56 protein-coding genes (1 of these 56 cut by a window edge) are annotated in these 56,716 nt (G+C 69.8%); 43 read left to right on the top strand and 13 right to left on the bottom strand.

The window, feature by feature from the left end; genetic code table 11:
• The 6 genes from E1181_RS00280 to E1181_RS00255 all read left to right on the top strand — a co-directional run.
• Positions 1-246 carry the final stretch of a histidine phosphatase family protein gene (locus E1181_RS00280; protein ID WP_132671814.1) on the top strand. 399 nt of this gene lie to the left of the window's left edge, so the window shows 246 of its 645 coding nt (coding positions 400-645); its start codon lies beyond the left edge, outside the window; its stop codon occupies positions 244-246.
• Positions 243-833 carry a TlpA family protein disulfide reductase gene (locus E1181_RS00275; protein ID WP_207921943.1) on the top strand — a complete coding sequence of 197 codons (591 nt, stop codon included), beginning with the start codon at positions 243-245 and terminating at the stop codon, positions 831-833. Before E1181_RS00280 ends, E1181_RS00275 begins: the two co-directional genes overlap by 4 nt.
• 494 nt (positions 834-1,327) lie before the next feature.
• The gene (locus E1181_RS00270; protein ID WP_132671813.1) at positions 1,328-2,110 is read left to right on the top strand and encodes a cytochrome c biogenesis CcdA family protein; all 783 of its coding nucleotides are present in this window, start codon (positions 1,328-1,330) and stop codon (positions 2,108-2,110) included.
• Complete coding sequence (resB, locus tag E1181_RS00265; RefSeq protein WP_132671812.1) at positions 2,110-3,735, top strand: cytochrome c biogenesis protein ResB; 1,626 nt, start codon at positions 2,110-2,112, stop codon at positions 3,733-3,735. The genes E1181_RS00270 and resB overlap by 1 nt, the downstream gene beginning before the upstream one ends.
• Positions 3,735-4,733: a c-type cytochrome biogenesis protein CcsB gene (ccsB, locus tag E1181_RS00260; RefSeq protein ID WP_132671811.1), complete on the top strand. Its 999-nt coding sequence runs from the start codon at positions 3,735-3,737 to the stop codon at positions 4,731-4,733. Before resB ends, ccsB begins: the two co-directional genes overlap by 1 nt.
• A 190-nt stretch (positions 4,734-4,923) precedes the next feature.
• Complete coding sequence (locus tag E1181_RS00255; protein WP_207921942.1) at positions 4,924-6,375, top strand: MinD/ParA family ATP-binding protein; 1,452 nt, start codon at positions 4,924-4,926, stop codon at positions 6,373-6,375.
• A gap of 220 nt (positions 6,376-6,595) precedes the next feature.
• Here E1181_RS00255 and E1181_RS00250 read toward each other — a convergent pair whose 3' ends face one another.
• A complete protein-coding gene (locus E1181_RS00250; protein WP_132671810.1) occupies positions 6,596-6,793 on the bottom strand; it encodes a hypothetical protein in 198 nt (65 codons plus the stop codon).
• A gap of 323 nt (positions 6,794-7,116) precedes the next feature.
• Positions 7,117-7,341, bottom strand: a complete 225-nt coding sequence (locus tag E1181_RS00245) for a BldC family transcriptional regulator (RefSeq protein ID WP_093414319.1) — start codon at positions 7,339-7,341, stop codon at positions 7,117-7,119.
• Positions 7,342-7,536: 195 nt separating this feature from the next.
• Between E1181_RS00245 and E1181_RS00240 the strand changes: the two genes are divergently transcribed.
• From E1181_RS00240 to E1181_RS00210, 7 genes are all read left to right on the top strand, one after another.
• Positions 7,537-7,911 carry a DUF4229 domain-containing protein gene (locus E1181_RS00240; protein WP_328590813.1) on the top strand — a complete coding sequence of 125 codons (375 nt, stop codon included), beginning with the start codon at positions 7,537-7,539 and terminating at the stop codon, positions 7,909-7,911.
• The gene (cds1, locus tag E1181_RS00235; protein ID WP_132671809.1) at positions 7,908-9,005 is read left to right on the top strand and encodes an L-cysteine desulfhydrase Cds1; all 1,098 of its coding nucleotides are present in this window, start codon (positions 7,908-7,910) and stop codon (positions 9,003-9,005) included. Before E1181_RS00240 ends, cds1 begins: the two co-directional genes overlap by 4 nt.
• Before the next feature lie 37 nt (positions 9,006-9,042).
• A complete protein-coding gene (locus tag E1181_RS00230) occupies positions 9,043-9,609 on the top strand; it encodes a DUF3558 family protein (protein ID WP_132671808.1) in 567 nt (188 codons plus the stop codon).
• Positions 9,610-9,833: 224 nt separating this feature from the next.
• Positions 9,834-10,163 (top strand): hypothetical protein, encoded by a 330-nt coding sequence (locus E1181_RS00225; protein WP_132671807.1) that lies wholly within the window; start codon positions 9,834-9,836, stop codon positions 10,161-10,163.
• A 14-nt stretch (positions 10,164-10,177) separates the two neighbouring features.
• Entirely contained in the window at positions 10,178-10,993 is an 816-nt protein-coding gene (locus tag E1181_RS00220) for a WXG100 family type VII secretion target (protein ID WP_235875549.1), read from the top strand.
• A gap of 13 nt (positions 10,994-11,006) precedes the next feature.
• A complete protein-coding gene (locus tag E1181_RS00215) occupies positions 11,007-11,435 on the top strand; it encodes a hypothetical protein (RefSeq protein ID WP_132671806.1) in 429 nt (142 codons plus the stop codon).
• 16 nt (positions 11,436-11,451) lie between these two features.
• Positions 11,452-11,928, top strand: a complete 477-nt coding sequence (locus E1181_RS00210) for a hypothetical protein (RefSeq protein WP_132671805.1) — start codon at positions 11,452-11,454, stop codon at positions 11,926-11,928.
• Positions 11,929-11,973: 45 nt separating this feature from the next.
• Here E1181_RS00210 and E1181_RS00205 read toward each other — a convergent pair whose 3' ends face one another.
• The 3 genes from E1181_RS00205 to E1181_RS00195 form a co-directional block, all read right to left on the bottom strand.
• Positions 11,974-12,846 (bottom strand): 1,4-dihydroxy-2-naphthoate polyprenyltransferase, encoded by an 873-nt coding sequence (locus tag E1181_RS00205; RefSeq protein WP_132671804.1) that lies wholly within the window; start codon positions 12,844-12,846, stop codon positions 11,974-11,976.
• A 35-nt stretch (positions 12,847-12,881) separates the two neighbouring features.
• Positions 12,882-14,051 (bottom strand): o-succinylbenzoate--CoA ligase, encoded by a 1,170-nt coding sequence (menE, locus tag E1181_RS00200; RefSeq protein ID WP_132671803.1) that lies wholly within the window; start codon positions 14,049-14,051, stop codon positions 12,882-12,884.
• A gap of 338 nt (positions 14,052-14,389) precedes the next feature.
• On the bottom strand, positions 14,390-15,313 hold the full coding sequence (locus E1181_RS00195) for a 1,4-dihydroxy-2-naphthoyl-CoA synthase (RefSeq protein ID WP_132671802.1): 924 nt from the start codon (positions 15,311-15,313) through the stop codon (positions 14,390-14,392).
• A 133-nt stretch (positions 15,314-15,446) separates the two neighbouring features.
• Between E1181_RS00195 and menD the strand changes: the two genes are divergently transcribed.
• Both menD and E1181_RS00185 read left to right on the top strand, forming a co-directional pair.
• Positions 15,447-17,126: a 2-succinyl-5-enolpyruvyl-6-hydroxy-3-cyclohexene-1-carboxylic-acid synthase gene (gene menD, locus E1181_RS00190; RefSeq protein WP_132671801.1), complete on the top strand. Its 1,680-nt coding sequence runs from the start codon at positions 15,447-15,449 to the stop codon at positions 17,124-17,126.
• Between the two features lie 248 nt (positions 17,127-17,374).
• A complete protein-coding gene (locus tag E1181_RS00185; RefSeq protein ID WP_132671800.1) occupies positions 17,375-18,874 on the top strand; it encodes a M1 family metallopeptidase in 1,500 nt (499 codons plus the stop codon).
• A 224-nt stretch (positions 18,875-19,098) separates the two neighbouring features.
• On the opposite strand, the gene E1181_RS00180 is transcribed toward E1181_RS00185, so the two are convergent.
• A complete protein-coding gene (locus E1181_RS00180) occupies positions 19,099-20,388 on the bottom strand; it encodes an isochorismate synthase (RefSeq protein ID WP_235875547.1) in 1,290 nt (429 codons plus the stop codon).
• 88 nt (positions 20,389-20,476) lie between these two features.
• Between E1181_RS00180 and E1181_RS00175 the strand changes: the two genes are divergently transcribed.
• The 3 genes from E1181_RS00175 (at position 20,477) to E1181_RS00165 (ending at position 22,655) form a co-directional block, all read left to right on the top strand.
• The gene (locus tag E1181_RS00175) at positions 20,477-20,974 is read left to right on the top strand and encodes a DUF3592 domain-containing protein (RefSeq protein ID WP_235875538.1); all 498 of its coding nucleotides are present in this window, start codon (positions 20,477-20,479) and stop codon (positions 20,972-20,974) included.
• A gap of 106 nt (positions 20,975-21,080) precedes the next feature.
• Complete coding sequence (gene paaC, locus E1181_RS00170; protein WP_132671799.1) at positions 21,081-22,013, top strand: 1,2-phenylacetyl-CoA epoxidase subunit PaaC; 933 nt, start codon at positions 21,081-21,083, stop codon at positions 22,011-22,013.
• 126 nt (positions 22,014-22,139) lie between these two features.
• Complete coding sequence (locus E1181_RS00165; protein WP_132671798.1) at positions 22,140-22,655, top strand: hypothetical protein; 516 nt, start codon at positions 22,140-22,142, stop codon at positions 22,653-22,655.
• On the opposite strand, the gene E1181_RS00160 is transcribed toward E1181_RS00165, so the two are convergent.
• Positions 22,648-23,499: an inositol monophosphatase family protein gene (locus tag E1181_RS00160; protein WP_132671797.1), complete on the bottom strand. Its 852-nt coding sequence runs from the start codon at positions 23,497-23,499 to the stop codon at positions 22,648-22,650. The two genes, E1181_RS00165 and E1181_RS00160, sit on opposite strands and share 8 nt — an antisense overlap.
• Before the next feature lie 177 nt (positions 23,500-23,676).
• Here E1181_RS00160 and E1181_RS00155 point away from each other — a divergent pair, with 177 nt between their 5' ends.
• Complete coding sequence (locus E1181_RS00155; protein WP_207921941.1) at positions 23,677-24,801, top strand: glycosyltransferase family 4 protein; 1,125 nt, start codon at positions 23,677-23,679, stop codon at positions 24,799-24,801.
• A 34-nt stretch (positions 24,802-24,835) separates the two neighbouring features.
• On the top strand, positions 24,836-25,525 hold the full coding sequence (locus tag E1181_RS00150) for a demethylmenaquinone methyltransferase (protein WP_132671796.1): 690 nt from the start codon (positions 24,836-24,838) through the stop codon (positions 25,523-25,525).
• A gap of 168 nt (positions 25,526-25,693) precedes the next feature.
• Here E1181_RS00150 and E1181_RS00145 read toward each other — a convergent pair whose 3' ends face one another.
• Positions 25,694-26,611 (bottom strand): LysR family transcriptional regulator, encoded by a 918-nt coding sequence (locus E1181_RS00145; protein ID WP_132671795.1) that lies wholly within the window; start codon positions 26,609-26,611, stop codon positions 25,694-25,696.
• A gap of 37 nt (positions 26,612-26,648) precedes the next feature.
• On the opposite strand from E1181_RS00145, the gene E1181_RS00140 reads away from it, so the two are divergent.
• The 20 genes from E1181_RS00140 to E1181_RS00045 all read left to right on the top strand — a co-directional run bounded on the left by E1181_RS00140 (position 26,649) and on the right by E1181_RS00045 (position 49,729).
• Positions 26,649-27,980 (top strand): CitMHS family transporter, encoded by a 1,332-nt coding sequence (locus tag E1181_RS00140; RefSeq protein ID WP_328590812.1) that lies wholly within the window; start codon positions 26,649-26,651, stop codon positions 27,978-27,980.
• Positions 27,981-29,270: an acyclic terpene utilization AtuA family protein gene (locus E1181_RS00135; RefSeq protein ID WP_132671794.1), complete on the top strand. Its 1,290-nt coding sequence runs from the start codon at positions 27,981-27,983 to the stop codon at positions 29,268-29,270.
• Positions 29,257-29,556 (top strand): AtuA-related protein, encoded by a 300-nt coding sequence (locus tag E1181_RS00130; RefSeq protein ID WP_132671793.1) that lies wholly within the window; start codon positions 29,257-29,259, stop codon positions 29,554-29,556. The genes E1181_RS00135 and E1181_RS00130 overlap by 14 nt, the downstream gene beginning before the upstream one ends.
• Positions 29,557-29,727: 171 nt before the next feature.
• Positions 29,728-31,026, top strand: coding sequence for a geranylgeranyl reductase family protein (locus E1181_RS00125; RefSeq protein WP_132671792.1), 1,299 nt, complete (start codon positions 29,728-29,730; stop codon positions 31,024-31,026).
• 144 nt (positions 31,027-31,170) lie between these two features.
• Entirely contained in the window at positions 31,171-31,584 is a 414-nt protein-coding gene (locus E1181_RS00120) for an NADH-quinone oxidoreductase subunit A (RefSeq protein ID WP_132671791.1), read from the top strand.
• A 98-nt stretch (positions 31,585-31,682) separates the two neighbouring features.
• Complete coding sequence (locus E1181_RS00115; protein ID WP_132671790.1) at positions 31,683-32,354, top strand: NuoB/complex I 20 kDa subunit family protein; 672 nt, start codon at positions 31,683-31,685, stop codon at positions 32,352-32,354.
• A gap of 5 nt (positions 32,355-32,359) precedes the next feature.
• Positions 32,360-33,121: an NADH-quinone oxidoreductase subunit C gene (locus E1181_RS00110; RefSeq protein WP_132671789.1), complete on the top strand. Its 762-nt coding sequence runs from the start codon at positions 32,360-32,362 to the stop codon at positions 33,119-33,121.
• Positions 33,122-33,140: 19 nt separating this feature from the next.
• Entirely contained in the window at positions 33,141-34,469 is a 1,329-nt protein-coding gene (locus tag E1181_RS00105; RefSeq protein ID WP_132671788.1) for an NADH-quinone oxidoreductase subunit D, read from the top strand.
• Positions 34,466-35,221, top strand: coding sequence for an NADH-quinone oxidoreductase subunit NuoE (nuoE, locus tag E1181_RS00100; RefSeq protein ID WP_132671787.1), 756 nt, complete (start codon positions 34,466-34,468; stop codon positions 35,219-35,221). Before E1181_RS00105 ends, nuoE begins: the two co-directional genes overlap by 4 nt.
• A gap of 8 nt (positions 35,222-35,229) precedes the next feature.
• Positions 35,230-36,543: an NADH-quinone oxidoreductase subunit NuoF gene (gene nuoF / locus E1181_RS00095; protein WP_132671786.1), complete on the top strand. Its 1,314-nt coding sequence runs from the start codon at positions 35,230-35,232 to the stop codon at positions 36,541-36,543.
• Positions 36,540-39,068 carry an NADH-quinone oxidoreductase subunit G gene (locus E1181_RS00090; RefSeq protein ID WP_132671785.1) on the top strand — a complete coding sequence of 843 codons (2,529 nt, stop codon included), beginning with the start codon at positions 36,540-36,542 and terminating at the stop codon, positions 39,066-39,068. The genes nuoF and E1181_RS00090 overlap by 4 nt, the downstream gene beginning before the upstream one ends.
• A complete protein-coding gene (gene nuoH / locus E1181_RS00085; RefSeq protein WP_132671784.1) occupies positions 39,065-40,372 on the top strand; it encodes an NADH-quinone oxidoreductase subunit NuoH in 1,308 nt (435 codons plus the stop codon). The genes E1181_RS00090 and nuoH overlap by 4 nt, the downstream gene beginning before the upstream one ends.
• Positions 40,359-40,925 (top strand): NADH-quinone oxidoreductase subunit NuoI, encoded by a 567-nt coding sequence (gene nuoI / locus E1181_RS00080; protein WP_132621523.1) that lies wholly within the window; start codon positions 40,359-40,361, stop codon positions 40,923-40,925. The genes nuoH and nuoI overlap by 14 nt, the downstream gene beginning before the upstream one ends.
• Entirely contained in the window at positions 40,922-41,875 is a 954-nt protein-coding gene (locus E1181_RS00075; RefSeq protein WP_132671783.1) for an NADH-quinone oxidoreductase subunit J, read from the top strand. Before nuoI ends, E1181_RS00075 begins: the two co-directional genes overlap by 4 nt.
• Positions 41,872-42,171 (top strand): NADH-quinone oxidoreductase subunit NuoK, encoded by a 300-nt coding sequence (nuoK, locus tag E1181_RS00070; RefSeq protein WP_093414272.1) that lies wholly within the window; start codon positions 41,872-41,874, stop codon positions 42,169-42,171. Before E1181_RS00075 ends, nuoK begins: the two co-directional genes overlap by 4 nt.
• 23 nt (positions 42,172-42,194) lie before the next feature.
• A complete protein-coding gene (nuoL, locus tag E1181_RS00065) occupies positions 42,195-44,177 on the top strand; it encodes an NADH-quinone oxidoreductase subunit L (RefSeq protein ID WP_132671782.1) in 1,983 nt (660 codons plus the stop codon).
• Positions 44,178-44,241: 64 nt separating this feature from the next.
• Complete coding sequence (locus E1181_RS00060) at positions 44,242-45,819, top strand: NADH-quinone oxidoreductase subunit M (protein WP_132671781.1); 1,578 nt, start codon at positions 44,242-44,244, stop codon at positions 45,817-45,819.
• A 26-nt stretch (positions 45,820-45,845) separates the two neighbouring features.
• Positions 45,846-47,387, top strand: a complete 1,542-nt coding sequence (nuoN, locus tag E1181_RS00055) for an NADH-quinone oxidoreductase subunit NuoN (protein WP_132672073.1) — start codon at positions 45,846-45,848, stop codon at positions 47,385-47,387.
• Between the two features lie 47 nt (positions 47,388-47,434).
• Positions 47,435-48,463 (top strand): polyprenyl synthetase family protein, encoded by a 1,029-nt coding sequence (locus E1181_RS00050; RefSeq protein WP_132671780.1) that lies wholly within the window; start codon positions 47,435-47,437, stop codon positions 48,461-48,463.
• A gap of 135 nt (positions 48,464-48,598) precedes the next feature.
• Complete coding sequence (locus E1181_RS00045; protein ID WP_132671779.1) at positions 48,599-49,729, top strand: sunset domain-containing protein; 1,131 nt, start codon at positions 48,599-48,601, stop codon at positions 49,727-49,729.
• Between the two features lie 221 nt (positions 49,730-49,950).
• On the opposite strand, the gene E1181_RS00040 is transcribed toward E1181_RS00045, so the two are convergent.
• Entirely contained in the window at positions 49,951-50,394 is a 444-nt protein-coding gene (locus E1181_RS00040; RefSeq protein WP_132671778.1) for an Lrp/AsnC family transcriptional regulator, read from the bottom strand.
• A gap of 74 nt (positions 50,395-50,468) precedes the next feature.
• On the opposite strand from E1181_RS00040, the gene ddaH reads away from it, so the two are divergent.
• On the top strand, positions 50,469-51,323 hold the full coding sequence (gene ddaH, locus E1181_RS00035; protein ID WP_132671777.1) for a dimethylargininase: 855 nt from the start codon (positions 50,469-50,471) through the stop codon (positions 51,321-51,323).
• 49 nt (positions 51,324-51,372) lie between these two features.
• On the opposite strand, the gene E1181_RS00030 is transcribed toward ddaH, so the two are convergent.
• Complete coding sequence (locus tag E1181_RS00030; RefSeq protein ID WP_132671776.1) at positions 51,373-52,281, bottom strand: YceI family protein; 909 nt, start codon at positions 52,279-52,281, stop codon at positions 51,373-51,375.
• Positions 52,282-52,476: 195 nt separating this feature from the next.
• On the opposite strand from E1181_RS00030, the gene htpX reads away from it, so the two are divergent.
• Positions 52,477-53,352 carry a zinc metalloprotease HtpX gene (htpX, locus tag E1181_RS00025; RefSeq protein ID WP_132671775.1) on the top strand — a complete coding sequence of 292 codons (876 nt, stop codon included), beginning with the start codon at positions 52,477-52,479 and terminating at the stop codon, positions 53,350-53,352.
• Positions 53,353-53,434: 82 nt separating this feature from the next.
• On the opposite strand, the gene rfbA is transcribed toward htpX, so the two are convergent.
• Positions 53,435-54,310: a glucose-1-phosphate thymidylyltransferase RfbA gene (rfbA, locus tag E1181_RS00020; RefSeq protein ID WP_132671774.1), complete on the bottom strand. Its 876-nt coding sequence runs from the start codon at positions 54,308-54,310 to the stop codon at positions 53,435-53,437.
• A gap of 254 nt (positions 54,311-54,564) precedes the next feature.
• Positions 54,565-55,056, bottom strand: a complete 492-nt coding sequence (locus E1181_RS00015) for a YajQ family cyclic di-GMP-binding protein (RefSeq protein WP_132671773.1) — start codon at positions 55,054-55,056, stop codon at positions 54,565-54,567.
• A 217-nt stretch (positions 55,057-55,273) separates the two neighbouring features.
• On the opposite strand from E1181_RS00015, the gene E1181_RS00010 reads away from it, so the two are divergent.
• A complete protein-coding gene (locus E1181_RS00010) occupies positions 55,274-56,527 on the top strand; it encodes an RNA-guided endonuclease InsQ/TnpB family protein (protein WP_132671772.1) in 1,254 nt (417 codons plus the stop codon).
• Positions 56,528-56,532: 5 nt separating this feature from the next.
• Here E1181_RS00010 and E1181_RS00005 read toward each other — a convergent pair.
• Positions 56,533-56,716 (bottom strand): VOC family protein (locus tag E1181_RS00005; RefSeq protein WP_207921940.1); only part of this gene is annotated, 184 nt, incomplete at its 5' end.

The following is a 56,716-nucleotide window of genomic DNA, read 5'->3' as shown; positions in this document are numbered from 1 at the left end:
ATGCTCGGCGCCGCGCACCGCGCGCGTGCCGCGGCGGCCGGGCGGGAAGCGGTGTGCGTCTCGCACCAGCTGCCGATCTGGACGTTGCGCCGCTACGTCGAGGGCAAGCCGATGTGGCACGACCCCCGCCGCAGGCAGTGCTCGCTGGCGTCGGTGACGACGCTGGTGTTCCGCGGCGAACAGCTGGTGCGGGTGGCCTACGTCGAGCCCGCAGGTGGCACCGATCCGAGAGTGACGGGCGCATGAGGAAGCTTCTGGTGCGGCTCGGCCTGATCACGGCCGTGCTGGCGATGGTCGGTGGCTGCGCCACCGAGGGCGACGACTCCAACAAGGCGGGCGGCGAGTTCACCTTCGTCTCGCCCGGCGGGCAGACGCGCATCTTCTACCCGGCCGGCGAGCGGGGCCGGATCAGCCACCTCTCCGGCGACGACCTGCTCAACCCCGGGAAGCAGCTGGGAATCCAGGACTTCCAGGGCAGGGTCGTGGTGCTCAACATCTGGGGCTCCTGGTGCGGCCCGTGCCGCTCCGAAGCCGACGACCTGCAGGCCGTGCAGGACAAGCTCGGTCCGCAGGGCGTGCAGGTGCTGGGCATCGACGTGCGGGACAACCAGAGCGCGGCAGCGGACTTCCACCGCGACCGCGGCCTGAGCTACCCGTCGATCTTCGACCCGGCAGGTCGCACGCTGCTCTCGCTGCGCCAGTTCCCGCGCAGCACCGTGCCGGCCACCATCGTCCTGGACCGGCAGCACCGGGTCGCGGCGATCTTCCTGACCGAGATGCTGGAGAGCGAACTGCTCCCCGAGGTGCAGAAGATCGCTTCCGAGCCCGCGTAGGTTTTCGCTGCTTCTCCGTGGTCTCGTTGCTTTGCGGTGCGGGTAGCGGAACCTGGGCGGCTTTTTGGCTCCGGAACCCTGAACTGCTCGGCCGGTTTTACTGCCACTACTCAGTGGTCTTGTTGCGTGGCGGTGCGGGTAGCGGAACCTGACACGCCTTCTGGCTCCGGGATCCGAGACTTGTGTATGTCCACTACACGGCGCTACGGCTGTCCTCCCCAGAAGACGTGTCAGAACCCGCGGCGGTGCCGGTTGCTCAGGTGGGGTAGTGAGAAACCGGCTTCGCCGGTTGCCTGACGGTGGTTGGGGCTGCTGGCTCGGCCGGTGGGTGTGACTCCTGTCTCCCGCTTGCGGTCGTTGGTCCTGGAATGGGCGGGACCAACGTCCTGCTGGTGCGGGGTTCGTGCCTGGGCATCGCGTTTACCTGGGGGTTCGTGGGCTGGTTCACCGAGCCCGGTGCGTGAGGGCGACGTCGGCTTTCCTACCCTCGAAGCGTGAACCCCACCGAGCTCGCCGCGTCCGGACCGCTGCTGTTCGCGGCGGCGATCGCGGCGCTCGCCGGGGCGATCAGCTTCGCCTCGCCCTGCGTGGTCCCGCTGGTGCCCGGTTACCTGGCGTACCTCGCCGGTGTCGTGGGCGCCGACTCGCCGCCGGTCGACGAAGCCGAAGCCGAGGAGAACCGGCGCGGCCGCTGGCGGGTCGCCGGAGCCGCGCTGCTGTTCGTGGCCGGTTTCAGCGTCGTGTTCGCGGCCGGAGCGCTGCTGCTGCTCGGGGTGTCCGACGCGCTGCTGACCAACGAGCTGCTGCTGCAGCGCATCGGCGGCGTCGTCACGGTCGCGATGGGCCTGGTGTTCCTCGGCCTGATCCCCGCCCTGCAGCGCGACGTGCGGGTGCACCGCGTGCCGCGCGCCGGGGTGTGGGGCGCGCCGCTGCTCGGCGCGGTGTTCGGCCTCGGCTGGACCCCGTGCCTGGGACCGACCCTGGTGGGCGTCATCTCGGTCGCCGCCGGCACCGATGTGGACACCGGCACCGCGCTGCGCGGAATCCTGCTGGTGCTCGCCTACTGCGTCGGCCTCGGCGTCCCGTTCGTGCTGCTGGCCCTGGGCGCCCGCTGGGCGGTGCGCAGCGCGGGCTGGCTGCGGCGGCGCGGCCGCGCGATCCAGATCGCGGGTGGAGTGCTGCTGGTGGTGGTGGGCCTGCTGCTCGTCACCGGTCTGTGGGGAGAGCTGATCTCGATGCTTCGTGGCCCGATCGCCGGATTCGAGACGCCGATCTGATGCGCGACCACCTCACGACCGCCCTCGCTTTCCTGCGCAACACCTGGCGCGGGCTGACATCCATGCGCACCGCGCTGGTGCTGCTGTTCCTGCTGGCCATGGCGGCCCTGCCGGGTGCGCTGATCCCGCAGCGCTCGCTGAACCGGTCCGAAGTGGACAAGTACTTCCAGCAGCACCCGGACATCGCTCCGCTGCTGGACAAGATCGGCATGTTCGAGGTCTTCAGCTCGGTCTGGTTCGCCTCGATCTACGTGCTGCTGTTCATCTCGCTGATCGGCTGCCTGCTGCCGCGCTGCTGGGAGTACTACAAGCAGTGGCGCAGCAAGCCGGTCCGCACCCCGCGCAACCTCGGCCGGCTGCCGCACCACGCGGAGAAGACGCTCGACGACACCTCGGTCGACGAGGCCATCGCCGCGGCCAAGACCCGGCTGCGCGGCTGGCGGATGGTCGAGCACACCGAGGACGACGGAGCCCGGTCGATCAGCGCCGAGCGCGGATTCCTCCGCGAGGTCGGCAACCTCGTGTTCCACTTCGCGCTGGTCGGGCTGCTGATCGGCCTCGCGGGCGGCAAGCTCTACGGCTACGAGGGCCAGGTCATCGTGGTGGCCGACGGCTCCGAGTTCTGCAACTCCGGCACCTACAACTACGACTCGTTCCGCGCGGGTCTGTCCGTCGACGGCACCCAGCTGTCCCCGTTCTGCGTCAAGGTCGACGACTTCGACGTCGACTACCAGCCCAACGGTCAGGTGGCCAACTACCGCGTGGGCATGCAGTACCAGTCCGGCGAAGGCCTGGAGACGAACACCTGGCAGCCCTACACGCTGCAGGTCAACCACCCGCTGCGCACCGCCGGAGACCGGATCTACCTGACCGGCAACGGCTACGCGCCCCGGTTCACCGTGACCTGGCCGGACGGCCAGCAGCGCACCGGACTCGTGCAGTGGCAGCCGATGTCGCCGCAGACGATGCTGTCGCAGGGCGCCACCAAGTTCGACCAGCCCGGCGTCACCGACGAGGTGCAGCGCAGGCAGAGCCAGCTGGCCATCACCGGCCTGTTCGCGCCGACCGCGGCGTTCGACGGCAAGATCCTCAGCTCCGGGTTCCCCGACCTGCTGGACCCGACCGCGGCCATCGACGTGATGCGCGGCGACCTGGGCCTGGACTCCGGACGCGGTCAGTCGATCTTCGGCGTCGACCAGTCGATGGTCGAGCAGGGCAGGCTCAACCGGGTCGCCCGCGAGAACGTCCGCGTCGGTGAGGAGATCCGCCTCGACGACGGCACCACGGTCCGCTTCGACGGTGTCGAGCGCTGGGCGAACCTGCAGGTCTCGCACGACCCGTTCCAGACATCGGTGCTGGCCTTCGCGGTGCTCATCATCTTCGGACTCGGCACCTCGCTGATCGTCAAGCGCCGCCGCATCTGGGTGCGGGCTGCTCCGCACCCGGAAACCGGCGAAAGCCCCGCCGCGCGTACCGTTGTCGAGGTCGGCGGGCTCGCCCGCACCGACCAGGCCGGGTACGGCGAGGAGTTCGCCCGGATCGCCGATGACCTGCTCGGTGCGGATGTCGACCACTCGCCCCAGCCCCGCGCGGACGCTGGGACCGCGCGCGAAAGGAAGAGCTGATGCCGGTCAACGAGACGCTGTCGAACTACAGCGACATGGCCTACGCCACCTCGGTGGTCATCTACATCGCGGCGATGCTGCTGTACTTCGGCGAGTTCGCCTACGGCAGGGTCGCCACCGCGGCCCGCACCCGCGAAGCCGCCCTGGTGGGCGCGGAGAAGTCGTCCGAGGCCAAGGACGTCGTCGGCCACGTCCCGGCGCAGCCCAAGCGGCCGCTGGCCGAGCGGCTCGGCGGCATGGCCGTGTCGATGACCGTGCTCGGCGCGCTGGTGCACTTCGGTTCCCTGCTGACCCGCGGCCTGGCCACGGGTCGCGTGCCGTGGGGCAACATGTACGAGTTCGGCTCGGCGATCTGCCTGGCGGCCGTCGTCGCCTGGCTGATCGTGCTGTTCCGGCAGCTGCGCAACGCCCGCCGGGAAGCCACCCCGGCTCAGCTGCGCGGCCTCGGCGGCTTCCTGATGCTGCCGGTGACGCTGCTGCTGTTCCTGTCCGGCACCGTGCTCTACGCCGAAGCCGCGCCGCTGCAGCCGGCGCTGCAGTCGTACTGGATCGTCATCCACGTCGCCGCCGCGATCGTCTCCAGCGGCGCGCTGCTGTTCGCCGGTGTCGCCAGCGTCCTCTACCTGCTGCGCTGCCGGTACGAGAACAACCCGCTGAAGATGGCCAAGTTCGGTTCGCGGCTGCCCACCAGCCAGGCGCTGGACCGGATGGCCTACCGCGCCACCGTGATCATCTTCCCGGTGTGGACCTTCGCGATCGTCGCCGGCGCCATCTGGGCGGAGGCCGCGTGGGGCCGCTTCTGGGGCTGGGACCCCAAGGAGACCTGCGCGTTCATCGCCTGGATCGTCTACGCCGCCTACCTGCACGCGCGCGCGACCGCGGGCTGGCGCGGGGTGCGTTCGGCGTGGATCAACGTCCTCGGCCTGGCCGTGATGATCTTCAACCTGTTCTTCGTCAACCTCGTCGTCACGGGTCTGCACTCCTACGCCGGGCTGTGAGCAGCACTCGATCCGGCGTTCGCAGGAGTGCGACGGCGCGTTCGGCTCGCAGCCGTGGCGTGAATCGCGTTTGGTGACCTGAGAAACCCGCGGCGCCTACCTGCCACCTATGGTGACGAGGGGGTACGTGTGGGTTTAGGTTGCTGTGCGCAAGCGCTGCATCGGCTCGAACGTTGGAGGGACGGCGACGGTGACGGGACAGTACGAAGAGCCCGAGACGAGGCGGGACGTCGGTGCCGTCTCCCCGCAGGCCGACGGCCCGGTCGGCACCGAGGCCGGGAGCAAGAGCGGCAACGGCTCCTACACCGATCCGGAGACGCGGCCGCACCAGCCCAAACCGGTTCCCGAACACCCCGAACCGTCGTACGTGGACCCGTCGCAGCCCGACGTGTCCGGCCCCTACCCGGTCGCGGACACCCCGCAGCCGTACTACCCGAGCGGAGCGCCGGTGTACCCCGACCCGTCCCAGTCAGGTCCGCACCCGCAGCAGCAGCCGTGGCCCGGCTACCCGGGGGCCCAGTCCGGGCCCCACCAGGTCTCGGGTCCCCACCAGGTCACCGAGGGCGGCTCCGGGCCGGTGCCGGTGAGCCCGTACGCGCCCGTCTCGGGTGGTCCGTCCGGACCGTTCCCGACCGGCCAGCCGTACCCGCAGCAGCCTCCCCAGCAGCCCGGCCCGCAGCAGCCCGGTCACCAGCAGCCGCAGCCGAACGCCGACCTCTCGTCCGCGCAGCTGCTGCGGCAGACCAAGCGGCCGCCGCAGTCCGGCTGGCGCAAGGCCGTCTACATGGCCAGCGGCAAGACGGTCAACCTCGGCGAAGGACCCACCGACCGGCGACGCCGCGAGCTCATCACGCGGATCAACCAGCCGCTGCAGGGCTGCTACAAGATCGCGATGCTCAGCCTCAAGGGCGGCGTCGGCAAGACCACCGCGACCGCCACGCTCGGCGCGACCTTCGCCTCGCTGCGCGGCGACCGCGTCATCGCCGTCGACGCCAACCCGGACCGCGGCACGCTGAGCCAGAAGATCCCGCTGGAGACCACCGCGACCGTCCGGCACCTGCTGCGCGACGCGCACCGGATCCGCCGCTACAGCGACGTCCGCTCCTACACCTCGCAAGGCCCGAGCAGGCTGGAAATCCTCGCCAGCGAGCAGGATCCGGCCGTCTCCGAGGCGTTCAGCGAGGACGACTACCGGCGCACCGTGACGCTGCTGGAGCACTTCTACAACGTGGTGCTCACCGACTGCGGCACCGGCCTCATGCACTCGGCCATGAAGGGCGTGCTGGACGTCGCCGACTCGCTGGTGATCGTCTCCTCCAGCTCGATCGACGGCGCCCGCAGCGCATCGGCCACTTTGGACTGGCTCGACGCCCACGGCTACGGCGACCTGGTCTCCCGCTCCGTCGCCGTCATCAACTCCGTGCGCCCCGCATCCGGCAAGGTCGACGTGGACAAGCTCGGCGCCCACTTCGCGTCCCGCTGCCGCGCCGTCTCCCGCATCCCGTTCGACCCGCACCTCGAAGAAGGCGCGGAAGTCGAGCTCGACCAGCTGGCGGCTCCGACGCGGATGGCGTTGCTGGAGCTGGCAGCAATGGTCGCCGACGACTTCCCCCACGCCCCTGGTCGTCAGGCTCAAGGCTGAGCTGGTTCCAAACTCATTCTGCTGGGCGGTGCGGGTGGGGGAACCTCAGACGCTCTCTGGCTCCGGGATCCGCGACTTGAGTATGTCGAATACGCGGCGCTGCGGCTGTCCTCCCCAGAGAACGTCTGAGAACCCCCGGCGGTGCGAGTTGCTTTGGTGGGGTACCGAGAAAGCGGCTTCGCCGCTTGCCTGACGTACCTGCCTGACGGGGTTGGGCGGGTTACTTGAGGCCGCCGTCTTCGTCCGTCGGGCGCTTGTTCTTGCGTTGTTCTTCGGCGATCTTGCGGAGGAATTCCGGGTCGTCGTCGGGGGCGACCGGGGCTCTGCGGGCGCGCGGCTTGGCGACCTGCGGGCCGAACGCCTTCCACATCAGCACAGCGATGGTGAGCGCGCCAATGGCGGCGAGGGCATAGATCATCGTGGCCACCTCCAACCGTTCCGCTTACGACACTAGCCAATCAGAGACGGTGGTGTCTTTGTCCGGAGGTGTCCGGTTCGAGCGGGGTCCCTGGTGACGCCTCGCGGACTTGCGAGGTGTCACCAGGGACGGCGGTCGTCATCGGCCGGCCGCCCAGCGATCTTCGACTTGGTGCAGTGATTCTCGGCTGTTGCGACTGCTTCCTTCGGCGCCTGCCGCGGTGCCCGGGGCACTCACCACGAGGGGTTTGGCGAGTGGGCCTGCGCACCGCCGCGTTGACTTCCGCGCCGCTTCGAGATGTTCGCCGCTGCCGGACCGGTCGGTCAGGCGGTGCGGTTCACATCGTTGGTCAGCTCGGCCAGCAGGGTGCGGACCTCAGACTCGCGGAAGCGACGGTGGCCACCGGGGGTGCGGATCGAACCGATCCGGCCGGCGGTCGCCCATCGGGTCACGGTCTTGGGGTCGACCCGGAAGAGCGCCGCGACCTCACCTGGGGTGAGGAGCTGCTCCTGACCGTTCTGGCGAGGCTGCTGAGTCGACGCGGTCACGTGTGACCTCCACTTTTGCGGTAACTGACATTCGGGCATTCCGGTCGCAATCGTGGCACCTGAGGGGTCAGGTACTCGAACGTTTGGGTTTAGGTAAAGGGAAGGTAAGGGACGAAAACGGCGCTTCGGGCGCTCCGACCTGCGGTCCCCGGACGCCGGGCCGGTCGTTCCCGAGGGTGCTCTACCCTGGATGACGTGCGGGAACAGCAGGAGACGAGAACCGACGAGCCCGAAGCCGCGGTCGCCGCGACCCCCGGAGCGGGCCCTGAGCAGCCGACCGGCGAGACGTCCGAGGTCAAGCCCAACCTGGCCCGCGACATCGCGCTCTACACCGCGGCCCGGTTCGGCCTGGTCGCGGTCGTGGCGGTGCTGCTGATGCTGGCCCAGGTGCCGGTCCTGGTCGCCATCGCCGTGTCCGTCGTCGTGGTCATGCCGCTGTCGCTGCTGGTCTTCGGCAAGCTCCGGCGCCGCGTCGCGGTCGGCATGGCCGAGCGCACCAGGGGTCGCCGCGAACGCCGCGAGCAGCTGCGCGCCCAACTGCGCGGCGACGCCCCGGCGGATGCCGAATGACCAGCGACATCGACCGCTCCTGCGAGCGCACGCGGGCCTGGACCAGCGAGGCCGTCCGGATCATCGAGGCCGACGCGAACCGCAGCGCCGACACCCACCTGCTGCGGTACCCGCTGCCCGCCGAGTGGAGGATCGACCTCTACCTCAAGGACGAGTCAACACATCCGACCGGTTCGCTCAAGCACCGGCTGGCCCGTTCGCTGTTCCTCTACGCCATCTGCAACGGCTGGGTGACCGAAAACACACCCGTGATCGAGGCTTCGTCCGGATCGACGGCGGTCTCGGAGGCCTACTTCGCCCGACTGCTCGGACTGCCGTTCATCGCGGTGATGCCCCGGTCCACCAGCGGCGAGAAGGTCGCGCTCATCGAGTGGCAGGGCGGCCGCTGCCACTTCGTCGACGAGCCCGGCGCGATCTACTCCGAGTCCCGGCGGCTGGCCTCCGAGCTCGGCGGCCACTTCATGGACCAGTTCACCAACGCCGAACGCGCCACCGACTGGCGGGGCAACAACAACATCGCCGAGTCGATCTTCGAGCAGCTCGCGCTCGAACCGCACCCCGAACCCGCCTGGATCGTCGTCGGCGCGGGCACCGGCGGCACCAGCGCCACCATCGGCCGCTACCTGCGCTACCGCAGGCTCGGGACCCGGTTGGCCGTCGTCGACCCGCAGCGCTCGGTGTTCTTCGAAGCCTGGCGCGACAGCGATCCCTCGCTCACCAGCGATTCCGGCTCGCTCATCGAGGGCATCGGCAGGCCCAGGGTGGAACCGTCGTTCATCGGGCAGGCCATCGACCGGATGATCAAGGTCCCGGACGCCGCCTCCATCGCGACCATCCGCTGCACCGAGCAGGTCCTCGGACGCCGCGTCGGCGGCTCCACCGGGACCAACCTGTGGGGCGTGTTCGCGCTGATCTCCCAGATGCTCGCCGAGGGGCGCGAGGGCAGCATCGTCACGCTGCTCTGCGATGGCGGCGAGCGCTACACCAACACCTACTTCGACGACCGCTGGGTCGCCGAGCAGGGCATGGACCTCGAGGCGCCGCGCAAGATCCTGGACCACTTCCACAGCACCGGCGAGTTCCAGGCAGACTAGGGCCGCACGTCGACGATCTTGCGCGGGAGGAGGTCCGGTGGTCGCCAAGCGCCTGCTGATCGGCGCGGTGCTCTCCAGCGCCGCGCTGACCGGCTGCACCGCCGTGCAGCAGGTGGTGCCCAGTCCGCCGTCCTCGCAGCCCAGCACCTCCGAGGAGTCCACGGCGACCAGCACGGCACCGTCGATCACCCGCGAGGTTCCGCCGGAGCAGCGGCGGATGCTGGGATCGATGTCGGCGCAGGAGCTGTGCGGCCTGGTCCGGCCGGACGAGGTCGCGGCGCTGGCCTTCGAGGTCGAGCCCGGGCGGGCGCGCGAGGTGGGGATCCAGCCCCCGGTGCGCGGCTGCGGGTTCCCCGACCGCAGCGGCGGGCGGGAAGTGCTCATCGGAGCTCAGGCCCCCGGTTTCGCCGACCTGGGGACCGAGGAGGTCGAGCTGGGAGCCGTTCGCGGCACGCAGGTCCTGCGGGCCGACGGCTGCACCGTCTACGCCCCCGTCGCGGGAGCCACCCTGCAGATCGTGGTGATCGCCGATCAGGCCGACACCGACCAGTGCCGCATCGCCTCGGACGTCGCCCAGTACGTGCTGCCCGCCGTGGTCGCGTGACGGGGAAGATCTCCAACTCGTAACGCTTCGCCGGAAGCGCGTTCGCGGTCCGACCGGATCGGTTCGAATTCTCGCGACTGGGGGAGTTCGCACGCGCGTTGGGGCGAGCGCGTGACATCGCCCGGACGAGCCGACGAGATCACCGCGTTGTCTCGCCCGGATGTGGTCTTCGTTGCGCGCGGGTTCGTCGACGCACTCCCCGAACGGCGAGCAGAGGGGGTGGGATGGCGGGGAATCTGCGGGTGATCCCGTCGGAGCTCAACGGCTTCGAGGGACTTCTCGAACGAAACACCGGCCATTTCAAGAAAATCGGCGAGTGGGCCGAGAGCACCGCGTCCGACACCAGCGGTTTCACCGGCTTGATGGTGGTGTTGGTCCCGGCCGTGGAGGCGGTCACCGCGCTCTACGGGGAAACGCTCCAGCTGGCGCATTCGGCGCTGCGGAAGGTGGGGGAAGACCTCGCCGAAACCGCCTCGGAGTACGAGGAGATCGAGCGGAAGGTCGTCCTCTCGCTCCAGAAGATCCAGTCCGATCTCGACGAGATCAAGGTCTGAGGGGGCGGGAGGAAGTGGCTTCGTACGAAGACGCCGAGGACCCGCTGGCCCTCCTCGAAGCGGATCCGAGCAAGAGCAACCAGGACTCGTTGCAGCAGGCCGTCGAGGACGCCGGCTGGCAGGTGCAGGCGGTCAACTGGGTCTACGAGCAGGTCACCGGAGAGAACCTGATCGAGCAGCTGATCTCGCCGATCACCGGCGACTTCTCCAAGATCGAGACCAACGCCGAGGCGTGGAACCAGATCGGCGAGGCCCTGCGCGCGGTCCGCACCAACCTCAACCAGGGCATCAGCGACCTGCGGGAGAGCTGGGACGGCTCCGGTGCCATCGCCTTCGAGACGCTGCTGGTGAGCACCTGGACCGTCGCGCTCGAAGGCGACGCGATGCTGGCGCAGCTCGTCGGCCAGGGCTTCCAGAAGGCCGCCGAGATGTCCCGCCGGATGACCGACAAGGCGCTGGAGCTGATCAAGAAGCTGGTCGACCGGCTCATCGAGACGGCCTCCACCGGCTGGATCCCGGTCGCCGGCTGGGCGAACGTGGTGCGCAACGTTGAGAAGTGCGTCGAGATCGTGCTGGCGGTGCTGGAGCTCTTCGAGGCCCTGCAGCAGATGTACGACTCGGTGGTGCAGCTGGTCGACTCCATCAGGGGAGCGGGCACCAACCTGGCCAAGATCACCGACGCCAACAGCCTCGGCGACGTGGTCAACGTCGGGATCCAGGCCAAGGACGACATCACGGCCGTCACCGAAGCGACCTCCGGGGCGCGCAGCTCGGTGACCGGCGTGCGGAACTCCGCCGGAGGCGTCCGGACCGCGGCGGGAAGCATCTGAGCGGGGGGCTGCGATGAGTCAGGGCTGGAAGACACCGGAAGTCCGCGCTGCCGAGGAGATGGTCGAGGAGCGGATGCGCCAGGCCGAGCAGGCGCTGGCCAAGGCGACCAGGTTCGAAGCCGAGCTGCCGGAGGTGAAGCTCACCGACGAGCGGATCGAGGAGATCCAGCAGCACGTCCGCAACGGCAACGCGCCCGCGGAGATCGCCGCGTTCCAGCGCCGCGTCGACGACGGCGAGTTCAGCTGGCGCGAGGTCGCCGACGGCACCGCGTTCCGCGACGAATCGGTGCGCGCGGCCTTCGCTGCGAGCGTGCGGAACATGCAGCAGGCCAAGGAGATGCTCGACGCGGGCTACGACGCCGCGACGGTCATCACCCACGACCCGAACCGGCCCGCTGACGCCGGTTACGACGACGAGCCGCCGGACTCGTTCCTGCGGTGAGGGGGATTGAACGACGATGAACCGCAAGACGTTGCTCGGCATCACCATCGGATGGGCGGTGCTGGTCGGCCTGATCGCCGCGGTGCTCCTCGGGATGGCCATGTTCAGCGGTACCTCGCTGGCCAAGTCCACGACCGCGTCGGGTTCATCGGGCCCGTCCTACGCGTGGGACGGCGATCCGATGATGATCACCAGCTCGGACAAGAAGAAGACCGCGGTGTGCCACGTCGTGTCGGAGAGCGGTGAGGCGCGCGACGTGACCAGCTACCGCGCCGAGAGCCGGTACCAGGTTAACCGGATCACGCCCTGGTTCTCCGGTTCGGCGAAGGTGACCTGCACCACGCCCGTGCGCATCCGGACCGGGTCGCAGGTGACCGTCTACGAGCTCGCCACCAAGAACAGGATCGCGCAGCTCGGCGTCGCGGTGGTCGCCGTCGCGCCGTTCCTCGCGGTCGGCGTGTTCGGCCTGGGAACGCGCAAGACCCACGCCTGATCGAGCGGTGTCCCGCAGCGGTGCGCCCGCTGCGGGACACCGCCGTCAGCCGAAGGCCAGCGCCAGACCCGTGATGGCGCCCCAGGCCAGCATGGCGAACCCGGTGTCCCGGACCGCCGGGATCAGGTAGCGGCCGGTGGCTCCGCGCACGACCGCCCGCAGCGGGATGAGCAGCAGGGGCAGTGCCAGGAAGCCCAGCAGCACCCAGGAGTTGCGCAGGCCGATCAGAACCGTGATCACGAACGGGACCAGCGCCAGGGCGGTGTAGAGCGTGCGGGTGTCGCGGTCGCCGAGCATGACGGCGAGGGTCCGCTTGCCCGTGACCCGGTCGGAGGGGATGTCGCGGAGGTTGTTGGCCACCAGGACGGCGCAGGACAGCGCGCCGACGCCCACGGAGGCACCGATGCCGAAGCCCGAGATCGTCCCGGCCTGCACGAACATCGTGCCGAGCACGGCGATCAGGCCGAAGAACACGAACACCGCGAGCTCACCCATCCCGGCGTAGCCGTAGGGCTTGCTGCCGCCGGTGTAGAACCAGGCGCCCGCGATGCACAGCGCGCCGATCGCCAGCATCCACCACTGACCGCTCAGCGCGACCACGCCGAGCCCGGCCAGCGCCGCCACGCCGAAGCACGCGAAGGCCGCGTTGCGCACCGCGCCCGGGCGCGCGGAACGCGAGCCGACGAGGCGGAACGGGCCTACGCGGGAGTCATCGGTGCCGCGGATGCCGTCGGAGTAGTCGTTGGCGAAGTTCACCCCGATGATCAGGCTGACCGAGACGGCCAGCGCCAGCAGCGCGATCAGCGGGTCGAACTCGTCCACTCCCGCGGCGGCGCCGGACCCGGCCAGCACCGGCGCGATCGCATTCGGGAAGGTGCGCAGACGGGCACCCTCGATCCATTGCGCGACAGTCGCCATGAGCCTCATCTTCGCTCACGCGGCAAGTCCCTCGGCTAGCAGGTCAGCTGCTCGGCGAGCGCGCGCCGGTCCGGTTTGCCGGGGCCGCGCAGCGGGAGCTCGTCCACCAGCGCGATGCGCTTCGGGGTGGCCACGGCGCCGAGGCGTTCGCGAACGGCGGAGCGCAGGGTCTCCTCGTCCGGTCGGGCGGCGGGATCGGCCACGACGGCCGCCACCACCGCCTGCCCCCACTCCGGGTCGGGAACGCCCAGCACGCAGACCTCGTGGACTCCCGGCTGCTCGGCCAGGACCCGCTCGACCGGCAGCGGCGCGACCTTCTCCCCACCCGTGATGATCATGTCGTCGGCGCGTCCGAGGACTTCCAGCTCGCCGTCGGCGAAGCGACCGAGATCGCCCGTGCGGAACCAGCCGCCCGCGAACGCGGCGGCGTCCGGCTGGTTGCGGTAGCCCCTGGCCAGCATGGGTCCGGCGAGCCGGATCGGCCCCAGCTCGCCGTCCACGTCGACCTCGGTGATGTCCAGCGGCACGCCGTCGTAGACGCAGCCGCCCGAGGTCTCGCTCATGCCGTAGGTCGTGGTCACCCGGACGCCGCTGTCCCGCGCCCGGGCCAGCAGGGCTGGCGGGGTGGCGGCACCGCCGAGCAGCACCGCGTCGAAGCACCGGAGGGCGTCCAGGCCCTCGCCGCCGTCGTTGAGCAGCCGGGACAGCTGGGTCGGGACCAGGGCGGTGTAGCGCGGGCGGTCCGAGGCCGGCATCTCGCGCGCCGCCGCGGCGAAGCCGTCCGGGCGGAAGCCGTCGGAGGTGTCGACCGCGCGCGGGGTGGTGCCCGCGATCAGCGCCCGGACCAGGACCTGGATTCCGGCGACGTGGTGCGCGGGCATCGCCAGCAGCCACTCGCCCGGGCCGCCGAGCCTGCGGTGGGTGGCCTCGGCCGAGGCGCGCAGCGAGCCAGCGGGCAGCAGCACGCCCTTGGGCGTGCCGGTCGAGCCGGAGGTGGCGATGACCAGGGCCGTCGGATCGTGCTCGGCGTCCTCGCCGGGGTTCAGCGGCCCGATCAGGTGCTGCGCCTGCCCGGGGGCGTCGGCCGCGACCGGCAGCAGCGCGGGGCCTTCACCGTCCAGCGCGCGGCGCAGCGCGGGCAGCACGTCCAGCGCGCCGGTTCCCGAGGGGACTGGGAGCGGCTGGAGGTCCCGGGGCTTCGGCATGAGCCCCATTCTCGGTACCGGAACCGGTGCCGACTCCGGCGGTGTCCCGAGAGGTTCGCCACTAGCTCACCTGTTCGAGCGATCAAGTGTTCGAAAGGGTCGGTCGATGTTCTTGGTGTGAGCGGAAGGAGGAGGCGATGTTTCTCGTGTTCGTGCTGGTCGTCCCGGTCTTCGCCGGGGCTCCGCCGCATCCGCAGCAGTCGTCGGGTTCGCCGCAGGGCCGGCCGCGGGCCGGTGCTGACACCGGCCCGGCCGGACCCGTGCGGGAGACGCCGGAGGAGGAACGGCCGCCGGGGCTGTTCCTGTCCGGAGTGCTGCCCGAAGAGGAGTGGGAGGTCTCAGAAGTACCAGGGGAAGGGGGACCAGTCGGGTTCCCGCTTCTGCAGGAACGCGTCCCTGCCTTCGACGGCCTCATCGGTCATGTAGGCGAGCCGGGTGGTCTCACCGGCGAAGAGCTGCTGACCGACGAGCCCGTCGTCGATGGCGTTGAACGCGTACTTGAGCATGCGCTGCGCCGTCGGGGACTTGCCGTTGATCTCCCGGGACCACTGCAACGCGGTGGCCTCCAGTTCGGCGTGCGGGACGACCTCGTTGACCATGCCCATCTGGTGGGCCTGCTCGGCGGTGTAGGGGCGTCCGAGGAAGAAGATCTCCCGGGCGAACTTCTGCCCGACCTGGCGCGCCAGGTACGCCGACCCGAATCCGCCGTCGAAGCTGCCGACGTCGGCGTCGGTCTGCTTGAACATGGCGTGCTCGGCGCTGGCGAGGGTGAGATCGCACACCACGTGCAGGCTGTGCCCGCCGCCGGCGGCCCAGCCCGGGACCACCGCGATGACGATCTTGGGCATGAACCGGATCAGCCGCTGCACCTCCAGGATGTGCAGCCGACCGGCACGCGCCGGGTCGACGGACTCGGCGGTCTCGCCATCGGCGTACTGGTACCCGGAACGACCGCGGATGCGCTGGTCCCCGCCGGAGCAGAAGGCCCAGCCGCCGTCCTTCTCGGACGGGCCGTTCCCGGTGATCAGCACGCAGCCGACGTCGCTGCTCATCCGCGCGTGGTCCAGGGCGCGGTAGAGCTCGTCGACGGTGTGCGGGCGGAACGCGTTGCGGACCTCGGGGCGATCGAAGGCGATGCGCACCGTGCCCTTGCCGGGGCCGTCCTCGACGCAGCGGTGATAGGTGATGTCGGTGAAGTCGAAGCCCTCGATGGGCTCCCACAACTTCGGATCGAACAGCTCAGAGACAACGGGATTCTGCACACCTGGGACAATAGGGGGCGCAAGTGCTCGGCGCGGGGTCCTCCCCGCGACCGCCCGGTGCTTGCGTGGACGTCGACGGAGGGAGCCGCGGACCCTCCGCCGTTGTCCGCCAGGCGATTTCAGAGGTGATCGGTTGAACCCGTCCACAGCCCAGGCTGAGGTCATCGTCGACGAGCTCGTCCGAAACGGGGTGCGCCACGCGGTGCTCGCCCCGGGGTCGCGCAACGCACCTCTCGCCTACGCTCTGCACCGGGCCGCGCACGCTGCGCGTTTGAGGCTGCACGTGCGGATCGACGAGCGCAGCGCCGGCTTCCTGGCCCTGGGCCTGGCCGCGCGCACCCGGCAGCCGGTTCCGGTGTTCTGCACCTCCGGCACCGCCGCGAGCAACCTGCACCCGGCGGTCAGCGAGGCGTACCACGCCGGAGTGCCGCTGCTGGTGATCACGGCCGACCGGCCCCCGGAACTGCGCGCGGCGGGCGCGAACCAGACCATCGACCAGCACCGGCTGTACGGCAGCGAGGTGCGGATGTTCGACGAGCTCGGCGTCGCCGAGGCGCGTTCCGGGCAGAACGCCTACTGGCGGAGTCAGGTGTGCCGCGCCTGGGCAGCTGCGGCGTGCGGCATGCGCGGCGGGCCGGTGCACCTCAACCTCCCGTTCCGCGAGCCCCTGGTGCCCGACGGCGACACCGAGTGGTTCGAGCCGCTGGAGGGACGACCGGGCGGTGAGCGGTGGACCGAGGTCGCCGACGGCGGATCGTCGCCGAGCTCGCTGGGGCGGTTGAGCTCCGGTCGTGGACTGGTGCTGGTGGGTGACTGGGGTGCCGAGGAGGCGAGCGCCTGGGGCGAGCGCGTCGGCTGGCCCGTGCTGTCGGAGGTCGGCGGCGTCGGGGTGTCCGGACCGGCTGCGATCAGCACCGGGATGTGGCTGCTCAACCTGCCCGAGTTCATTCGCGAGCATCGGCCCGAGCAGGTGCTGTGCGTGGGACGCCCGACGGTGTTCCGCCAGGTCCAGCAGCTGCTCGCCGATTCCGGGATGGAGGTGCTGCTCGCGCACGGCGGGATCGGCTGGCCCGCGCCCGCGCACAACGTGCGGGAGGTCGCCGAGACCTTCGGGGCCGACTCCGAAGGCCCCGGACACGTTGACCCGCAGTGGCTGACGGCCTGGCAGCAGGCCGACCAGAAGGCCTCTGCCGCGCTGCACGCCGCCCTCGACCTGGAGCGGTGGCCGAACGGCCCGGCGGTGGCCCGCGAGGTGGTCGACGCCCTGCCGGAGAACTCGCTGCTGGTGCTCGGGTCGTCGAACCCGAGCCGGGACGTCGCGCTCGCCGCGCGGCAGCGGCCCGACGTGCTGGTGCACCGCAACCGCGGTGCGGCAGGCATCGACGGGACCGTGTCCACGGCGCTCGGCGCGGCCACCGGGCACGGCGGCCCGACGTACGCGCTGCTGGGCGACCTGACGTTCCTGCACGACAGCAACGGTCTGGTGCTCGGCCCGTACGAGCAGCGCCCGGACCTGACGATCGTGGTGTTCAACGACGACGGCGGAGGCATCTTCAGCCTGCTGGAACAGGGCGGTCCGGAGCACAGCGACTCCTTCGACCGCGTCTTCGGCACGCCGCACGGCACGGACCTGGGCCGGCTGTGCGCGGCGCACGGGGTCGAACACGTCCAGGTGCCGGGCCACGCCGAACTCCGCGAGGCGCTGCGGGCGAAACGCGGCCTGCGCGTCGTCGAGGTGCGCGCGAACCGGGACGAGCTGCGCGCGGTGCACCAGCGGCTCCATGCCGCCGTCCGCTCCGCCCTGCTCGGCTGAGTGCGCCTGCGCGAAAACCGTTGCGGCGGAAACCGAATGTGCGTCTCGGGACCGTGAACGCCCTGTTTCAGCTGCAGGTGGGGCCGGGTGCGTCCGGCCACTGTGGCCGGTCGGGTGCGTTAGCCCGTTGGTGTGTATTCGCGTTTTTCCGCCTGGTGATGGGAAAAACTCGGCGCGAAAAGCGCACCCGGTGTGAACGTGTTTGCCTAGTCTCCTGATCGGACCGAGAAGTTCGAGGAGGTGGCAGGGTGATTCGACGACAGGGCCTGCGCGCGGTGATCGCGGCCTGCTGCGCGAGCGCGGTGTTCGCCGCGCCGGCGTTGGCGGGGAGCGAAGGGCCGGGCGCGCCGGGAGCGGGCGACGCCTACTTCCCCGGTTACGGCAACGGCGGCTACGACGTCTCCCACTACGACCTGCAGCTTCGCTACCAACCGGCCGACGACCACCTGCAGGGCACCGCGACGATCGTCGCGACCGCCACGCAGGACCTGACGGCGTTCAACCTGGACTTCGCCCTCACCGCGAAGTCGGTGCGGGTCAACGGCATGCCGGCGCAGTTCGCCCAGAACGGGCTGGAGCTCACCGTGACCCCGCCGGCGACCCTGCCGAAGGGCGAGATGGCGACCTTCGTCGTGGAGTACGAGGGCACGCCCTCGACCGCGGACGTCGACGGCTTCAACCCGTGGGTGCGCACCTCCGACGGGGCGTTGGCGATCGGCCAGCCGGAGATCTCCTCCTGGTGGTTCCCCGGCAACGACCACCCGAGGGACAAGGCCACCTACGACGTGGCGGTCACCGTGCCCGACGGCACCGAGGCCATCTCCAACGGGGTGAACACCCGCAACAGCAGCCTTGCCGGGTGGACCACCTGGAACTGGCGCAACACCGAGCCGACCGCCACCTACCTGGCGTTCATGACCATCGGCCAGTACGAGATCAGCAGCAAGACCGGTGCGTTCGGCCAGCCGTTCGTCACCGCCTACTCCGACAAGCTCGGCCCGCTGACCGGACCGGCCAAGGCCAGCATCGAGCGCACCCCGGAGGTCGTGGACTTCCTGACCCAGCTGTTCGGCGAGTACCCGTTCTCCGCCCAGGGCGGCGTCGTCCCGTCCGAGGGCTTGAACTTCGCCCTGGAGAACCAGACCCGCCCGACCTACAGCCACAAGTTCTTCCAGAGCGCGGCGAACGTGTCGGTGGTCGTGCACGAGAACGCCCACCAGTGGTTCGGCGACTCGGTGTCGGTGGACACCTGGCGCGACATCTGGATCAACGAGGGTTTCGCGTCCTACTCGGAGTGGCTGTGGTCGGAGGCGCACGGCACCGGCACCGCGCAGGAGCTGTTCGACCACTACTACAACTCCCACCCGGCGGACGACCCGTTCTGGCAGGTCCTGCCGGGAGACCCGGGTGCCGAGAACGTCTTCCACGACGCCGTCTACGACCGGGGCGCGATGACGCTGCACGCGCTGCGCAGCGTCGTCGGTGACGAGGCGATGCTGGACATCACCCGCACCTGGGCGGCGGAGCACCGCTTCTCGACCGGCACCATCGAGCAGTTCATCGAGTTGGCGGAGCAGAAGTCCGGCACGCAGCTCGACGAGGTGTTCAACACCTGGCTGTTCACCAAGGGCAAGCCCGCGGTGAACCCGGCGGCCGGAGTCGCGGCCAGCGCGGCCCGCGAGAACGTGCCCGAGCCGCCGGCGGTCGCCGAGATCGACCGCGCACACGAACACCTCCACGGCCACTGAGAGCTGTTCAGGAATTTGCTTCGCTTGGCGGTGCGAGTGGCGGAACCTCAGCGGTCCTCTGGCTCCGGGATCCGAGACTTGTGCATGTCCAATACACGGCGCTACGGCTGTCCTCCCCGGAGAACCGCTGAGAAATCCCCTGAAGGGGACGGCACGGCGGTGCGGGCTGAGTCCCACACCTGAAACAGCGCCTTCCGCCGCCTTCCTGAACAACTCCTAGCCGGTCAGCGGACTCCTTCCAGGGCTTCGCGCACCGGGAGGAGCTTCGCTTCCACCTCGGCCACCTCCAGGTCCGGTTCGGAGTCGGGCACGATCCCGCCTCCGGCGAACAGCCGGACCCGGCCGCCACGAGCACCGCCGGAGCCCGCTCCGGCGGTGCTCTGCTGTTCGATCTGCCCGCAGCGCAGCGCGATGCCGAGCTCGCCGTTGCCCGCGCCGTCGATCCAGCCGACCGGACCCGCGTAGCGGCCGCGGTCCATGCCTTCGAGCTCGGAGATCAGCGGCACGGCGTCCTCCGTCGGGGTGCCACCGACCGCCGCCGTGGGGTGCACGGCTTCGGCGAGGTGCAGTAGCCCCGACCCGTCGGGTGTGTCGGCCAGCTTGCCTTCGACGTCGGTGGCCAGGTGCAGCACGTTGCGCAGCCGCAGCACCGACGGCGACGTCGGGACCGACAGCTCGCTGCAGAACGGGCGCAGCTTCTCGGCCAGCGACTCGGCGGCGTAGGCGTGCTCGCTGCGGTTCTTGGCCGAGTCGAGCAGTTCGGCGGCGATCTCGTCGTCGGTGCGGCCGGGGTGCGGCCAGGCCGTGCCCGCCAGCACTCGGGAGCGGACCTCGTAGCCGCGCCGCTCCAGCAGCAGCTCAGGGGTGGCGCCGACCAGGCCGTCGACCGCGAAGGTCCAGCAGTTCGCGTAGCGCGCGGCCAGGTTGTGCAGCAGGAAGCGCTCGTCGAGGGGCTCGGAGGTGTTGGCGACGAGGTCGTGCGCGAGCACCACCTTGCGGAGCTCATGACCGGATTCCCGCATCAGCCGGACCGCCTCGGTCACCGCCTGCCGGTATGCGGTGGAGGACAGCCGGCCGTCGCTGTAGGAGACCGTGCCGGGCTGGCGCACCGGCTCGGGTTCCGGTTCGGGCGCGTCGCCGATGGTGGTGATCCAGCGGACGCCGTCCCGTTCCCCGATGATCACCTCGGGCAGCACCAGGACCGAGTCGCCGGGGCGGTCGGCGAAGGCCAGGCTGGTGAAGGCCACGGGTCCGCAGCCGGGCAGCCCCACCGCGTCGTCGACGTCGATGTGCCCGCACAGCTGGCGCCACCACGCGTCGGCGTCGGTGAAGCGATCTGCCCCGGAGGTGTCCAGCCGTGCTGCGCAGCCCCATCCGACCAGGCCCTGGCCCTCGCGGACCCAGCTCAGCGACTCGCCGCCGGGGAGCAGGTCCAGCAGCGGGCGGTCGTGCCGTGGGTCGGCAGGATCGAGTCTGCGGGTGCGCGCCGTCAGCCGCCTGGATGTAGTCGCCACGCTTGGAGCGTATTCGGAGTGCGGATCCGGGTGGGCTGACCGGCCGCGTGGCCCTGAACACGACCCCCGGCCCCTACAATCGGTCACCGTGGCAGGCGACGCGGTGGCCCAGGACGCGGCCGACTCGGTGACCGGATCAGACACGGACGGTGATCAGTCGGTGGCACAGCCCTCGCCTGGGCGTGTCCGCCGCCGAGTGGCACGAGGTGTGCTGATCACCGGGTTGTTGCTGTCGGTCATGGGCTTCTCGATCATCGGCGCCTGCTTCATCAACGACCGCACGATCGTGGAATCCCGAGGCCAGGCGGTGGCCGAAGTCGTGGACACCTCGCTGACCCGGACGGTGGTGCGGTTCAACACCGAGGACGGGCGGGTCTACATCCCGCCGAACGGAGTGCTCTACCCGACCGACCTGCAGGCGGGGCAGCTGGTGCGAGTCGAGTACGACTCCCGCAACCCCGACCTGGTCCGCGTCGCGGGTCGCACCGCGGTGATCTCGCTGCTGCCGGTGCTCAGCGCGCTGGCGGTCCTGTGGGCGGTGCTGCTGCCGACGTATTGGCTGCTCAGGAGATCTGACCGGGACTGAGGACCCTTCCAGGGCCTTTCGGCCGGCACCAAACTGGGTATCCGCCGAAAGGGGGTCGGTGGTCACGATCCGAAGGGCCGACCCCGCGTCTGCGAGGTCATTGCCCATGAACACTCCTAGAGCGTTGTCCGACTGGCCGCAGGTTCAGCAGCAGTGGGTGCTCGGTGCTCCTGTGCTGTCCACCGTCGACCGGTCGGTGCCCGAGGAGGTGGATCCCGCCGATCTGGGCCTGTACTGCACGATGCTCGGCGACGACGCTCTGGTGCTCGCCCACCGGCTGACCGAGTGGGGCATGCGCGCCGGTCTGGAGGAGTCCGCAGCGCTCGGGGAGATCGCGCACGACCTGCTCGGGCAGGCGCGGGTCCTGTTCGGCAGGGCCGTCGAGGTGCGCGGCGAGGAGGACGAGGACCTGCTCGCCTACCAGCGGGAACCGGCCGAGTACCGGAACGTGCGGTTGGCGGAGATCGACTGCGGTCCGGGGCCTGGCGGTGACTTCCCGACCACGGTGGCCCGCCTGCTGCTGTACACCACCTGGCGCCTCGCGCTCTTCGAGGAGCTCGTCACCTGCCGGGACGCGGTGTTGGGCACGTTGGCGGCGAGGTCGCTGCACCGGCTCGCCGAACACCGCAACCACGCCGCGCAGTGGGTGATCAAGCTGGGCGATCACGGCCCCGGGAGCTCGCAGCTGATGAGCAACGGGCTGCAGCGCGTGTGGCCGCTTGCCGCGGAGCTGTTCACCGCGCACCCGGTCGAAACGCGGCTGGCCGACGTCGGCTGCGGCGTGGACCCCTCCGACCTGCGCGTTCAGGTGGGACAGGGGCTCGACGAGGTGTTCTCCATCGCCCGCCTCCAGCGCCCGGCCACCACCGAGTTCGGCGAGTTCGTCCGGCCGGGTGGGCGCGACGGCGCGCACACCGAATCCATGGAGTTCCTGCTGGCCGACATGCAGTACCTGGTCAGGGCGGGCTTGGCCAGCGGTCGAGCCCCGCAGAAGCCGCGGGACGAGCGAAGTTTCAGAAATGCAATGGAATATGAGTAGTTCCCCGCACGCCGATGAGCACCGGCCGGGCGCACAGTGATCGAGGGGGTATCGGAGCGGCGGAAGCAGTGGCCTGGGGGTCTTCCGCGTTCCTCGGTCGGGGACTAGTGGAAGGGCGCAACGCGGATGGACGAGATCTGGTTGCAGGTGCTCATGGCGTTGATGGCGGGATGTGCCGGTGCGGGCGTGGTGCTCGTGGTGCGCAGACGTCCCGCCGAGCAGGTCGCGGCAGAACCTGAACCAGCACCGGAGCCGCTGCCGCAGCGGGAGCCGGACGGCTGGGGGCCGTTCGTGCAGCACTGCGAGCAGATGGTGCTGCGGGCGAGCCGGGCGGTCGAGGCGATGTCCTCGCAGCAGGCCCGCAACCGGTTGCTGACGGTCGTGCGGCGGATGGACGCTGAGCTGCCCAACCTGCGCGTGCTCGCCGAACTCGGCCGGGGGCTGGGGGCGACCTCCCGCGACGTCGAGATAGCGGGCCGGGTGCGCGGCGAGCTGGCGGAGGTCGAGAAGCGCTTCGGCGCGGTCACCCGCGAGGTGCTCGAACTCGTCGAGGACCCCGACCCCGAGCGGGTGGGCGAGCTGCGCGGGCGGTTCCCGCTGCTGCGCCCGATCTCGGCGGTCCTGCCCGAGCCGGTTAGCTAGCCGGCACCTCGGCCGCCTGCGCCCACCACTCGTGGACCTCGACGGCCGCACCGGGCGCGGCGACGAGCAGCCCGTCGCGCGGCAGCGGGTTGGGCTCGCCGCGCCGGTCTAAGACCGTGGCGCCGGCCTCGGTGGCCAGCGCGAGCGCACCGGCGACGTCCCACTCCTCGTAGTCGTCGAGCACGGCGGCGACGGTGTGGCCGAGGGCGACCTGGGTGATGGCCAGCGCCGGTGAACCCAGTAAACGCACGCCGACCTGCGCGCTGGCCGCGTTGGTGATGAACCGGTTCATGCCCGGCCACGGCCCGTTCTTGGTCAGCTCGGTGCACACGATGCCGCCGCGGATCTCGGAGCGGTCCGGCAACCGGACCGGAGTGCCGTTGGCCCGCATGCCCCGGCCGCGCGCGGCCGCGTAGATCTGGGTCCGGTAGGGGTCGGCGACCACGCCGACCACGGGCCCGTAGCCGTCGAGCATCGCCAGGCTGTAGGCGCACCAGGGCAGCCCGGCCACGTAGTTGGCGGTGCCGTCCACCGGGTCGACCGACCAGCGGAACTCCGAGGCGCCCTGCTGCGGCGGAACGCTCGGTTCGTCCCCGAACTCCTCGCCGAACACGGGTGTGCCGGGGAACTCGTCGGCGAGGATGCGGCGGGTGTGCCGTTCGAGGGTGCGGCCGGTGTCGGTGACCCAGTCGAACGGCGACTCGCTGGGCTCGGGCCGCGCCCCTCTGCCCGCGGTCGCGATGATGACGTCAGCGGCGTCGTTGGCCAGCCGACCGGCGACCTCGAACGCCCGCGACACCAGGGCCGGTTCGATCTGGGCGGGTGGAGTAGGCAGGGCCGTCATGCGTCCCCAGCCTCCGCGCGGCGAGTGACCGCTCAGCAACGTCTAGGTGACCGGCCGTGGAGGCGCAGGCCACGTTTGCGGGCCGATGGGCGAGTTGGGGTGCTCTTCGGTTGTCGTTGGGGATCGCGTCACGTTGCCTTCGGCTGCTCGCCGGAACAGGCGGCGACCGTGTTGTCCGTGCGCATCGCGATCGTGACCGAGAGCTTCCTACCGCAGATCAACGGAGTGACGAACTCGGTGTTGCGGGTGCTGGAGCACTTGCGTCGTCGAGGCGACCAGGCCCTGGTCATCGCGCCCGGACCGGGTCCGGACGAGTACGCGGGCTTCCCCGTCATCAGGCTGCCCGCGGTGGACCTGCCGATGGTGTCGTCGCTGCCCATCGGGTTCCCGAGCCGCCGCGTGCTGCGCGGGCTCCAGGAGTTCGCGCCCGACGTGGTGCATCTGGCCTCGCCGTTCGTCGTGGGGGCGCGCGGGATGAACGCCGCGCGTCGGCTGGGCATCCCGACGGTCGCCGTCTACCAGACCGACGTGGCGGGTTTCGCCGAGTCCTACGGGCTCGGGCTGACCGCGAAGGCGGCGTGGAAGTGGATCCGCCGCCTGCACTGCCACGCCGACCGCACGCTGGCCCCCTCGACGTGGGCGGTGGAGACGCTGCGCGAGCACGGCGTTCCGCGTGTGCACCGGTGGGGTCGCGGAGTCGACACCGAGCGGTTCACGCCGCGCAAGCGCGACGAGCAGCTGCGGGCCGAGCTGGCGCCGAACGGTGAACTGCTGGTGGGTTACGTCGGCCGGTTGGCGCCGGAGAAGCGCATCGAACGGCTCGCCGAGCTCGACGGCACGTCCGGTGTGCGGCTGGTCGTGGTCGGCGACGGCCCGGAGCGCGAGCGGTTGAACGCCGAACTGCCCAACGCCGCGTTCCTCGGTCAGCGCACCGGCGACGAGCTGGCCCGCATCTACGCCAGCCTCGACGTCTTCGTGCACACCGGCCCGCACGAGACGTTCTGCCAGGCGGTGCAGGAGGCGATGGCTTCCGGCGTCGCGGTCGTCGCCCCGGACGCGGGCGGTCCCCGCGACCTGGTCGAGGTCGGGCGAACCGGATACCTGCTGCCCGCGCACGACGACGCCGAGCACGCCGCGGCCCTGCGCAGCGCCATCGCCGACCTGCGCGATCCCGCGCTGCGGGAGCGCTTCGGCGCCCACGCCCGCAACGCCGTCGCAGGTCGCACCTGGCCGGCCCTGTGCCGCCAGTTGGTGGACCACTACGCGGCGGTGAGCGGATACGCGGAGTCGGCAGCTGCCTGAACCGGCTCCGGAGCGCGCCACGTACGCTTCGGGTGTGTCTCGGGCAGGCTTGGACAAGAACCCTCGCGAAGTCGCGGCGATGTTCGACGGCGTCGCGCGTCGGTACGACCTGACCAACACCGTGCTGTCCTTCGGGCAGGACCGGCGCTGGCGGAAGGTGACCCGGCAGCTGCTGGCGCCCCAGCAGGACGAGAAGGTCCTCGACCTCGCCGCCGGCAGCGGCGTGTCGACCGTCGAGTTCGCCCGTTCCGGCGCCTACTGCGTCGCCGCCGACTTCTCGCTGGGCATGCTCTCGGTCGGCAAGGGCCGGGGCGTGCCGCTGGTGGCGGCCGACGCCCTGCACCTGCCGTTCGCCGACGACGCCTTCGACGCGGCGACGATCTCCTTCGGCCTGCGCAACCTCGCCGACACGGTCGCTGGCCTGCGCGAGATGCGCCGCGTGGTGCGGCCCGGCGGGCGCCTGGTGGTGTGCGAGTTCTCCACCCCGACGTGGCAGCCCTTCCGCGGCGTCTACATGAACTACCTGATGCGCGCGCTGCCCCCGATCGCCCGCGCGGTCTCCTCCAACCCGGACGCCTACGTCTACCTCGCCGAGTCCATCCGCTCCTGGCCCGACCAGCGAGCCCTCGCCGAGCTCATCGGCGAAGCCGGCTGGACCGACACCACCTGGAAGAACCTCACCAGCGGTGTGGTGGCGGTCCACCACGCCAAGAACCCGTCCTGATCCTCGGAGGTTGTTCGGTGAACCGGAGGCGAGCGGCGTAGCCGCGAGCTGTGACCACCACCTGAGCAACTCGCACCACCGCGGGTTCTGACACGTCTTCTGGCGAGCACGCCGCGACGCCGCGTCTTCCCGCACCGCCACGCACGACGAGCAGCACCGAACAGGTCTTCAGAGCCAGGTGGTTTCGGGGGTCGTGGTCCGGGTCCAGGTGAGGGATCGGGTGAAGGCCCTGGTGGCCGGGGGCTGCGGGTGATGAGGAGTGCGGATCACCGCGATGCGCCGATGCGTCTCCGGTGCTGCCAGGGGGACGTGGAGCAGGCCCGCGAAGGCGATCAGCGGTAGGACCATCCCGGGCATGACGGCGGTGCCGAGACCCGCGGCGACCAGCCCCGCCACCGCGGTGATGTTGCCGGATTCCAGGACCACCCGGGGGTGCGCCTCCGCGGCCGCGAAGGCGCGATCGGCGTGCTGGCGGATGCTGGAGTTCGGTGCGAACGCGATGTGCGGTTCGGTCGCCAGCTCTGCCCAGGTCAGCGACTCGCGCGCGGCGAAGCGGTGCTCCTGCGGGAACACCGCGCACATCCGGTCGGTGGCGATGGGGTGCACGGCCAGGTCGGGCAGCGGTTCGGCGACGACCGTGACGCCCAGGTCCACGGTGCCCGCGCGAACCTTGGCCAGGACCTCGTCGGACATGCCGTCCTCGATCGACAGCTCGACGTCCGGGTGCTCGGCGCGGTAGGCCGAGACGACCGGCGGCAGCAGGATCGCCGCCATCGACGGCAGCGCCGCGACCCGGACGCGGCCCCGGGTGCCTGCCAGGAAGCCCTGGAAGTGGTTGATCCCGGCGTCGAAGTAGTCCACCACCCGCCGCGCGACCAGGCAGAACTCGGCGCCCTCCGGCGTGGTGACCAGGTTGCGGGTGGTGCGCTGGAACAGCGTGATGCCGAGCCTGCGCTCGACGTCGCGCACCGCCCGGCTGATCGAGGACTGCGCCAGGTGCAGCTGCTCAGCGGCAGTCGTGAACCCGCCGGTGTCGTGCACCGCGAGGACCAGTCTGAGCTGCTGCACCGTCAGATCCATGCCCATGGTGCATGAATCTATCAATTTTCAGTGCTTGACCAGCATGAGCGAGGTGGATCACAGTTCTCCCGTCCGGCCCAACGGCGGTGTTCGGAGGTTGCCCATGCTGGCCGCGAGCGGATTCCTGACGATCGGCGTGTTCCTCGCCCTGGTGCTCTCGCGCAGGGTGTCGGTGCTGTTCGCGCTCACCCTGGTGCCGATCGCGGCGGCACTGCTCAGCGGTCACGGCGCCGGGCTCGGTGAGCTCGTGGCCGATGGCCTGGTCACCGTCGCGCCGGTGGCCATCATGATCACCTTCGCGGTGCTGTACTTCAGCCTGATGATCGACGCGGGGCTGTTCGACCCCGCCGTCACCCGCATCCTGCGCTGGGCCAAGGGCGACCCGCTCAAGATCACCGTCGGCACCGCGCTGCTGACCCTGCTGGTCGCGCTGGACGGCGACGGGGCCTCCACCTTCCTGATCACCGTCTCCGCGCTGCTGCCGATCTACCAGCGGCTGGGGATGCGCCGGATCGTGCTGGCCGGCGTGGTCTGCCTCGGCGCCGGGGTCATGAACATAGTGCCGTGGGGCGGGCCGACGGCCCGCGCGATGGCCGCGCTGAAGCTCGATTCCGCGCAGCTGTTCCTGCCCGTGCTGCCCGCGATGATCGCCGGCATCTGCTGGGTGCTGATCGCCGCCTACCTGATCGGCCGGTCCGAGCGGAAGCGGCTCGGCGTGGTGAGCATCGAGGCGGGCGAGCGGGTGCGGCTGACCGGCGCGGACCGCGCGCGGTTCTGGATCAACGCGGCGCTGACGCTGGCCCTGGTCGGCTGCCTGCTGTTCCAGCTCGCCGACCTGGAAGTGCTGTTCCTGGTGGCCTTCCTGGTCGCGCTGCTGATCAACCGCCCGTCGTGGCAGGGCCAGCAGGAGCTGTTCGCCAAGCACGCCTACAACGTGGTGCTGGTCGTCGTGGTGATCTTCGCGGCCGGCGTGTTCACCGGCATCCTCACCGGCACCGGCATGATCAAGGCGATGGCCGAGAGCCTGGTCGCGGTCATCCCCGACGCCGGTGGCGCGCTGCTGCCGGTGGTCACGGCGATCGCCGGGATGCCGCTGAGCCTGGTCTTCACCCCCGACGCCTTCTACTACGGGGTCGTGCCGGTGCTGGCGGAGACCAGCGCGGCGTTCGGCGGCGATCCCGCCGCGATCGGGCGGGCCGCGATCCTCGGCCAGATGACCACCGGGTTCCCGCTGAGCCCGCTGACGGCCTCGACGTTCATCCTGCTCGGCATGTCCAAGGTCGACATCGGCGACCACCAGCGGTTCATCTTCGGCTGGGCCTTCGGCACCACGCTGGTGATGACGGCGGTCGCGCTGCTCACGGGGGTGCTGTAGATGCGCATCGGCAGTGGAGCCGGGTTCGCCGGCGACCGCCTCGAACCGGCGCTGGAGCTCGTGCGGGCGGGTGTCGACGACCTGGTGCTGGAGTGCCTGGCCGAGCGCACCATCGCACTCGGGCAGCAACGCAGGCTGGGCGATCCGGACCAGGGGTACGACCCGTTGCTGCGCGCGCGGTTCGAGCGGTTGCTGCCGGTCGCGGTGCCGAACGGAGCACGGGTGATCACCAACATGGGCGCCGCCCATCCGCTGCGCGCGGGCGAGGTCACGCGGCAGGTCATGACGGCCGCTGGGCTGACCGGCCGCATCGCCGTGGTCACCGGGGACGACGTGCTGGACCGGCTCGACCCGGCCACGCCCGCGCTGGAGGACGGCGTCCCGCTGGCCGAGCACGGCGAGATCGTCTCGGCCAACGCCTACCTCGGCGCGGAGGCGCTGCTGCCCGCGCTGGACGCGGATGTGGTGATCACCGGGCGGGTCGCCGACCCGTCGTTGTTCGTGGCACCGATCGCGCAGCGGATGGGTTGGGACCTCGACGACGTGCCGCGCGCCGCCGCCGCGACGCTGGTCGGGCACGTCCTGGAGTGCGCGGGACAGGTGACCGGCGGCTACTTCGCCGACCCGGGCGTCAAGGACGTTCCCGGGCTGGCCGAGCTCGGGTTCCCGTTCGCCGACGTCGACGCCGACGGCAGCGCGACCATCGGCAAACCGGACGGGACCGGCGGGATGGTGACGGTCCCGACGGTGCGCGAGCAGCTGCTCTACGAGGTCACCGACCCGACCGCCTACCGCACGCCCGACGTGGTCCTGGACTTCCGCGAGGTCCGCGCCGAGCGGACCGGCGCCGACCGGGTGCGCATCAGCGGGGCGCGCGGGCGGGCCAGGCCGGAGGAGCTGAAGGTCAGCGTCGGCTACCGCGCGGGGCACCGCGCCGAATGCGGCATCAGCTACGCCGGACCGGGGGCGTCCGATCGGGCGAGGCTGGCCGCGGACGTGATGAGCGAGCGGCTGCGCGGCACCGGGCTGCGCGTGCGCGCCGACGTGCTGGGGGCGATGGGCGATCCGGACGGCGAGTGCCGACTGCGGGTGGCCGCCATCGCGGAGGACCGGACGGCGGCGCAGATCGTCTGCCACGAGGTCGAATCGCTCTACACCAACGGCCCCGCCGGTGGTGGCGGCGTGCGCACCGACGTGCGCGAGGTGATCGGCATCGTCTCGGCGCTGATCCCCAGATCCGATGTGACGTCGCAGGTCACGACCCTGGTGGTGAACGATGCGACTGCATGAGATCGCGCACTGCCGAGCGGGCGACAAGGGCGACACCTCGATCCTGTCGGTGTTCCCCCTCGACGACGCCGACTACGACCGCCTGCGCAGGGAGCTCACCGCCGACCGGGTCCGCGCCCACCTGGCCGGTCAGGTCAGGGGCGAGGTCATCCGCTGCGAGCTCCCGCTGCTCAAGGCGCTCCAGTTCACCTGCCACCGGGCTCTCGACGGGGGCGTGACCACGTCCCTGTCCCTGGACACCCACGGTAAGACCCTGAGCTCCCGCCTCCTCGCCCTGGATCTGTGAGTCGCGAGGGGTTCGCGGCGAGGCTCGCGGTGAACCGGATGGCGGGTTTCCTCACTCAGGTGGCCTACGCGAAAGGGTCGATCGCGCTGGTGCAGCGGCTTAGACTCGGAGTTAGTGAACTCGTTCACAAGCGGGTTTCGCACCGAGCACTGCACTAGTTCGAGGAGTGTCATGACCAGCGCCACCAGCCGCCGCCGACCGGACGATGACGCCGATGTGATCGTCGTCGGAGCGGGACCGGCCGGCTCGACGGCTGCGACGTACCTGGCCAGGGCGGGACTGGACGTCCTGCTGCTGGAGAAGAGCGTCTTCCCGCGGGAGAAGGTCTGCGGCGACGGGATCACGCCACGGGGCGTCAAGCAGCTCATCGACCTGGGCATCGACACCAGGGAAGAAGCCGGCTGGCTGCACAACAAGGGCCTGCGGGTCGTCGGCGGCGGAGTCAGCCTGGAGCTCGACTGGCCGAGCCTGTCCGACTTCCCGCCCTACGGCGTGGTCCGCCCGCGCAACGACTTCGACGACCTGCTGGCCCGCAACGCCCAGCTCGCCGGGGCCCGCCTGTTCCAGCAGACCAGCGTCAGCGGCGCCATCACCGACGAGCGCACCGGCCGGGTCGTCGGCGTGGAGGCCAAGACCGGACCCGAGCGCAAGCCGGTGACCTACCGGGCTCCGCTGGTCGTGGCCTGCGACGGGGTGTCGGCTCGGCTGGCCCTGTCGGTGGGCATCCAGAAGCGCGACGACCGGCCGATGGGCGTGGCCGTGCGCCGGTACTACACCAGCCCGCGCACCAAGGACGACTTCCTGGAGTCGCACCTGGAGCTGTGGGACAAGTCCAACCCGGCCGACCCGACGCTGCTGCCCGGCTACGGCTGGATCTTCGGCATGGGCGACGGGACGGTCAACGTCGGGCTGGGCATCCTGTCCACCTCGTCGGCCTACGGCAAGACCGACTACCGGCAGTTGCTGCGGTCCTGGCTGGACGGAACCCCCGAGGAGTGGGGATTCCGGGAGGACAACGCCACCGGCAAGATCGGCGGCGCCGCGCTGCCCATGGGCTTCAACCGCACCCCGCACTACCGCGACGGCCTGCTGCTGGTCGGCGACGCGGGCGGCATGGTCAACCCGTTCAACGGCGAGGGCATCGCCTACGCGATGCAGTCGGCCCGGCTGGCGGCCGAGTGCGCGGTGCACGCGATGGCGCGACCGACCGCGTTCTCCCGCGAGCAGGCCCTGAGCCGGTACCCGACGGCGGTGCGGCAAGAGCTGGGCGGCTACTTCCGGCTCGGCAATATCTTCAGCAAGTTGATTGGCAATCCCACGGTCATGCGGATGGCCACCAAGCACGGCCTGCCGCGACGGACGTTGATGCGTTTCGTGTTGAAGCTGCTGGCAAATCTCTACGACGAGAAGGGTGGGGACGCCATGGATCGTGTGATCAGCACCACTACTCGCGTCACCCCTAGCGCGTGACCCTGAGTGTCTGGTCAGATGTCCCGGTAACCGTGAGAGAAGTCATAAAGTTAGGTACGCCTCACTACGGAGCCGAATCAGGCGACCGCATAGAGTGCGCACCGGAAGCCTGAGACGTGACCTGCGTCTCGGCGGGGACTGACGATGTGTGTCCCGGGCCACGAACCCGGAACCGGTTGGAGGGGAGCAAAGGTGCTCGACCCGTACATCCCGTTGGTGCTGTTGTTCGCGCTGGCGCTGGGATTCGCGGTCTTCTCGGTCGCGATCGCGCCACTCGTCGGTCCCCGCCGCTACAACAAGGCGAAGCTCGACGCCTACGAGTGCGGGATCGAGCCCTCGCCGCAGCCCGTCATCGGCGGCGGCCGGATGCCCGTCGCCTACTACCTGACCGCGATGTTGTTCATCCTCTTCGACATCGAGATGGTCTTCCTCTATCCGTTCGCGGTCTCGGCCGACGCCCTGGGGATGTTCGGCGTCGTCGAGATCGTGCTGTTCATAGCGACCGTCGGCTTCGCCTACATCTACGTCTGGCGGAGAGGCGGACTGGACTGGAACTAGACCGGAGCTCGGATCTGAAGCGGCCCGGTCCGCCGGGCGCACGAACTGCTTGAGAACTGCAGGGACTAGCCGCAAGGACGCGGGAAGGAGTGCCGGCGATGGGGCTCGAAGAGCAGCTGCCCAACGGCATCCTGTTGGCCAACGTGGAGAAGCTCGTCAACTGGACCCGGAAGACGTCGATGTGGCCGGCGACGTTCGGGCTGGCCTGCTGCGCCATCGAGATGATGACCGTTGGCGGTTCCCGCTACGACATCTCGCGGTTCGGCATGGAGCGCTTCTCCGCCACCCCGAGACAAGCCGATCTGATGATCGTGGCCGGTCGGGTGACCAACAAGATGGCCCCGGTGTTGCGCCAGATCTACGACCAGATGCCCGAGCCGCGCTGGGTGCTGGCGATGGGCGTGTGCGCCTCCACCGGCGGCATGTTCAACAACTACGCGGTCGTGCAGGGCGTCGACCACGTGGTGCCGGTGGACATGTACCTGCCGGGATGCCCGCCGCGCCCGGAGATGCTGCTCGACGCGATCCTCAAGCTGCACGCCAAGATCATGGACGAGCCGATCAACGCCAAGCGCGCGCAGGAGAAGCTCGAACGCGGTGACCGCACCCCGATGATCCCGTCCTCGGTCCGGTACGCGCCGAAGAACGCCTCGCAGCGCAAGCGCGCCGAGCGGCAGCAGGCCGCGCAGCGACGCGAGATGGGCGGAACGGACGAGCTCGGCGCCTTCGAGAGCGCGCCCGAGCGCCCGGAACTCAAGTCGGGTAGGTGAATTCGATGGCGGACAAGGAAACCACCCCGGCCCCGGGCGAACCCGGTTCGAGCGCCGAGCGCGCCGCGGACCTGGCGCCCGCGGGAGCCGAACCGGCCCGCGCCGGAGCACCGATGGCCGGCCGCGAGCGGCAGGGCATGTTCGGCGTGCGCGGCACCGGTGACACCTCGGGCTTCGGCGGGCTGCGCCTGCCGGCCTACGTGCCGCCTGCCGGCGAGCGCCCCTACGGCGGCTGGTTCGACGAGGTCGCCGACGCGCTCTTCGAAGCGCTGCGCGCCGAGGGGCTTCCGGACGACACCGTGCAGCAGGTGACCGTCGACCGCGGCGAGATCACCTTCTACCTGCGCCGCGACCACCTCCTCGAGGTCTGCCGCATCCTGCGCGACGACCCGGCGCTGCGCTTCGAGCTGTGCAGCTCGGTGTCCGGTGTGGACTACGGGCCGGACGCGCCGCAGCGGCTGCACTCGGTCTACCACCTGACGTCGATGACCTACCGGCGCCGCATCCGGCTGGAGGTCGCCGTGGACGTGGAGGACCCGCACCTCCCGTCGATCGTGTCGGTCTACCCCACCGCCGACTTCCAGGAGCGCGAAGCCTGGGACATGTTCGGCCTGGTCTACGACGGACACCCGGCGCTGACCCGGATCCTGATGCCCGACGACTGGGACGGTCACCCGCAGCGCAAGGACTACCCGCTCGGCGGAATCCCGGTGGAGTACAAGGGCGCCGAGATCCCGCCGCCGGACCAGCGCAGGGCCTACTCGTGATCGCGGAGAGGTGTGGGCAATGACCACCGAATCACTCACCGGCGCGTACCCCGCCGAGTCGAGAGACACCACCGAGGGCCGCATCTTCACCGTCACCGGCGGCGACTGGGACGAGTTCCTGGACGAAACCGGCGGCGAGGAGCGGGTTGTCATCAACCTGGGCCCGCAACACCCGTCCACGCACGGCGTTCTGCGGCTGGTGCTGGAGCTCGAGGGCGAGACGGTCACCAAGGCCCGCTCGGTCATCGGGTACCTGCACACCGGCATCGAGAAGAACACCGAGTACCGGACGTGGACCCAGGGCGTCACCTTCGTGACGCGCATGGACTACCTGGCGCCGCTGTTCACCGAGACCGCCTACTGCCTGGGCATCGAGAAGCTGCTGGGCATCGAGGCTCCGCAGCGGGCCCAGACGATCCGCGTGATGCTGATGGAGCTCAACCGGATCTCCTCGCACCTGGTCTTCCTGGCCACCGGTGCGATGGAGCTGGGCGCGACCACCGGCATGACCTACGGCTTCCGCGAGCGCGAAGAGGTCCTGCACCTGCTGGAGTTCCTGACCGGTCTGCGGATGAACCACGCCTTCGTCCGGCCCGGCGGCGTCGCGCAGGACATGCCGGAGGGCTGGCAGGACAAGGTGCGCGAGTTCATCAAGGTCATGGACACCCGCCTGCCGGACTACGACAAGCTGTTCAGCGGTCAGCCGATCTGGAAGCAGCGGCTGAAGGACGTCGGCTACCTGCCGCTGGACGGCGCGCTGCAGCTGGGCGTGACCGGACCGCTGCTGCGGGCCGCGGGACTGCCGTGGGACCTGCGCAAGGTCGAACCGTACTGCGGTTACGAGGAATACGACTTCGAGGTGCCCACCAGCAACGACGGTGACTGCTACGCGCGGTACCTGCTGCGGGTGCAGGAGATGCACGAGTCGTTGAAGATCATCCGGCAGTGCGTGGACAAGATGGAGTCCGGCCCGCACATGGTGGAGGACGCGAAGATCGCCTGGCCGTCGAAGCTGAGCATCGGCGCCGACGGCATGGGCAACTCCCTGGAGCACGTCCGCAAGATCATGGGCCAGTCCATGGAGTCGCTCATCCACCACTTCAAGCTGGTGACCGAGGGCTTCGACGTCCCGCCGGGCCAGGCGTACGCGCCGGTCGAGTCGCCGCGCGGCGAGCTGGGCGTCCACCTGGTCTCCGACGGCGGCACCCGGCCGATGCGGGTGCACGTGCGCGAACCCAGTTTCGTGAATCTGCAGGCGATGCCGACGATGGCCGAAGGCGGACTGGTGGCCGACGTGATCGCGTCCGTCGCCTCCATCGACCCGGTGATGGGCGGGGTGGATCGATGACCGAGCAGTTCGAGTTCACCACCACCGAGGAGCAGACCAGCGCGGTCGACACCTCGGTGTTCGGCGAGGGCACCCGGGCAGAGGCGAAGCAGATCATCGCCCGGTACCCGGAGTCGCGATCGGCGCTGCTGCCGATGCTGCACCTCGTGCAGTCGGTGCAGGGGCACGTCAGCCCGGCGGGCATCAAGTTCTGCGCCGAGGAGCTGGCGCTGTCGGTCGCCGAGGTCAGCGCCGTGGCGACCTTCTACACGATGTACAAGCGCAAGCCCTGCGGTCAGCACCTGGTCAGCGTGTGCACGAACACGATGTGCGCGGTGCTGGGCGGCGACGCGATCTACAAGGCGCTGGGCGAGCACCTGGACGTCGGGCACGAGGGCACGGCCGGGGAACCCGGCACCGAGGGCTCGATCACCTTGGAGCACGCCGAATGCCTCGCCGCCTGCGATCTCGGGCCGGTGCTGCAGGTCAACTACGAGTACTACGACAACCAGACGCCCGAGCAGGCGCTGGAGCTGGTCAAGGCGCTGCAGCGCGGCGAGAAGCCCGCGCCGACGCGCGGACCGGCGCTGTCGGACTTCCGGGGCGCCGAGCGCCAGCTGGCCGGGTTCTTCGACGACCTCGACGAGACCGTGACCGGACCCTCGCAGGCGACCGAGACCAACCGCGGCGCCGCGCTGGCCCAGGAACGCGGCTGGACGGCGCCGAGCATGCCCGATGACGCGGAACTCCCGCCGCTGCCGGAGAAGAAGTGAGGGTGGCCATGACCGAAGCGAGCACCAGCCCGGTGACCCCGGTGCTGACCAAGCGGTGGCTGTCGCCGAACTCCTGGACGCTGCACACCTACGAGCAGCTGGAGGGCTACACCGCCCTGCGCAAGGCGCTGCGCGCCCACCCGGACCAGCTGATCGAGCTGGTCAAGGCCTCGGGGCTGCGCGGTCGCGGCGGCGCGGGCTTCCCGGCGGGCGTGAAGTGGAGCTTCATGCCCAAGGACCCGGTCAAGCCGCACTACCTGGTCATCAACGCCGACGAGGGCGAACCGGGGACCTGCAAGGACATCCCGCTGATGATGGCCGACCCGCACTCGCTGATCGAGGGCTGCATCATCGCCAGCTACGCGATGCGGGCCAACCACTGCATGATCTACGTGCGCGGTGAGGCCCTGCACCCGATGCGGCGGCTCCACCACGCGGTCCGCGAGGCCTACGCCGCCGGGTACCTGGGCAAGAACATCCTCGACTCCGGCTTCGACCTGGACATCGTCGTGCACGCCGGGGCGGGCGCCTACATCTGCGGTGAGGAGACCGCGCTGCTGGACTCCCTGGAGGGCAAGCGCGGTCAGCCGCGGCTCAAGCCCCCGTTCCCCGCGGCGGCAGGGCTCTACGCCTGCCCGACGACGGTGAACAACGTGGAGACCATCGCCTCGGTCCCGTTCATCGTCAACGGCGGTTCGGACTGGTTCCGCACCATGGGCAGCGAGAAGTCGCCGGGACCGAAGATCTACTCGATCTCCGGGCACGTCGAGAACCCGGGCCAGTACGAGGCGCCGATGGGCACCACGCTGCGGCAGCTGCTGGAACTCGCGGGAGGCATGAAGGACGGCGTCCCGCTGAAGTTCTGGACCCCGGGCGGGTCCTCGACGCCGCTGTTCACCGCCGAGCACCTCGACGTCCCGCTGGACTTCGAAGGCGCGGCCGAGGCCGGATCGATGCTGGGCACCACGGCCGTTCAGGTGTTCAACGAGACCGTCTCGGTGCCGTGGGCCGTGATGAAGTGGACGCAGTTCTACGAGCACGAGTCCTGCGGCAAGTGCACCCCCTGCCGGGAGGGCACCTACTGGCTCGCGCAGGTGCTGGAGCGGATGGTCGACGGGCACGGCACCGAGGAGGACATCGACACCCTCCTCGACGTCTGCGACAACATCTTCGGCCGCTCGTTCTGCGCCCTCGGCGATGGCGCGGTCAGCCCGATCACCAGCGGGATCAAGTACTTCCGCGAGGAGTTCCTCGCGCTCTGCTCGAAGAATTCGGGCGGAAACGACAAGTCCGCCGCGGAACTGGTAGGAGCGGCCCGATGACCCTGGCACCCGAATCCGAAGCGCGCCCGGTCCCCGAGGGCTACGTCCGGCTCACCATCGACGGCATCGAGGTCGAGGCGCCCAAGGGCGAGCTGCTGATCCGGACCGCCGAGCGGATGGGCATCACCATCCCGCGGTTCTGCGACCACCCGCTGCTGGACCCCGCGGGTGCCTGCCGGCAGTGCCTGGTCGAGGTCGAGATGAACGGCCGGGCGATGCCGAAACCGCAGGCGTCCTGCACCATGACGGTCGCCGACGGGATGGTCGTCAAGACGCAGAACACCTCGCCGGTGGCCGACAAGGCGCAGCAGGGCGTGATGGAGCTCCTGCTGATCAACCACCCGCTGGACTGCCCGGTCTGCGACAAGGGTGGCGAGTGCCCGCTGCAGAACCAGGCGCTCAAGCACGGCCGCGCGGAGTCCCGCTTCCACGACACCAAGCGGACCTTCGCCAAGCCGGTCCCGATCTCCTCGCAGGTCCTGCTGGACCGTGAGCGCTGCGTGCTCTGCCAGCGCTGCACCCGGTTCTCCAAGCAGATCGCCGGTGACCCGTTCATCGAGCTGCTGGAACGCGGTGCGCTGCAGCAGATCGGCATCGGCGAGCAGCAGCCGTTCCAGTCCTACTTCTCCGGCAACACCATCCAGATCTGCCCGGTCGGCGCGCTGACCAGCGCCGCCTACCGGTTCCGGTCGCGGCCGTTCGACCTGGTCTCCACCCCCGGGCAGTGCGAGCACTGCGCGTCCGGCTGCGCGACCCGGACGGACTGGCGGCGCGGCAAGGTGATGCGCCGGCTGGCCGGGGACGACCCGGAGGTCAACGAGGAGTGGATCTGCGACAAGGGCCGCTTCGCGTTCCGCTACGCCAACGCCGCTGACCGCATCACCCGGCCGCAGATCCGGGAGAACGGCCAGCTGCGCGAGGCGTCCTGGACCGAGGCGCTGCAGGCCGCCGCCGAGGGCCTGACCGCCGCGCGCGACGCGGGCGGGGTCGGGGTGCTGCCCGGTGGCCGGTTGACCGTCGAGGACGCCTACGCCTACTCGAAGTTCGCGCGGGTCGCGCTGCGCACCAACGACATCGACCACCGCGCCCGGCCGCACTCCACCGAGGAGCTGCGGTTCCTGGAGTCCACCGTGGTCGGGGTGACGCCGGAGAACGGTGTCACCTACGCCGATCTGGAGTCCGCTCCGGCGGTGCTGTGCGTGGCGTTCGAGCCGGAGGAGGAGTCGCCGATCGTCTTCCTGCGGCTGCGCAAGGCCGCGCGGGCAGGCAAGACGCAGGTCTTCCACATCGCCCCGCGCACCTCGCCGGGCGTGGAGAAGACCACGGTCATCACCCACGCCGGTGGCCCGGTGCGGACCGGTTCGCTGGTGCAGTGCGTGCCCGGTGGTGAGGCCGCCGCGCTGGAATCGCTTCCGTCCGATGTGGACGAGGCGATGCGGCAGCAGGGCGCGGTGCTCATCGTCGGTGAACGCGCCGCCGAGGTGCCCGGCCTGCTGTCCGAGGTGCTGCGCACCGCCCAGCGCACGGGAGCCGGGGTCGCGTGGATCCCCCGCCGCGCAGGCGAACGCGGCGCCATCGAGGCCGGTGCGCTGCCGACGCTGCTGCCCGGCGCGCGTCCCGTCGTCGACGACCACGCCCGCTCCGACGTGGAGCGGACCTGGGGCATGGCACCCGGCTCGCTGCCCGCCGCCGCGGGTCGCGACGCCACCGAGATCCTCACCGCAGCCGCCTCCGGGGAGCTCTCCGGCCTGGTGGTCGGCGGCGTCGACCCGGACGACCTCCCCGACCCCGAGCTGGCTCGCAAGGCCCTGACCGGCGCCGGTTTCGTGGTCAGCCTGGAACTCCGCCCCAGCGCGGTGACCGAGCAGGCCGACGTGGTGCTGCCGATCGCGCCCAGCGCGGAGAAGAGCGGCAGCTACCTCAACTGGGAGGGCCGCCGCCGCGAGTTCGCCACCACCATCGACGGCACCGGCGCGCTGCCGGACTGCCGGGTGCTGGACACCCTCGCGGTCGAGATGGACGCCGACCTGTTCACCCAGAGCCCGGCCGCCGCGAGCGCCGAGCTCGACCGGCTCGGCACCCACACCGGCGGACGCACCGACGGACCTGACGAGGCCGTCGCTTACGCACCACGACCGGGCCCCGGCCAGGCCGTGCTGGCGACCTGGCGGCAGCTGCTGGACAACGGTTCGCTGCAGGACGACGAGCCGAGCCTGGCGGGCACCGCCCGCAACCGGGTCGCGATCGTCTCGCCGGAGACCGCCAAGCGCGTCGAGATCAGTTCCGGACAACGGCTGGAGGTCCGCACCGAGCAGGGCAAGATCGTGCTGCCGGTCGAGATCGCCGACATGCCCGACGACGTCGTGTGGGTGCCCACCGACTCCGGGAAGGCCCGCGTGCACAAGGTCCTCGGCGCCGGGCACGGAGCGCTCGTCGACATCGCGCCGAGCAGCGCGAGCCCGGCGACCAACGGGCACTCGCTGAACGGCCATTCCCCGGCCCACCACCACGGGGGGAACGCATGACCAGAACAGCCGAACTCCTCGCGGACGACCCGATCTGGCTGATCCTGCTCAAGGTCGTGGCCATCTTCGTCTTCCTGGTGCTGATGACGCTGCTGACGATCTGGGCGGAACGCCGGGTCATCGGCCGCATGCAGCACCGGCCCGGCCCGAACCGAGCGGGACCGTTCGGCATCCTCCAGTCGTTGGCCGACGGCTTGAAGCTGGCCTTCAAGGAGGACATCCGCCCGGTCATGGCCGACAAGTGGGTGTACTTCCTGGCCCCGGTCATCTCCGCGACGCCCGCGCTGGTGTCGTTCGCGGTGATGCCGATCGGCCCCGAGGTCACCATCTTCGGCGAGCGCACCACGCTGCAGCTGGTGGACCTGCCGGTGGGCCTGCTGGTCGTGCTGGCCTGCGCCTCGATCGGCGTCTACGGCATCGTGCTCGCCGGCTGGGCCTCCGGTTCCCCGTACCCGCTGCTGGGTTCGCTGCGGTCGGCGGCGCAGGTGATCTCCTACGAGATCGCGATGGGCCTGTCGTTCGTCGCGGTCATCATGTACGCGGGCACGCTGTCAACCTCCGGCATCGTCGCAGCGCAGGAGAACGGCTGGTTCTTCGCGCTGCTGCCGGTGAGCTTCCTGATCTACGTGGTGTCGATGGTCGGTGAGACCAACCGCGCCCCGTTCGACCTCCCCGAGGCCGAGTCCGAGCTGGTCGGTGGTTTCCACACCGAGTACTCGTCGCTGAAGTTCGCGCTGTTCTTCCTCGCCGAGTACATCAACATGGTCACCGTCTCCGCGCTGGCCACGACGCTGTTCCTCGGCGGCTGGCACGCGCCGTGGCCGCTGTCGCTGATCGGCGACGGGGTCCTCAACACCGGTTGGTGGCCGGTGCTGTGGTTCCTCGGCAAGACGATCGCGTTCCTGTTCTTCTTCGTGTGGCTGCGCGGCACGCTGCCCCGCCTGCGCTACGACCAGTTCATGGACCTCGGCTGGAAGCTGCTCGTCCCGGTCAGCCTGGTGTGGATCATGGCGGTGACCGTCATCCGGGCGCTGCGCAACTCCGAGGCCGTCAGCACCCAGCAGTTCATGATCGGCGGCGCGGTCGTGGTGGTGATCCTGGTCGCGGCCACGTTCCTCATCCCGGACCGCAAGCCCGAGAAGGACTCCGACGAGGTGCCGCTCGCGGGCAGCGGCTTCCCGGTGCCGCCGATCGACCTGGAAGTCCCCAAGACCCCGCCGCGACGCACCCCGGTGCGCAGCGGCACCGGTGCCGGCGAGCTCGCGGGTCCGGAAGGCGAGGAGGCACCCCATGGGAATGTTTGATCCGATCAAGGGATTCGGCGTCACCTTCTCGACGATGTTCAAGAAGGTCGTCACCGAGGAGTACCCCGAGGTCAAGAAGGTCGCCGCGCCCCGGTTCCACGGCCGCCACCAGCTCAACCGGCATCCGGACGGGCTGGAGAAGTGCGTGGGCTGCGAGCTGTGCGCCTGGGCGTGCCCGGCCGACGCGATCTTCGTCGAGGGCGGCGACAACACCGACGAGGCCCGCTACTCGCCCGGTGAGCGCTACGGCATGGACTACCAGATCAACTACCTGCGCTGCATCGGCTGCGGGTTGTGCATCGAGGCGTGCCCGACGCGCGCGCTGACGATGACCAACGAGTACGAGACCGCGGACGACAACCGCCAGGACCTGATCTACACCAAGGCCGACATGCTGGCGCCGCTGCTGCCCGGCATGGAGCAGCCGCCGCACCCGATGCGCCTCGGCGAGGACGAGCAGGACTACTACGTCAACGGTCCCGAGCTCGCCAAGCAGCGAGGGGTTCCCGCGGGATCGACGGTGGAATCCGGTCCGGAGGTTGATGCGCGATGAGCACCGGAATCGTGCTGGCACAGGCCGGCGAGGTGGTCGGCACCGGGGAAGCGGTGCTGTTCTGGGTCCTCGGTCCGCTGTCGCTGCTGGGCGCGCTCGGCATGGTCTTCGCCCGCAACGCGGTGCACTCCGCGCTGTGGTTGGTGCTGACGATGCTGAGCCTGGGCGTGCTCTACATGGGTCAGAGCGCGCCGTTCCTGGGCTTCACCCAGATCATCGTCTACACCGGCGCGATCATGATGCTGTTCCTGTTCGTGCTGATGATGGTCGGCCGCGACTCCTCAGACTCGGTGGTGGAAGTCCTGCGCGGACAACGCCTCTGGGCCGGGATCGGCGGGATCGGCCTGGCAGCGCTGCTGGTCTCGGGCCTGGCCCGGTCGCTGGCCTCGGTGCAGACGGCACCGCCGCTGGACCCCTGGCAGCCCGTCGGCGGTGGAGCGGGCGGCCTCGGCCGGCTGATCTTCACCGACTACCTGTTCCCGTTCGAGCTGACCTCCGCGCTGCTGATCACCGCAGCGGTCGGCGCGATGGTGCTGGCCTACGGCGGCAAGGGCCGCGGCCCACGCCTGAGCCAGCGGGAGCGCGCCAACGCGCGGTTCCGCGGCGAGCGCCCGTCGCCGCTGCCCGGTCCCGGCGTGTACGCCACGGCCAACTCGGTCGCGGTGCCCGCGCTGCTGCCGGACGGTTCGGTCGCGCCGGAGTCGCTGTCGGAGCTGCTGGAGAACCTGCCCGCCGAGCGGCTCGACGACGAGCGCCGCGCGGTCGCCGGTGACGAGCCCGAACCCGACGCGCACGCGCTGACCGACCAGCCGGAGCTGCCCGAGCAGACCGGTTCCGGCAAGTCCGGTGAACCGGTCATCGACGCGGGTCCCGAGATCCCGGCGCCGGGCAACGGCAACGGTCGTCCGGACCAGCGGGCCGGTCACGCCACCGAGGAGGTTCACCAGTGACCCCCACGTACTACCTGCTGCTGTCCGCGCTGCTGTTCTCGATCGGCGCGGTCGGAGTCCTGGTGCGGCGCAACGCCATCGTGGTCTTCATGTGCGTCGAGCTGATGCTCAACGCGGTCAACCTGACGCTGGTCACCTTCGCCCGCATCGAGGGGACGGTGCACGGGCAGGTCATGGCGTTCTTCGTGATGGTCGTCGCGGCCGCCGAAGTGGTGGTCGGCCTGGCCATCATCATGTCGATCTTCCGGACGCGTCGCTCGGCCTCGGTCGATGACGCCAACCTGCTCAAGTACTGAGAGGGCGCGTGGTGACGGCACAGATGCTTGAAACCGCAGCGGGGGTCGCCGAGGCGACCGGGCCCGCGCAGTCCTACGCCTGGCTGCTGGTCGCGTTCCCGCTGGTGGGTGCCGCGATCCTGCTGATCGCGGGACGCCGTGCCAACGGCTGGGGACACCTGCTGGGGTCGGCCACGGTGATCGCCTCGTTCGCCTACGGGCTGTGGCTGTTCACCTCCGTCGCCGGCAGTCCGGAAGGCGAGCAGGTCCGCGATCTGCACCTGTTCTCCTGGATCCCGGTCAACGCGCTGCAGGTCGACTTCGGGCTCCGGCTGGACCCGCTGTCGATGGTGTTCCTGCTGCTGATCACGGGTGTGGGATCGCTGATCCACCTGTACTCGATCGGCTACATGAGCCACGACCAGCAGGGGCGCACCGGTTCGGCCAACACCGAGCGCCGCCGGTTCTTCGCCTACCTGAACCTGTTCGTCGCCTCGATGCTGATCCTGGTGCTGGGCAACAGCTTCGTGACCCTCTACCTCGGCTGGGAGGGCGTCGGTCTGGCGTCGTACCTGCTGATCGGTTTCTGGCAGGGCCGTCCTTCGGCGGCCGCAGCGGCGACCAAGGCGTTCGTGATGAACCGGGTCGGCGACGTCGGCCTGGCGCTGGCGATCTTCCTGCTGTTCGCCAACCTCGGCACCACGCAGTACGCGGAGGTCTTCGCCCGCGCCGGTGAGCTCTCGCCGGGCGTGCTGCTGGCGATCACGCTCCTGCTGCTGCTCGGCGCCTGCGGCAAGTCCGGCCAGGTCCCGCTGCAGGCCTGGTTGCCGGACGCCATGGAGGGCCCGACCCCGGTTTCGGCGCTGATCCACGCCGCGACGATGGTCACCGCGGGCGTCTACCTCGTCGCCCGCTCCAACCCGCTGTTCTCGCTCTCGCCGGGCGGGCAGCTGGCCGTCACCATCGTCGGCGCGGTGACGCTGCTGGTCGGATGCGTCATCGGCTGTGCCTACGACGACATCAAGAAGGTCCTCGCGTACTCCACGGTCAGCCAGATCGGCTACATGATGCTGGCGGTCGGGCTCGGCCCGGCCGGGTACGCGCTGGGCATCATGCACCTGCTCACGCACGGCTTCTTCAAGGCCGGGCTGTTCCTCGGCGCCGGTTCGGTCATGCACGGCATGAACGACGAGGTCGACATGCGCAAGTTCGGCGGCCTCGCCCGGTACATGCCGATCACCTTCGGCACCTTCGGCCTCGGCTACCTCGCGCTGATCGGGTTCCCGTTCCTGTCCGGCTTCTACTCCAAGGACGCCATCATCGAGGCGGCGTTCGGCCAGGAGGGCTGGCGCGGCTGGATCTTCGGCGGCGCCGCGATGCTGGGCGCGGGCATCACCGCGTTCTACATGACGCGGCTGGTGCTGATGACGTTCTTCGGCGAGAAGCGCTGGAAGGACCTGAAGGCGAGCAACGGCCAGGAGTTCCACCCGCACGAGTCGCCGGCCATCATGACCGCGCCGATGATCGTGCTGGCCGTCGGTTCGATCGGAGCCGGCATGTTCCTGGCGGGCGGCGACCGGCTGGTGACGTTCCTGTCGCCGTCGCTGGGCGAGCTGCAGGAAGCCCACCACACCGCGATCCCGCACGCGATGATCCCCGTGCTGACGGTGGCCATCTCCGCGCTGGGAGCGGTGATCGCGTGGCTGGTCGTGGGTCGCAAGCCGGTTCCGGTCGAGCGCCCGGCGAAGGTCTCGCCGGTGGTGCGCGCGGCTCGTGCCGACCTCGGCGGCAACGCGTTCAACGACCTCCTCGCGGTGCGCCCGACCTTCGGCCTGACCAAGGGATTGCTCGCGGTCGACCGGAAGGGCGTCGACGGCACGGTCTCCGGCGTCGCCGCGCTGCTGACCTTCAGCTCGGGCCGGATGCGCCGCTGGCAGACCGGTTTCGTCCGGTCCTACGCGCTGTCCATGCTCTTCGGCGGTGTCGTGGTGATCGCCGCCCTGATGGCAGTGGGGATCCCGACATGACGACCTCGCACGGACCCGTTCTGCCCAGTCCTGTTCGGCACAGTGAGCTCCGGGAGGAGATCCGATGACCCTGCTGCTCGCCCTGGTGCTGCTGCCGATCGTCGGGTCGGTGGTGGTGGCGCTGCTGCGCGGCAACGCCGGCGCGGCGAAGTGGACCGCGCTGGGGTTCTCCCTCGCCGAGCTCGTGATCGCCGTGGCCGCGTGGTTCGCCTACGACCCGGCCGGCCCGCGGATGCAGCTGACCAGCTCGATCCCGTGGATCCCGTCGTTCGACATCAACTTCTCGCTCGGCGTGGACGGCATCGCGCTGGTGATGGTCCTGGTCATCGCCGTGCTGATGCCGCTGGTGCTGGGCTACAGCTGGGGCGAGAAGCTGCCCGAGGGCCGCACGCACGGCGGGTTCTTCTCGCTGCTGCTGCTCGAACAGGCGCTGACCGTGGCGGTCTTCGCCGCCACCGACGTGTTCCTGTTCTACGTGCTCTTCGAGATCATGCTGATCCCGATGTACTTCCTCATCGGCGGCTACGGCGGCGAGAACCGCAGCTACGCGGCGGTGAAGTTCTTCCTGTACTCGTTCCTAGGCGGCCTGATCATGCTGGCCTCGGCCATCGGCGCGTACAGCTACAGCGCGCAGGTCACCGGGGAGGGCACCTTCGACTGGGCCAAGCTCGTCCCGATCCTCTCGGACGCGCCGCTGAACGTGCAGATCTGGCTGTTCCTGGGCTTCTTCGCGGCGTTCGCGATCAAGGCCCCGCTGATCCCGTTCCACACCTGGCTGCCGGACGCCGCGCAGCAGGCGCCGATCGGCGTCGCGGTGATCGTGGTGGGCGTGCTGGACAAGGTCGGCACCTTCGGGTTCCTGCGCTACAGCCTGCCGCTGACGCCGCAGGCGTCGCAGCAGCTGGCTCCGCTGGTGCTGGTGCTCGCGGTGATCGGGGTGCTCTACGGCTCGCTGCAGGCGTTCGGGCAGACCGACCTCAAGCGCTTCATCGCCTACGTCTCGATCGCGCACTTCGGGTTCATCGCGCTGGGCATCTTCGCGTTCACCTCGCAGGCGCACGTCGGCGCGGTGTCGTACATGATCAACCACAGCATCGCCACGGGCATGCTGATCCTGGTGATCGGCATGATCATCGTGCGCGGCGGTTCGACCCGCATCGCCGACTACGGCGGCATGGCGAAGGTGACCCCGCTGCTGGCGGGCACGCTTCTGATCGCGGGTCTGAGCACCCTGTCGCTGCCGGGCACCAACTCCTTCGTCAGCGAATTCCTCGTGCTGGTCGGATCTTTCCCGACCCGCCCGGTGTACACGACGCTGGCCACGATCGGAATGGTGCTGGCCGCGGTCTACGTGCTGTGGCTGTACCAGCGCACGATGCAGGGCCCGGTGCGCGGTGACGCGCTGCTGGGCACCGCGACCGGGCCGGGGGCGGTGACCGACCCGAACCGCGAAGGCGCGCACCGGCTCCGGCTGCCCGACCTGGGCGCCCGGGAGATCGCCGTGCTGGCCCCGCTGGTCGTGCTGATCATCGGGCTCGGCGTGTACCCGAAGCCGGTGCTGGACGTGATCAACCCGTCGGTCGCGGCAACCATGAGCGAGGTCGGCGTCACCGACCCCGTGACCTCGCAGGGAGGTAACTGACAGTGGTCAAGGGATTCCCGAGCCAGCTGGGTTCCGTCGAGATTCCGCCGATCGACTACGCGGCGATCGCGCCGGTGCTGGTGATCCTCGGTGCCGCCTGCCTGGCGATCCTGGTCGAGGCGTTCCTGCCCCGCCACCAGCGCTGGTCCGTGCAGGTCGGGCTCAGCCTGGCGTCGATCGTCATCGCCGGTGTCGCGCTGGCCGCGTTCGCGCGGTCCGTCGGGACCGGTGTGACCACGCTGTCCGACTCGCTGGCCGTCGACCCGCCGACGCTGTTCCTCTGGGGCACGCTGCTGGCGCTCGGACTGGGTTCGGTGCTGCTGATCGCGGACCGCTCGGTGGAGCCGGGCGGCGCGTTCGTGGCGGAGGCGATCCCGGCCGAGGGCCCGGGGACGATGAGCCGCGCCGCCGCGTCGGCGTCCGGGATGCGCACCGAGGTCTTCCCGCTGGCCCTGTTCTCGCTGGGCGGGATGATGGTGTTCTGCGCGGCCAACGACCTGCTGACGATGTTCATCGCCCTGGAAGTGCTGAGCCTGCCGCTGTACCTGATGTGCGGGCTGGCCAAGCGCCGCCGGTTGCTGTCGCAGGAAGCGGCCGTGAAGTACTTCCTGCTGGGCGCGTTCGCCTCGGCGTTCTTCCTCTACGGCCTCGCGCTGCTCTACGGCTACGCGGGCTCGGTGAAGCTGCAGGCGATCGCCGACGCCACCGCCGGTTCGGAGCGCTCCGACACCCTGCTGTTCGCCGGTCTCGGCCTGCTGCTGGTGGGGCTGCTGTTCAAGGCGTCGGTGGGTCCGTTCCACACCTGGACCCCGGACGTCTACCAGGGCGCCCCGACCGCAGTCACCGGTTTCATGGCCGCCTGCACGAAGGTCGCGGCCTTCGGCGGCATCCTGCGCGTGCTGCAGGTCGCCTTCGAGGCGTCCAGCTGGGAGTGGCGCGGCGTGGTCTGGACGATCGCCGTGGTCTCGATGGTCATCGGCGTGGTGCTGGGTCTGACCCAGCGCGACATCAAGCGGATGATCGCCTACTCCTCGGTGGCCCACGCCGGGTTCATGCTGCTGGGCGCGCTCGCGCTGTCCGACCGCGGGCTCGCGGCGACGCTGTTCTACCTGCTCGCCTACGGGTTCACCACGATCGCCGTGTTCGGTGTGATCAGCCTCGTGCGCCGGTCCGACGGTGAGGCAACTCACCTTTCGGACTGGGCGGGTCTGGCGAAGCGTTCACCCCTGGTCGCCTGGGTGTTCACCTTCCTGCTGCTCGCCCTCGCCGGCATCCCGATGACCAGCGGTTTCGTCGGAAAGTTCGTGGTCTTCGAGGCTGCCCTGACCGACGGCATGGCACCGTTGGTGGTGGTGGCCCTGGTGGCGAGTGCGGTTGCGGCCTTCTTCTACCTTCGTGTCATCGTGCTGATGCACTTCCAAGAACCGGCTGCTGACGGCCCCACCGTGAGCGTGCCGGGTGCGTTCACGACGGCGGCGATCACGCTGGGCGTGGTCGTGACGTTGTTGCTGGGCGTGCTGCCGACGTTGGCTCTGGACTGGGCGAACGTCGGGGGATTCGTGTCGTAGAGTGCTCGCCCGTAGGGCGATCGTGGGGGAGCGAAGGCGACGGTGACGTGAGCAGGCCAGCGGATGACCCGATCAGTGAACTGAGCGCAGCCGGGTTGGGTGGTTTCCAGATCACCGACGTGGCGCTGGCCGACTCGGTCAAGCAGGGCATGGCACGCGTCGAGCAGCTGCTGCACGACGAGGTGCGAAGCGACCTCGACTTCGCCACGCGCACCTCGCTGCACCTGGTGGACGCGGGCGGGAAGCGCTTCCGCCCGCTGTTCGTCCTGCTCGCTGCTCAGTTCGGCAACCCCACGACCGACGAGGTGGTCAAGTCCGGCGCGGTGGTGGAGATGATCCACCTCGCGACGCTCTACCACGACGACGTGATGGACGAGGCCACCATGCGACGGGGCGCGACCAGCGCCAACGCCCGGTGGGACAACTCCGTCGCGATCCTCACCGGCGACTTCCTGTTCGCCAAGGCCTCCCAGCTGATCGCCGACCTCGGCGCCGAGGCGGTCCGCCGGATGGCGGCCACCTTCGAGGCGCTGGTCACCGGGCAGATGCGGGAGACCGAAGGGGTCGGCGAGGGCGATGACGCCGTCGACTTCTACCTCAAGGTGATCTACGAGAAGACCGGTTCGCTGATCGCGACCGCCGGCCGGTTCGGCGCTTGGTTCTCCGGTGCCGACGAGGCGACCATCGAGTCGCTGGAGCGCATCGGCAAGCTGATCGGCACCGGGTTCCAGATCTCCGACGACATCATCGACATCGCCTCGCCGTCGAAGGAGTCCGGCAAGACCCCGGGCACCGACCTGCGCGAGGGCGTCAAGACGCTGCCGATGCTCTACGCGCTGGCCGACGAGAACTGCCCGGCCCGGCTGCGCGAGCTGCTGGGCCGTCCGCTGTCCTCCGACGCCGAGGTCGCCGTGGCCCTGGAGCTGCTGCGCGAGTCGCGGGGTCTGGAGCGGACTCGCGGCACGCTGCAGGAGTTCGCCGACGACGCCCGCAAGGAACTCGCCTCGCTGCCCGACGTGCCGGCCAGGGAGGCGCTGTCCTCCCTCGTCGACTACGTGGTCGCCCGCACCTGGTGATGTGCCGCGGTCTGTCTTGAACTCGCCGTCTGAGTCACGAGCGGGTCAAAGAGGTACCGGGCGGCGTCGCACGCGTGGTAGGAACCCGGGTGTGATCGGCGGTGCTGCTGGAGCCCTGGAGGAGGGACATCTCTCGTGATCACCTGGCTGTTCACCCAGGTGTGGCTGTGGAGCCTCGCCGCTTTCCTGTTGGGCGCGCTCATCACCTGGGCGTTGTTCGTCCGGCCGTTGCGGCGCAGGCTCAAGGCCGAGCTGGCCAGGCCGCGCTACGCCGAACCCGTCTACGACGAGCCCGTCTACGAGACCTACGAGGACGAGCCGGTCACCGAGCACCGGTCGCTGGACCTGCTCGAGCAGCGCCCGCCGCAGTGGGAGTCCCCCGAGGAGCAGCAGCTCGAGGAGTGGGACCGCAGGCCGCGCCCGTGGGTCGCTACGGAGGCGACGCGACGCTCCGCTCCGGCGGAGACGCAGCGCCTGCCGGAGCCGGAACCCGAGCCGGAGGCCCCGTCCGGGGACAACACCTGGTTCCGCAACCCCGAGGTGGAGGACCCCAGGGCCGAGTCGCGCCCGTCGCACTTCCCGCCGGGAGCCGACGACGAGGAGTCCGATCAGCTCTCGGGTCAGCTCCGCTCGCTGTTCGAGCCGGAGTCCAGCGGTGACGCTGCCGAGCCGTACACGCCGCCGGTCGGTGCCGATGCCACGCAGGTCATCCCGGCCGTCCCTCGCGAGCAGCCGCAGGTCGGCGGCAGCGCGAACGGCGATGGGGCCGAGGCCAAGCCGCTGCCGAAGCGCACTCCGCAGCCTCGCTCCGACTCGCCCGCGCCGTCCGATCCGCCGAACATCCCGGACTCGCTGCGGCAGCGCGTCGAGAACGGCGAACCGCTCGCGCGCGGTGACGAGGGCGCGGAAGCCCCGGAGATCAAGCTGGTCGACAACCCCGACGACTCCGCTCCGCTTCCCCGCCGGACCCCGGGCGCAGGCCCTCACCCGGGGCGCGACGCCAAGTGGGAGAAGCCCTCGGAGACCCCTCAGGCCCAGGAACCCGTCCCGGACCGCCCGGAACCCCGCCGGGCAGGGTCCGAGGCCCCTCGTCCCCAGCCCGCCCAGGCCCCGGCCTCAGCGGGTCCGATGATCAAGGGGCATTCGGCGTCCCGGAAGTACCACACCCCGGACTCCCCGCAGTACGACCAGATCAGCGCGGACGTCTGGTTCCGCACGCCCTCCGACGCCGAGATCGCCGGCTTCGAGGCCTGGAACCGCGCCTGACCGCACGCCGTCGAGCCCTGGCCTGATGAGGAATGCGGCGGAGGCCGCTGTTTCAGGTGTGGGACTCAGCTCGCACCGCCGCAGGTTCTGAGCGGTTTCGTGGCGAGTACGCCGTGACGCCGTGTATTGGCATACATCAGGAACGGCGCACGGAGTCCACGGAACCGCTCAGGTTCTGCCACTGGCACCGCCAAGCAAAACGCCCCTACAACTCCTGGAGATCAGTCGGGCTGGGGCTGGCGTTCGAGCAGGCGGGAGAGGACGACGGTGGAGACCGTGCGGGAGACGAAGTCGACCTCGCGGAGCCGCTCCATCGCCTCCTCCAGGTGGTGGATGTCGGCCGCGCGCAGGTGCACGATGGCGTCCGCCTGCCCGGAGACCGTGTAGGCGGCGACGACCTCCGGCAGCGGTTCCAGCCCGGTCCGGATCCGGTGCGCGGGGACGTTGCCGTGGCAGTGGACCTCCACGAACGCCTCCGTCCCCCAGCCCAGCGCCTCGGGGTCGACCACAGCGGTGAACCCCTGCAGAACGCCCTGGTCGAGCAGCTTGTCGACCCGTCGCTTCACCGCGGGCGCGGACAGTCCCACGTCCGAACCGATCTCCGCGTAGCTCGCGCGAGCGTCGGCGACCAGGTGCGAAATGATTCGTTGGTCCAAGGCGTCCATGCGCAACATTCTGCCGCAAACGACGAACGGAGCGGCGTTGATGGTCGGTATCCGTAGCGCTTAGATTTCGATTCATGACGGCAACAGCGGCGCGACCCGCCGAAACGTTCGCGGCCAAGCAAGCCACCACCCGCCACTTCCTGATGTGCCCGCCCGCGTACTTCACCGTCGAGTACGTGATCAACCCGTGGATGAACCCGGACGAACCGGTGGACGCGGCGCTGGCGATGGCGCAGTGGGAAGAGCTGAAGAACACCTACGTGCGGCTCGGTCACACCGTGAACACCATCGAGCCGCAGCCCGGCCTGCCCGACATGGTCTTCGCCGCGAACTCCGGCACGGTGATCGAGGGCCGCGTGCTCGGCTCGAAGTTCCGGGCGCCGGAGCGCGCCGCGGAGGCCGAGCACTTCCGCCGCTGGTTCGTCACCCACGGCCACCGCGACCTGGTGATGCCGACCCGGATCAACGAGGCGGAGGGCGACTTCGCCTGGACCGGTGAGGTGCTGCTGGCCGGGACCGGGTTCCGCACCGACCCCGCGGCGCACGCCGAGGCGCAGGAGGCCCTGGGCGTTCCGGTCGTCTCGCTCAACCTGATCGACGAGCGCTACTACCACCTGGACACGGCCCTGTTCGTGCTGGACAAGGGCCCGAACGCGCAGATCGCCTACTACCCCGGCGCCTTCTCGGAGGGCTCGCGCCGGGTGCTGGCGCGGATGTTCCCGGACGCGGTGATCGCCGACGAGGCCGACGCCTCCTGCCTGGGTCTCAACGGCGTCTCCGACGGACACCACGTGGTGCTGCCGTTCGAGGCGACGGGCCTGGCCGCGCAGCTGGAGGAGCGCGGCTACGAGGTGATCGGGCTGGACATGTCCGAGCTCCGCAAGTCCGGCGGCGGCCCCAAGTGCTGCACCATGGAACTGCACTCCTGACCTGGAAGAACGGCTGCGCGAGGCGATCGCGCAGCCGTTCTCCGCTGCGTCACACCATGACGGCCTGAACGCCCAGCTCGATGTCGATCGTCGGGCCCACCACCGCGATGCCCTTGGCGAGCGTGGCCTGCCAGTTCACCGAGTAGTCCTCGCGGCGCAGGGTCGTCTTGGCATCGCAGGCGACCCGCAGGTCGCCGTCGAACCCGGGACCCTGGAACGTGCGCTGCCCCAGGTAGACCGTGGCCAGTTCCACCGGGCTCGTGGTGCCGCGCAGGGTGAGAGCGCCGCTGACCTTCCAGCGGTCCGCGCGCACGTGGGTGAGCCGGTTGCTGCGGAAGTGCAGCTGCGGGTGCGACTCGACGTCGAGGAAGTCCGCCGACCTGAGGTGGTCGTCGCGCATCTTGACACCGGTGTCGATGGAGGCGGCCTCCATGACGACCTCGATCCGGGAGTCCTCGAACCGGGGCGCCACGTCGATCACGCCGTCGAACCGCCGGAACTCCCCGTGGATCTTGGACATCCCGATGTGCTGGGCCACGAACCGGATCTCGGTGTGGTACGGGTCGAACCGGTAGCGGCCGGGCTGCGGCAGCTGCAGCGAGTCGTCCGGCTCCACCCCGATGCTGCCCAGCGGGGAGTGCTGGTTGACCTGCACCTGGATCCGGGCGCTGTAGCGGCGGTAGCCGCCCGCGGCGAGGGACAGCTTGTGCGTGCCGGGGGCGACGGCCAGGGCGAAGCCGCCGTAGGAGTCGGTCTTGGTCTCACCGATGACCTGGTTGAGCCGGTCGACGATGGTGACGCTCACTTCGGGGAGGAGTGAGCCTCGCTCGTCGTGCACCTGCCCGCTCACCAGACCGCTGTCCAGTGGCGTGGGGTGCAGGGAGAATCCGCCGCGGGGGGAGCGCGCCGGAGTGCCGGGGCTGGCCGACAACCGCCGGCGCAGCTTGGCGAGGACCATTGAGAATCCCTTCTGAGCATCCTCCGGGAGGGGAAAGCGGAGGATCATTTTCGACTTCAATCACTGGGCGTTTCAGCCTAGATCGACTACCCAGTTCACCCGATCGGAGGGCTTAGTTGCATTCCGCACATTCGTTCAGCGGAACCAGCTGCCGACGCCAAGCGTTTTCCAGTTGAATCACGGGCGGAGGCAGAGGTGCGCAGTCATTTCAACGGTCTGAAAACCGCGGTGCTGCTCGGCGGGATGAGCGCGCTGGTGCTGCTGGTCGGTGCGATCTTCGGACGGGCCGGACTGGTCATCGCGCTGGTCGTGGCGCTGGGCATGAACGGGTTCGCCTACTTCAACTCGGCGAAGCTGGCCTTGCGGTCGATGCACGCCAGGCCGGTCTCGGAGGCCGAGCAGCCGGCGATGTACCGGATCGTGCGCGAGCTGGCGACCTCGGCACGGCAGCCGATGCCCTCGCTGTACATCAGCCCCACCCGCGCCCCGAACGCGTTCGCGACCGGCCGCAACCCGCGCAACGCCGCGGTGTGCTGCACGACCGGGGTCCTGGAGCTGCTCGACGAGCGCGAGCTGCGCGCGGTGCTCGGCCACGAGCTCTCGCACGTCTACAACCGCGACATCCTGATCTCCAGCGTGGCCGGAGCGCTGGCCAGCGTCGTGACGTTCCTGGCGAACTTCGGGATGCTCTTCGGCATGTTCGGCGGCAGCGACGAGGACCGCCCGAACCCGTTCGCGATGCTGCTGGTGGCCCTGCTGGGGCCCATCGCGGCGGCCGTGGTGCAGATGGCGGTCAGCCGCTCCCGCGAGTACCAGGCCGACGCCTCGGGCGCGCAGCTCACCGGTGACCCGCTGTCCCTGGCCTCGGCCCTGCGCAAGCTGCAGCTGGGGACGCAGGCGGCGCCGCTGGCCCCGGAACCGCAGCTGGTGTCGCAGTCGCACCTGATGATCGCCAACCCGTTCCGCCCGGGCGAGCGCTTGACCAGGTTCTTCTCGACGCACCCGCCGATGGACGAGCGCATCGCGCGGCTGGAGGGCATGGCGGGCAGGCAGCTGCCCCCGATCCACTAGAGCCCGTTCACGGGTCGTTCTGCGCGGCGGTGCGGGCTGACTCCTACACCGGAAACAGCGGCTCCGCTGCATTGGACAACACCTAGGCACCCGCCTTGCGGGCGACCTCCATCACGTACTCGCCGTACCCGGACTTGGCCTGCTTGGCCCCGAGCTCGTAGCAGGCCTCGGCGGAGATGAAGCCCATCTTGAGCGCGATCTCCTCCAAGCAGGCGATCCGCACCCCCGTGCGGTGTTCGAGCACCTGCACGAACTGCCCGGCCTCCAGCAGCGAGTCGTGCGTCCCGGTGTCCAGCCAGGCGAAACCGCGGCCGAGCTCGGTCAGGTGCGCGCGGCCTTCTCGCAGGTAGGCGAGGTTGACGTCGGTGATCTCCAGCTCGCCTCGCGCCGACGGGGAGAGTCCCTTGGCGATGTCGACGACGGCGTTGTCGTAGAAGTACAGCCCGGTGATCGCCATGTTCGACCTGGGTTCGGCGGGCTTCTCCACGATCGACAGCAGCTTGCCGTCCGCGTCGACCTCGCCGACGCCGTACCGCTGCGGATCGCGCACGGGATACCCGAACAGAGTGCATCCGCGCAGGTCACGAGCGCAGTTGCGGAGGATTCCGGAGAAGCCCTGGCCGTAGAAGATGTTGTCGCCGAGCACCAGCGCGACGGGTTCGTCGGAGACGAAGTCGGCCCCGATGACGAAGGCTTCCGCGAGTCCGTTGGGCTCCGGCTGCTCGGCGTAGGAGATGTCCAGCCCGAACTGCGAGCCGTCGCCCAGCAAGCGCTTGAAGAGCGGCAGGTCGGACGGGGTGGAGATCAGCAGGACCTCGCGGATGCCCGCGAGCATCAGCACCGAGATCGGGTAGTAGATCATCGGCTTGTCGTAGACCGGGAGAAGCTGCTTCGACACGGCTTGGGTGAGCGGGTGCAACCGAGTCCCGCTGCCTCCGGCCAGCACGATCCCCTTCACACAGCACCTTCCCGATCAGCCGGCGCGGCGTACCCGCCCCGAACCCGACGACGAGCGTATCCGGGACAGGCTCGAAGGGGACATCCGCGCAGCTCCGAGGCGGGTTCCCACCACGGCGGGGCTGTCTTGGCCCGAACCGACCCGGCAGAAGGGGCTTCGATCATGGGCGGTTCGGACCAGAACCGCCTGAGGCTGCCGCTCCACCCGGCCCCGACCCCCGCGCTGGGCCGGGCCCAGCGCGGACGAGGTGGGGATTACCGGTAGTTCTCGAATTGCAGCGCCACGTCGAAGTCGGAGGACTTCAGCAGCGAGATGACGGCCTGCAGGTCGTCCTTCTTCTTGCCGGACACGCGCAGCGCGTCGCCCTGGATCTGCGCCTGGACGCCCTTGGGCGCCTCGTCGCGGACCTTCTTGGAGATCTTCTTCGCGATCTCCTGCGAGATGCCCTGCACGATCTTGCCGGTGACCTTGTAGATCTGGCCGGAGCTCGCCGGTTCGCCCATGTCCAGGGCCTTCAGCGAGATGCTCCGCTTGATCAGCTTCTCCTTGAAGACCTCGATCGCGGCCTTGCAACGCTCCTCGGTCTCCGACTCCAGGACGACGGCGTCCTCACCGGACCAGGAGATCTTGGTGCCGGTGCCGCGGAAGTCGAACCGGTTGGCGAGCTCCTTGGCCGCCTGGTTCAGCGCGTTGTCCACCTCCTGGTGATCCACCTTGCTGACCACGTCGAAGGACGGGTTTGCCACCTTGACTACCTCCCAGTTGAGCCGCTGTTCAGGTCTGCCAAGACACGCTACCGGGTCTGAAGTGAAGCGCTCTTATCTCCAGGGCTGGGGGACAAGAACCCACCCCGTGAATCCCGCCATTGGCGAAGCGGCCTGTCCAAGCCGGACGGTTTGATCAGTGCGGGGTGAGGTGGCCAGCCGGTCCGCTTTTGTCGGTGGGTGATCGTAAAGTCACGCTATGCATCTTCGGTATGGCTTCCGGTTGTATCCGACGCCGGGCCAGCGAATCGCGCTGGCCCGGGCGTTCGGGTGTGCGCGGGTGGTGTTCAACGATGCCATCGCCGCGCGGAGGGAAGCCCATGAGGCGGGAGTCAACGCACCGACGATGTCCGAGTTGTCCAGGCGGTTGATCACTGATGCGAAGCAGACCTCGGAGCGTGGATGGCTGGTTGGGGTGTCGGCGGTCGTTCTGCAGCAGGCACTCCGGGATGCCGATCGGGCGTACAAGAACTTCTTCGACGCGCTGAGTGCGAGACGGGCGGGACGTAGGGTCGGCGAGCCCCGGTTCAAGAGCAAGCGTGATGGTCGTCAGGCCGTGCGGTTTACCGCTAACGCCCGTTGGTCTGTCACTGTGGATAACAAGCTTCGGCTCCCGAAGATCGGTGACGTGCCGGTGCGTTGGTCTCGTGTGTTGCCGTCGGTGCCATCAAGTGTGACGGTGGTCAAGGATGCTGCGGGGCGGTATTTTGCGTCGTTCGTCGTCGAGGTGAACCCGGAGCCGAAGCGGTATGAGGCTCCGGAGATCGGTGTTGATCTGGGGCTCGAGCATTTCGTGGTGCTCTCAGATGGCAGGAAGATCAACGCCCCGAGGTTTCTGCGCAGGGCGGAGACGAAGCTCAAGCGAGCGCAGCGTGACCTCTCACGTAAGCAGAAGTGCAGCCGCAACCGCGACAAGGCCAGAGCGAAGGTCGCTCGTGCTCATGCGCGTGTGGCTGATGCGCGTCGGGACTTCCATCACCAGCTCTCCACTCAATTGATTCGCGAGAACCAAGCGATCGCGATGGAGGATCTGGCGGTGTTCGGGCTGGCGCGTACACGTTTGGCCAAATCCGTACACGATGCTGGGTGGGCGTCGTTCGTGGCGATGCTCGACTACAAGGCCGCGTTGTACGGCCGCAAAATGGTGCGGATCGGCAGATTCGAGCCCACCTCGCAGATTTGTTCGCTGTGTGATGTCAAGGATGGTCCGAAGCCTCTGCATGTGCGCGTCTGGCAGTGCCAGGGGTGTGGTGTGTGGCTGGATCGGGACGTGAATGCGGCGGTCAACGTCGCGAAGGCCGCCGGGCTGGCGGTGACAGCTTGTGGAGCGCAGGTAAGACCCGAACCCGTTCGGGCACAGCGCGGTGAAGCAGGAACCCACCGAAGCGATTTGGCGAGCGTGGATGTTCACATCGCTGGGCGCAGTAGGAATCATCGGTCTTCAAGTCGGTGAGGAAGTCAACGGGGTCCGAGGAGATCCCACCTGTTACCCGCGACGTCGCGGAACACGACCACCCGGCCGTAGGGCTCGCTGCGGGGTTCGCCCAGGAACTCCACCCCGGCCTCGATCATCCGCCGGTACTGCGCGTCGAAGTCGTCGACCTGCAGGAAGAAACCCACCCGACCCCCGGTCTGGTTCCCC

It is taken from the genome of Saccharopolyspora terrae (assembly GCF_004348435.1).
Classification (GTDB): domain Bacteria; phylum Actinomycetota; class Actinomycetes; order Mycobacteriales; family Pseudonocardiaceae; genus Saccharopolyspora; species Saccharopolyspora endophytica.
The sequence above is the reverse complement of the archived record's forward strand: the minus strand, read 5'-3'. Positions and strand labels throughout refer to the sequence as shown.

What these genes read in the sequence shown, in the direction of transcription:
- E1181_RS00275 (WP_207921943.1), top strand. Translation starts at nt 243, where the DNA reads ATGAGGAAGCTTCTGGTGCGGCTCGGCCTGATCACGGCCGTGCTGGCG.
- resB (WP_132671812.1), top strand. Translation starts at nt 2,110, where the DNA reads ATGCGCGACCACCTCACGACCGCCCTCGCTTTCCTGCGCAACACCTGG.
- ccsB (WP_132671811.1), top strand. Translation starts at nt 3,735, where the DNA reads ATGCCGGTCAACGAGACGCTGTCGAACTACAGCGACATGGCCTACGCC.
- E1181_RS00250 (WP_132671810.1), bottom strand. Translation starts at nt 6,793, where the DNA reads ATGATCTATGCCCTCGCCGCCATTGGCGCGCTCACCATCGCTGTGCTG.
- cds1 (WP_132671809.1), top strand. Translation starts at nt 7,908, where the DNA reads ATGACCAGCGACATCGACCGCTCCTGCGAGCGCACGCGGGCCTGGACC.
- E1181_RS00225 (WP_132671807.1), top strand. Translation starts at nt 9,834, where the DNA reads ATGGCGGGGAATCTGCGGGTGATCCCGTCGGAGCTCAACGGCTTCGAG.
- E1181_RS00215 (WP_132671806.1), top strand. Translation starts at nt 11,007, where the DNA reads ATGAGTCAGGGCTGGAAGACACCGGAAGTCCGCGCTGCCGAGGAGATG.
- E1181_RS00210 (WP_132671805.1), top strand. Translation starts at nt 11,452, where the DNA reads ATGAACCGCAAGACGTTGCTCGGCATCACCATCGGATGGGCGGTGCTG.
- E1181_RS00205 (WP_132671804.1), bottom strand. Translation starts at nt 12,846, where the DNA reads ATGGCGACTGTCGCGCAATGGATCGAGGGTGCCCGTCTGCGCACCTTC.
- menE (WP_132671803.1), bottom strand. Translation starts at nt 14,051, where the DNA reads ATGCCGAAGCCCCGGGACCTCCAGCCGCTCCCAGTCCCCTCGGGAACC.
- paaC (WP_132671799.1), top strand. Translation starts at nt 21,081, where the DNA reads ATGAACACTCCTAGAGCGTTGTCCGACTGGCCGCAGGTTCAGCAGCAG.
- E1181_RS00165 (WP_132671798.1), top strand. Translation starts at nt 22,140, where the DNA reads ATGGACGAGATCTGGTTGCAGGTGCTCATGGCGTTGATGGCGGGATGT.
- E1181_RS00160 (WP_132671797.1), bottom strand. Translation starts at nt 23,499, where the DNA reads ATGACGGCCCTGCCTACTCCACCCGCCCAGATCGAACCGGCCCTGGTG.
- E1181_RS00145 (WP_132671795.1), bottom strand. Translation starts at nt 26,611, where the DNA reads ATGGGCATGGATCTGACGGTGCAGCAGCTCAGACTGGTCCTCGCGGTG.
- E1181_RS00140 (WP_328590812.1), top strand. Translation starts at nt 26,649, where the DNA reads ATGAGCGAGGTGGATCACAGTTCTCCCGTCCGGCCCAACGGCGGTGTT.
- E1181_RS00135 (WP_132671794.1), top strand. Translation starts at nt 27,981, where the DNA reads ATGCGCATCGGCAGTGGAGCCGGGTTCGCCGGCGACCGCCTCGAACCG.
- E1181_RS00130 (WP_132671793.1), top strand. Translation starts at nt 29,257, where the DNA reads ATGCGACTGCATGAGATCGCGCACTGCCGAGCGGGCGACAAGGGCGAC.
- E1181_RS00125 (WP_132671792.1), top strand. Translation starts at nt 29,728, where the DNA reads ATGACCAGCGCCACCAGCCGCCGCCGACCGGACGATGACGCCGATGTG.
- E1181_RS00120 (WP_132671791.1), top strand. Translation starts at nt 31,171, where the DNA reads ATGTGTGTCCCGGGCCACGAACCCGGAACCGGTTGGAGGGGAGCAAAG.
- E1181_RS00115 (WP_132671790.1), top strand. Translation starts at nt 31,683, where the DNA reads ATGGGGCTCGAAGAGCAGCTGCCCAACGGCATCCTGTTGGCCAACGTG.
- E1181_RS00110 (WP_132671789.1), top strand. Translation starts at nt 32,360, where the DNA reads ATGGCGGACAAGGAAACCACCCCGGCCCCGGGCGAACCCGGTTCGAGC.
- E1181_RS00105 (WP_132671788.1), top strand. Translation starts at nt 33,141, where the DNA reads ATGACCACCGAATCACTCACCGGCGCGTACCCCGCCGAGTCGAGAGAC.
- nuoE (WP_132671787.1), top strand. Translation starts at nt 34,466, where the DNA reads ATGACCGAGCAGTTCGAGTTCACCACCACCGAGGAGCAGACCAGCGCG.
- nuoF (WP_132671786.1), top strand. Translation starts at nt 35,230, where the DNA reads ATGACCGAAGCGAGCACCAGCCCGGTGACCCCGGTGCTGACCAAGCGG.
- E1181_RS00090 (WP_132671785.1), top strand. Translation starts at nt 36,540, where the DNA reads ATGACCCTGGCACCCGAATCCGAAGCGCGCCCGGTCCCCGAGGGCTAC.
- nuoH (WP_132671784.1), top strand. Translation starts at nt 39,065, where the DNA reads ATGACCAGAACAGCCGAACTCCTCGCGGACGACCCGATCTGGCTGATC.
- nuoI (WP_132621523.1), top strand. Translation starts at nt 40,359, where the DNA reads ATGGGAATGTTTGATCCGATCAAGGGATTCGGCGTCACCTTCTCGACG.
- E1181_RS00075 (WP_132671783.1), top strand. Translation starts at nt 40,922, where the DNA reads ATGAGCACCGGAATCGTGCTGGCACAGGCCGGCGAGGTGGTCGGCACC.
- nuoL (WP_132671782.1), top strand. Translation starts at nt 42,195, where the DNA reads ATGCTTGAAACCGCAGCGGGGGTCGCCGAGGCGACCGGGCCCGCGCAG.
- E1181_RS00060 (WP_132671781.1), top strand. Translation starts at nt 44,242, where the DNA reads ATGACCCTGCTGCTCGCCCTGGTGCTGCTGCCGATCGTCGGGTCGGTG.
- E1181_RS00040 (WP_132671778.1), bottom strand. Translation starts at nt 50,394, where the DNA reads ATGGACGCCTTGGACCAACGAATCATTTCGCACCTGGTCGCCGACGCT.
- ddaH (WP_132671777.1), top strand. Translation starts at nt 50,469, where the DNA reads ATGACGGCAACAGCGGCGCGACCCGCCGAAACGTTCGCGGCCAAGCAA.
- E1181_RS00030 (WP_132671776.1), bottom strand. Translation starts at nt 52,281, where the DNA reads ATGGTCCTCGCCAAGCTGCGCCGGCGGTTGTCGGCCAGCCCCGGCACT.
- E1181_RS00010 (WP_132671772.1), top strand. Translation starts at nt 55,274, where the DNA reads ATGCATCTTCGGTATGGCTTCCGGTTGTATCCGACGCCGGGCCAGCGA.